The 57671-nt window shown below is 66.7% G+C and carries 49 protein-coding genes (2 of these 49 only partly in view); 39 read left to right on the plus strand and 10 right to left on the minus strand.

The window, feature by feature from the left end; translation table 11 throughout:
* On the plus strand, positions 1-691 hold the 3' portion of the coding sequence (locus tag EDF39_RS12555) for an NUDIX domain-containing protein (RefSeq protein WP_123943655.1). It extends 179 nt beyond the left edge of the window; the window shows 691 of its 870 coding nt (coding positions 180-870); its start codon lies off the left edge, out of view; its stop codon occupies positions 689-691.
* Between the two features lie 327 nt (positions 692-1018).
* Here EDF39_RS12555 and EDF39_RS12560 read toward each other — a convergent pair whose 3' ends face one another.
* Positions 1019-2716, minus strand: a complete 1698-nt coding sequence (locus EDF39_RS12560) for a S1C family serine protease (protein WP_233573119.1) — start codon at positions 2714-2716, stop codon at positions 1019-1021.
* A 185-nt stretch (positions 2717-2901) separates the two neighbouring features.
* Here EDF39_RS12560 and EDF39_RS12565 point away from each other — a divergent pair, with 185 nt between their 5' ends.
* From EDF39_RS12565 to EDF39_RS12575, 3 genes are all read left to right on the plus strand, one after another.
* Positions 2902-3378 carry an FHA domain-containing protein gene (locus EDF39_RS12565; protein WP_194606282.1) on the plus strand — a complete coding sequence of 159 codons (477 nt, stop codon included), beginning with the start codon at positions 2902-2904 and terminating at the stop codon, positions 3376-3378.
* The gene (locus EDF39_RS12570; RefSeq protein WP_123943659.1) at positions 3378-4076 is read left to right on the plus strand and encodes a MerR family transcriptional regulator; all 699 of its coding nucleotides are present in this window, start codon (positions 3378-3380) and stop codon (positions 4074-4076) included. Before EDF39_RS12565 ends, EDF39_RS12570 begins: the two co-directional genes overlap by 1 nt.
* A 243-nt stretch (positions 4077-4319) precedes the next feature.
* A complete protein-coding gene (locus tag EDF39_RS12575; RefSeq protein ID WP_123944210.1) occupies positions 4320-4802 on the plus strand; it encodes a MerR family transcriptional regulator in 483 nt (160 codons plus the stop codon).
* 73 nt (positions 4803-4875) lie between these two features.
* On the opposite strand, the gene EDF39_RS12580 is transcribed toward EDF39_RS12575, so the two are convergent.
* Positions 4876-5691 carry a ParA family protein gene (locus EDF39_RS12580; protein WP_055961752.1) on the minus strand — a complete coding sequence of 272 codons (816 nt, stop codon included), beginning with the start codon at positions 5689-5691 and terminating at the stop codon, positions 4876-4878.
* A 75-nt stretch (positions 5692-5766) separates the two neighbouring features.
* Here EDF39_RS12580 and EDF39_RS12585 point away from each other — a divergent pair, with 75 nt between their 5' ends.
* Together EDF39_RS12585 and EDF39_RS12590 are read left to right on the plus strand one after the other, a co-directional pair.
* Positions 5767-9165, plus strand: coding sequence for a pyruvate carboxylase (locus EDF39_RS12585; RefSeq protein WP_123943661.1), 3399 nt, complete (start codon positions 5767-5769; stop codon positions 9163-9165).
* A gap of 171 nt (positions 9166-9336) precedes the next feature.
* Positions 9337-9828, plus strand: a complete 492-nt coding sequence (locus EDF39_RS12590) for a peptide deformylase (RefSeq protein ID WP_055957485.1) — start codon at positions 9337-9339, stop codon at positions 9826-9828.
* Positions 9829-9994: 166 nt separating this feature from the next.
* On the opposite strand, the gene EDF39_RS12595 is transcribed toward EDF39_RS12590, so the two are convergent.
* Positions 9995-11203, minus strand: coding sequence for an AMP-binding protein (locus tag EDF39_RS12595; RefSeq protein WP_123943663.1), 1209 nt, complete (start codon positions 11201-11203; stop codon positions 9995-9997).
* A gap of 128 nt (positions 11204-11331) precedes the next feature.
* Between EDF39_RS12595 and EDF39_RS12600 the strand changes: the two genes are divergently transcribed.
* The 3 genes from EDF39_RS12600 to EDF39_RS12610 all read left to right on the plus strand — a co-directional run bounded on the left by EDF39_RS12600 (position 11332) and on the right by EDF39_RS12610 (position 14467).
* A complete protein-coding gene (locus tag EDF39_RS12600; protein WP_123943665.1) occupies positions 11332-12297 on the plus strand; it encodes an ROK family glucokinase in 966 nt (321 codons plus the stop codon).
* Positions 12298-12344: 47 nt separating this feature from the next.
* Positions 12345-13034 carry a 1-acyl-sn-glycerol-3-phosphate acyltransferase gene (locus tag EDF39_RS12605; RefSeq protein ID WP_055957495.1) on the plus strand — a complete coding sequence of 230 codons (690 nt, stop codon included), beginning with the start codon at positions 12345-12347 and terminating at the stop codon, positions 13032-13034.
* A 98-nt stretch (positions 13035-13132) separates the two neighbouring features.
* Positions 13133-14467 carry a class II 3-deoxy-7-phosphoheptulonate synthase gene (locus EDF39_RS12610; protein ID WP_055957497.1) on the plus strand — a complete coding sequence of 445 codons (1335 nt, stop codon included), beginning with the start codon at positions 13133-13135 and terminating at the stop codon, positions 14465-14467.
* Positions 14468-14635: 168 nt separating this feature from the next.
* On the opposite strand, the gene pknB is transcribed toward EDF39_RS12610, so the two are convergent.
* Positions 14636-16612: a Stk1 family PASTA domain-containing Ser/Thr kinase gene (gene pknB / locus EDF39_RS12615; RefSeq protein ID WP_123943667.1), complete on the minus strand. Its 1977-nt coding sequence runs from the start codon at positions 16610-16612 to the stop codon at positions 14636-14638.
* A 78-nt stretch (positions 16613-16690) separates the two neighbouring features.
* Complete coding sequence (locus tag EDF39_RS12620; protein WP_123943669.1) at positions 16691-18016, minus strand: LysM peptidoglycan-binding domain-containing protein; 1326 nt, start codon at positions 18014-18016, stop codon at positions 16691-16693.
* A 171-nt stretch (positions 18017-18187) separates the two neighbouring features.
* On the opposite strand from EDF39_RS12620, the gene EDF39_RS12625 reads away from it, so the two are divergent.
* A complete protein-coding gene (locus EDF39_RS12625) occupies positions 18188-18544 on the plus strand; it encodes an Rv2175c family DNA-binding protein (RefSeq protein WP_255410126.1) in 357 nt (118 codons plus the stop codon).
* Between the two features lie 104 nt (positions 18545-18648).
* Here EDF39_RS12625 and EDF39_RS12630 read toward each other — a convergent pair whose 3' ends face one another.
* Positions 18649-19770 (minus strand): polyprenyl synthetase family protein, encoded by a 1122-nt coding sequence (locus EDF39_RS12630; protein ID WP_123943671.1) that lies wholly within the window; start codon positions 19768-19770, stop codon positions 18649-18651.
* Between the two features lie 143 nt (positions 19771-19913).
* Between EDF39_RS12630 and EDF39_RS12635 the strand changes: the two genes are divergently transcribed.
* The 24 genes from EDF39_RS12635 to EDF39_RS12750 all read left to right on the plus strand — a co-directional run bounded on the left by EDF39_RS12635 (position 19914) and on the right by EDF39_RS12750 (position 47696).
* Positions 19914-20315: a DUF3040 domain-containing protein gene (locus EDF39_RS12635; RefSeq protein ID WP_055957507.1), complete on the plus strand. Its 402-nt coding sequence runs from the start codon at positions 19914-19916 to the stop codon at positions 20313-20315.
* A gap of 313 nt (positions 20316-20628) precedes the next feature.
* Positions 20629-21060 carry a division/cell wall cluster transcriptional repressor MraZ gene (mraZ, locus tag EDF39_RS12640; RefSeq protein ID WP_123943673.1) on the plus strand — a complete coding sequence of 144 codons (432 nt, stop codon included), beginning with the start codon at positions 20629-20631 and terminating at the stop codon, positions 21058-21060.
* Between the two features lie 101 nt (positions 21061-21161).
* Positions 21162-22115, plus strand: a complete 954-nt coding sequence (gene rsmH, locus EDF39_RS12645) for a 16S rRNA (cytosine(1402)-N(4))-methyltransferase RsmH (protein WP_123943675.1) — start codon at positions 21162-21164, stop codon at positions 22113-22115.
* Positions 22112-22744, plus strand: a complete 633-nt coding sequence (locus tag EDF39_RS12650; protein WP_123943676.1) for a hypothetical protein — start codon at positions 22112-22114, stop codon at positions 22742-22744. The genes rsmH and EDF39_RS12650 overlap by 4 nt, the downstream gene beginning before the upstream one ends.
* 82 nt (positions 22745-22826) lie before the next feature.
* Positions 22827-24608 (plus strand): penicillin-binding protein 2, encoded by a 1782-nt coding sequence (locus EDF39_RS12655; RefSeq protein ID WP_084815843.1) that lies wholly within the window; start codon positions 22827-22829, stop codon positions 24606-24608.
* A 66-nt stretch (positions 24609-24674) separates the two neighbouring features.
* A complete protein-coding gene (locus tag EDF39_RS12660) occupies positions 24675-26237 on the plus strand; it encodes a Mur ligase family protein (RefSeq protein ID WP_123943678.1) in 1563 nt (520 codons plus the stop codon).
* A complete protein-coding gene (gene murF / locus EDF39_RS12665) occupies positions 26234-27652 on the plus strand; it encodes a UDP-N-acetylmuramoyl-tripeptide--D-alanyl-D-alanine ligase (RefSeq protein ID WP_123943680.1) in 1419 nt (472 codons plus the stop codon). The genes EDF39_RS12660 and murF overlap by 4 nt, the downstream gene beginning before the upstream one ends.
* The gene (gene mraY / locus EDF39_RS12670; protein ID WP_123943681.1) at positions 27649-28740 is read left to right on the plus strand and encodes a phospho-N-acetylmuramoyl-pentapeptide-transferase; all 1092 of its coding nucleotides are present in this window, start codon (positions 27649-27651) and stop codon (positions 28738-28740) included. Before murF ends, mraY begins: the two co-directional genes overlap by 4 nt.
* Positions 28740-30302, plus strand: coding sequence for a UDP-N-acetylmuramoyl-L-alanine--D-glutamate ligase (gene murD, locus EDF39_RS12675; RefSeq protein WP_123943683.1), 1563 nt, complete (start codon positions 28740-28742; stop codon positions 30300-30302). Before mraY ends, murD begins: the two co-directional genes overlap by 1 nt.
* The gene (gene ftsW, locus EDF39_RS12680; protein ID WP_084815844.1) at positions 30259-31545 is read left to right on the plus strand and encodes a putative lipid II flippase FtsW; all 1287 of its coding nucleotides are present in this window, start codon (positions 30259-30261) and stop codon (positions 31543-31545) included. The genes murD and ftsW overlap by 44 nt, the downstream gene beginning before the upstream one ends.
* Positions 31542-32642 (plus strand): glycosyltransferase, encoded by a 1101-nt coding sequence (locus tag EDF39_RS12685; protein WP_123943685.1) that lies wholly within the window; start codon positions 31542-31544, stop codon positions 32640-32642. The genes ftsW and EDF39_RS12685 overlap by 4 nt, the downstream gene beginning before the upstream one ends.
* Entirely contained in the window at positions 32639-34057 is a 1419-nt protein-coding gene (gene murC, locus EDF39_RS12690) for a UDP-N-acetylmuramate--L-alanine ligase (protein WP_123943687.1), read from the plus strand. Before EDF39_RS12685 ends, murC begins: the two co-directional genes overlap by 4 nt.
* A gap of 58 nt (positions 34058-34115) precedes the next feature.
* On the plus strand, positions 34116-35144 hold the full coding sequence (locus EDF39_RS12695; protein WP_123943690.1) for an FtsQ-type POTRA domain-containing protein: 1029 nt from the start codon (positions 34116-34118) through the stop codon (positions 35142-35144).
* A 191-nt stretch (positions 35145-35335) separates the two neighbouring features.
* Complete coding sequence (ftsZ, locus tag EDF39_RS12700; protein WP_055957541.1) at positions 35336-36487, plus strand: cell division protein FtsZ; 1152 nt, start codon at positions 35336-35338, stop codon at positions 36485-36487.
* 3 nt (positions 36488-36490) lie between these two features.
* Positions 36491-37225 (plus strand): YggS family pyridoxal phosphate-dependent enzyme, encoded by a 735-nt coding sequence (locus EDF39_RS12705; RefSeq protein ID WP_123943692.1) that lies wholly within the window; start codon positions 36491-36493, stop codon positions 37223-37225.
* Positions 37226-37259: 34 nt separating this feature from the next.
* The gene (locus EDF39_RS12710) at positions 37260-37865 is read left to right on the plus strand and encodes a cell division protein SepF (protein WP_123943694.1); all 606 of its coding nucleotides are present in this window, start codon (positions 37260-37262) and stop codon (positions 37863-37865) included.
* An 87-nt stretch (positions 37866-37952) separates the two neighbouring features.
* Positions 37953-38258, plus strand: coding sequence for a YggT family protein (locus tag EDF39_RS12715; protein WP_055957546.1), 306 nt, complete (start codon positions 37953-37955; stop codon positions 38256-38258).
* Positions 38259-38457: 199 nt separating this feature from the next.
* Entirely contained in the window at positions 38458-39297 is an 840-nt protein-coding gene (locus tag EDF39_RS12720; RefSeq protein ID WP_055961764.1) for a DivIVA domain-containing protein, read from the plus strand.
* Positions 39284-39928, plus strand: coding sequence for a signal peptidase II (gene lspA, locus EDF39_RS12725; RefSeq protein ID WP_233573120.1), 645 nt, complete (start codon positions 39284-39286; stop codon positions 39926-39928). Before EDF39_RS12720 ends, lspA begins: the two co-directional genes overlap by 14 nt.
* A complete protein-coding gene (locus tag EDF39_RS12730) occupies positions 39925-40848 on the plus strand; it encodes an RluA family pseudouridine synthase (protein WP_123943696.1) in 924 nt (307 codons plus the stop codon). The genes lspA and EDF39_RS12730 overlap by 4 nt, the downstream gene beginning before the upstream one ends.
* Positions 40849-40865: 17 nt before the next feature.
* Positions 40866-44435 carry a DNA polymerase III subunit alpha gene (gene dnaE, locus EDF39_RS12735; protein WP_123943698.1) on the plus strand — a complete coding sequence of 1190 codons (3570 nt, stop codon included), beginning with the start codon at positions 40866-40868 and terminating at the stop codon, positions 44433-44435.
* Between the two features lie 232 nt (positions 44436-44667).
* Entirely contained in the window at positions 44668-45978 is a 1311-nt protein-coding gene (gene hisD / locus EDF39_RS12740; RefSeq protein ID WP_123943700.1) for a histidinol dehydrogenase, read from the plus strand.
* A gap of 177 nt (positions 45979-46155) precedes the next feature.
* Positions 46156-46632: a transcriptional regulator NrdR gene (gene nrdR / locus EDF39_RS12745; RefSeq protein WP_055957553.1), complete on the plus strand. Its 477-nt coding sequence runs from the start codon at positions 46156-46158 to the stop codon at positions 46630-46632.
* Complete coding sequence (locus tag EDF39_RS12750) at positions 46629-47696, plus strand: quinone-dependent dihydroorotate dehydrogenase (protein ID WP_123943702.1); 1068 nt, start codon at positions 46629-46631, stop codon at positions 47694-47696. The genes nrdR and EDF39_RS12750 overlap by 4 nt, the downstream gene beginning before the upstream one ends.
* Before the next feature lie 92 nt (positions 47697-47788).
* Here EDF39_RS12750 and EDF39_RS12755 read toward each other — a convergent pair whose 3' ends face one another.
* Positions 47789-48382, minus strand: a complete 594-nt coding sequence (locus EDF39_RS12755; protein WP_233573121.1) for a DUF3043 domain-containing protein — start codon at positions 48380-48382, stop codon at positions 47789-47791.
* A gap of 44 nt (positions 48383-48426) precedes the next feature.
* Between EDF39_RS12755 and EDF39_RS12760 the strand changes: the two genes are divergently transcribed.
* The 5 genes from EDF39_RS12760 to EDF39_RS12780 all read left to right on the plus strand — a co-directional run bounded on the left by EDF39_RS12760 (position 48427) and on the right by EDF39_RS12780 (position 53595).
* Entirely contained in the window at positions 48427-49848 is a 1422-nt protein-coding gene (locus tag EDF39_RS12760; RefSeq protein ID WP_055957559.1) for a dipeptidase, read from the plus strand.
* A 51-nt stretch (positions 49849-49899) separates the two neighbouring features.
* Positions 49900-50262, plus strand: a complete 363-nt coding sequence (gene erpA, locus EDF39_RS12765; protein WP_055957562.1) for an iron-sulfur cluster insertion protein ErpA — start codon at positions 49900-49902, stop codon at positions 50260-50262.
* A gap of 251 nt (positions 50263-50513) precedes the next feature.
* Positions 50514-51410: a cytochrome c oxidase subunit II gene (gene coxB / locus EDF39_RS12770; protein WP_055957565.1), complete on the plus strand. Its 897-nt coding sequence runs from the start codon at positions 50514-50516 to the stop codon at positions 51408-51410.
* A 9-nt stretch (positions 51411-51419) separates the two neighbouring features.
* Positions 51420-53165 carry a cytochrome c oxidase subunit I gene (gene ctaD, locus EDF39_RS12775; protein WP_055957568.1) on the plus strand — a complete coding sequence of 582 codons (1746 nt, stop codon included), beginning with the start codon at positions 51420-51422 and terminating at the stop codon, positions 53163-53165.
* Between the two features lie 7 nt (positions 53166-53172).
* On the plus strand, positions 53173-53595 hold the full coding sequence (locus EDF39_RS12780; RefSeq protein ID WP_055957571.1) for a cytochrome c oxidase subunit 4: 423 nt from the start codon (positions 53173-53175) through the stop codon (positions 53593-53595).
* A 1032-nt stretch (positions 53596-54627) separates the two neighbouring features.
* On the opposite strand, the gene EDF39_RS12785 is transcribed toward EDF39_RS12780, so the two are convergent.
* The 3 genes from EDF39_RS12785 to EDF39_RS12795 all read right to left on the minus strand — a co-directional run.
* A complete protein-coding gene (locus EDF39_RS12785; protein ID WP_123943704.1) occupies positions 54628-56316 on the minus strand; it encodes a ubiquinol-cytochrome c reductase cytochrome b subunit in 1689 nt (562 codons plus the stop codon).
* Positions 56313-57383 (minus strand): ubiquinol-cytochrome c reductase iron-sulfur subunit, encoded by a 1071-nt coding sequence (locus EDF39_RS12790; protein WP_123943706.1) that lies wholly within the window; start codon positions 57381-57383, stop codon positions 56313-56315. The genes EDF39_RS12785 and EDF39_RS12790 overlap by 4 nt, the downstream gene beginning before the upstream one ends.
* Before the next feature lie 74 nt (positions 57384-57457).
* A protein-coding gene (locus EDF39_RS12795) for a c-type cytochrome (RefSeq protein WP_123943708.1) crosses the window boundary here: on the minus strand, positions 57458-57671 show its 3' portion. The gene runs 641 nt beyond the window's last position; 214 of the gene's 855 nt are visible here — the last part of the coding sequence; its start codon lies beyond the right edge, outside the window; it ends in the stop codon at positions 57458-57460.

The raw sequence follows: 57671 nt of genomic DNA on the forward strand, positions 1-57671 counted from the left end.
GTTCGACGAATCCGCTGTCGACGGTGCCCTGCGCGAGAGCGCCGAGGAGGCGAGTGTTCCGGCGTCGGCGCTTCGGCTTCTGTTCACCTCCGTGGTCGATCTGGGCTTCTGGTCGTACACGACGGTCGTGGCCGAGGCCGTCGTCCCGTTCGAGCCGGTCATCGGCGATGGCGAGAGCGAGGCGCTCGAGTGGGTGCCGATCGACTCCGTCGACGCTCTGCCCCTCCACCCGGGCTTTGCGTCGTCGTGGGCTCGGCTTCGGCCCCTGCTCTCGTCGCGGCTGACGCTCGTCGTCGACGCCGCGAACGTCGTCGGATCCACCCCCGACGGCTGGTGGAAGGATCGCGCCGGGGCCACGTCTCGCCTGATCGGGCGGCTGTCCGCGCTCACGTCTGACGGACTCCCTGCGGCTTCGGTGGCCGACGACGACTCGGTCGCCGTCCGCTGGCCGTCGGTCGTCGTCGTTATCGAAGGGCAGGCGAAAGACCTCGAGGATCCGCCGGCCGACCCCGCTCTCCGCATCGTCCGGGCCGCCTCCGACGGCGATTCCGCCATCGTGGCCGAGGCCGCTCGTGCTGTCGGTTCGGCGCGCACCGTCGTCGTCACCGCCGATCGCGGTCTCGCCGCGCGTGTCGAGGCCCTCGGTGCCGTTGTTATGGGCCCTCGCGCCTTGCTAGACCTGCTGCCCTAGCTGCGCCCCTAGGCCCGTGCCCGGGCCAAAGTCGCTGACGCACCCCCGCCTGGCCAGATCGACCCCGGCATTCGGGGGTTGTCTGGCCATCCGGGGGTGCCTCACGCTCACGAGGGTGCGGGTTAGCCAGTTCGCCGCTGGTTTTGCCGCCGCTGCCTTCGAGCAACGCAGCGAGACTCCACGAATGGCCTATCGCGGCCGCACGCATGGGCACATTGGGGAGTCTCGCGGGTGCTGGCGCGAGCGGGAGCGGAGTTGCAGCATCAACCGCGCACAGCACGAGGCCGCCCTCCCGGCAGGGAGAGCGGCCTCGGAGCGACGCGGGGGTCAGGCGGCGGGGCCCTCACCGAGCGTCACGGTGACGGTCTTGCTCGCGCCGTTAGCGTCGGTGTAGGTCACCTTGACCGAGTCGCCCGGGTTGTACGACTGGATGGTCGACGTGAGCGAGTCGGCGTCGGTGACGGACTTAGAGTCGATCGCGGTGATCGTGTCTCCGGCGACGAGACCCGCCTTTGCGGCGGCGCTGCCCGAGACGGTGCCCGCGATGGTGACACCCGAGCCGGTCGTGCCGGTGCCGGTGCCGCCGTCGGTGCCGGTGCCCGTCCCCGAACCGGTACCCGTCGACGAGATCTGCGCGCCCAGGAACGCCGGGAGCCCGATCTGGATCGTGCCGGACTCGTTGCCGTCGAGGATATTGCTGGCGATCGACAGTGCGCTCGAGATCGGGATCGCGTACCCGGTCGTGTCGGAGGTGCCCGACGACGCGGCTGTGATGATGCCGATGACGTCGCCGTCGGCGTTGCGCAGCGGCCCGCCGGAGTCGCCCGAGACCACGTCGGCGCTGACCTCGATGAGGTTCTTCAGCGACTCGGTGCCGGAGCCCGATTCGCTCTGCACGGTGATCGACTGATCGGTGGCGAGCACGGTGCCCTTGGCCGTGACGAGGCTTCCTGTGCCCTCGGCGTTGCCGGTCGAGTGCACGGTGTCACCCGCGGCGACGGTGTCGTTCTCCCCGAACGAAACCGTCTGCAGCCCGCTGGCGTCTTCGAGCTTGAGCACGGCGACGTCGTTCGTGGCATCGGTGCCGACCACCTTGGCCGTGTACGTCTTGCCAGTCGAGACAACGGTCACCTGGATGCTGGTGGCACCCTGCACGACGTGGTTGTTGGTGAGGATCTCACCGTCGCTGGTCATGACCATGCCGGTGCCGGCCGACTTCGACGACTCGTTGTAGTCGAGCGTCGACACGATGGTGACGACACCCTGCTTCTCGGTCGCGGAGGCGCTGGTGGCGTCGCTCGGGGTGGTGCCGGTTCCGCTCGAACCATCGGAACCAGAGGATCCGTCGGTCCCGTTGCCCTGGCCGAAGCCGTAGGCGCCGAAACCGCCCGAGGAGTCGCTGCCGCTCGAACCGGAGCCGCTCGAACCGCCCGGCAGCTGCAGGGTCTGGCTCTGACCGGCCGCATCGGCCGCCTTCTCGCCGGTCGAGTGACCGATGGCGTAGGCGCCGCCGCCGGCGGCTCCGGCGATGATCACACCGGCCGCTGCGGCGCCGGCGATCGTCATCCAGCGCTTCGGGCGTCGCTTCGGGTTCTGGAACGCCGGGGGCACCGCTCCGGTGCCGTACGGCGACTGTGCGGCCGGGCCGTACGGGCCGGGAGCCTGCGCGTACTGGCCGGCGGGGGAGCCGCCCTGGTTCTGCGTGGCGTAACTGTCGTGGCCCATCTCGGCCCACTCGGATCCTGGTGTCGCTGACTGAATCGGGTTCGCCTCGCTGACGAAGTGAGCGGGCGTCGGTCCGGTGCGGTAGGGAAGCGTGTGCGCCTTCGGAGCCTCGACGGACGGAGCCTCGACGGACGGAGCCTCGACGGTCGGGGCGTCGTCGCCCGGCGTCGCTTCGAGGGGCTCGGTCGCCTGGTTCTGCTCGTTGGTTACGTTCTGGTCGTCGCCGGTGCCGTGGGATTCGGGGGTTCCAGGTGCACCGGGAGTGGTGTTGCCGCTGTCGTTCTTGCTGCTGTCGGTCATGATTGCCTTCCTGGGGCGGGGTGGTGACGTGCATTCATCCAATGCGCCCATGCATGGAAATCCCTATGACGACTCTGAGTGGCAGTGGTGAAGAGCGCAATAAGACCCTTGGAGGCCAACCCGTGAATTGGGTGCTGAAGGCGCGTAACGATTCCGCTACGCTTGGTGGCCACAGGAGGTCCATGATGGCAGAGTCAGCCACCCCACCGAACGACGCGCACGATCAGCGTCGAGAGGTAGACACGACCCTCAGCTTCAATGAGGAGTTCCAAGCCCAGCTCGCCGCGCTCGAAGGGGGCGTCTCATCCGACGAGCGCGAGGCGGTTTCGTCCCTCCCGTCGGGCTCAGCGCTTCTCGTGGTCCGCCGTGGGCCGAACATCGGTGCGCGGTTCCTCCTCGACGCCGACGTCACCGTCGCCGGTCGTCACCCCGATGCGGGCATCTTCCTCGACGACGTCACCGTCAGTCGCAAGCACGCCGAGTTCCATCGTCACGGCACGTCATTCAGTGTCAAAGACCTGGGTTCGCTCAACGGCACCTACTTCGACGGCGTCCGCATCGATGAGGCTCTCCTCAGCGATGGTGCCGAGGTCCAGGTCGGCAAGTTCCGCCTCACCTTCTACGCATCTCGAGTCGATCTCGCGAACCTGGCGACGAGGTAGTGCCCCGCGCACTGGCTCGGGCGGTCTCCGCTCCGGGCTCCTCCGACCTGTTGACGATCGGTCAGGTGCTGGCTCGTCTGAAGCCCGATTTTCCTGACCTGTCGAACTCCAAGCTCCGCTTTCTCGAAGAGCGCCAGCTGGTCACCCCGGTTCGCACCGAGTCCGGCTACCGCAAATTCTCGGGCGACGACGTCGAGCGGCTGCGCTTCATCCTGGGTCTGCAGCGAGACCACTACCTTCCGCTGAAGGTCATCCGTCAGCATCTCGACGATCTCGATGCCGGTCGCCCCCTGTCTCTGCCCACCGGCGCGGCACCCACGTCGATGCTGTCAGGCGGTCGCCGACTCGGCCGCGACGAGCTGATCGCCGAGTCGGGCGCCTCCGCGGCGCTCGTCGACGACGCCGTCCAGACCTCCCTTCTTCCGGCCGCCGATTACTACGGCGACGATCACGTCAAGGTCATGATCGCGCTCGTCGAACTGGCCAAAACCGGCATCGAACCGCGGCACCTCCGGCCGTTCCGAGCCGCCGCCGAGCGTGAGATGGGTCTCATCGAAAGCGCCGTCGCACCGACGGCCAGACGCCGCGATGCGGCGGGTCGCGCCCGCGTGGCCGAGATGGCCCGCGAGATCTCCGAGCAGCTCGAGATCGTCCGCACTTCGCTCATTCGCTCGGCGCTCGGCCGCCTCGACGCTTAGACTTCGTTCGGGTTCGAGCCAATCCCAAGACACGCCGTCGTGTCGGAGCGGATGTGGCCCGGTCGGGTCGGGGTTGTCGCTACGGTTGACCTCGGTACAACCATCAACCCGATGTTGAACCTTAAAGTTGGAAGGCGCTTAATGAGTGAGTCAGGTTCCCCCGAGGAGTCCCTCGGCGACGCACCGCACCAGGCATCAGCGCCCCGCTCGTCGTACGGCGAAGAGCTCCTTTTCACCGACGGCATGATCGAGCTCGAAGACGACCACGGCTACCGCGGCACCGCCGCCGCTCGCGCCGCCGGCATCAGCTACCGTCAACTCGACTACTGGGCTCGTACCGGTCTCGTCGAACCGACCGTCCGCGGAGCGGCAGGATCCGGCACGCAGCGTCTCTACGGATTCCGCGACATCCTGGTGCTGAAGCTCGTCAAGAGGCTCCTCGACACTGGCATCTCCCTGCAGCAGATCCGCACCGCGGTCAACCAGCTCCGCGAGTCGGGCGTTAATGACCTTGCACAGACCACCCTCATGAGCGATGGCGCCTCCGTGTACCTGTGCACGTCGAACGACGAGGTCATCGACCTCGTCTCGCGCGGTCAGGGCGTCTTCGGCATCGCCGTCGGCAAAGTGCTCCGCGAGGTCGAGAACAGCCTCGTCGAGCTCGACTCGACGCCGGCCGCCGACCCCGCCGACGAACTCGCAGCAAGAAGAACCCGCGCCTCCTAGCGCGAGACCTCAAAAAAGACCGCTTGGCGAGCTGCCAGGCGGTCTTTTTTGAGGTCTCGGCGCGAGCGCCGGGCTAGCGCTGAACGGCAGGCTCGGCGTAGTCGCCGATCTTCGCCGTGCGCATGATGCGCTCGAGCAGCTGGTCGAAGTTGCGCGCCATCTCTTGCGCGCTCTCGCCCGGCCACACGTGGAGCGGCTTCGCGGCTCCCTGAGCCTGCTGAAGCGAGGTGCGCTCCGGCAGCTGGGGGGAGAGCACGAGGGGCCCAAACATGTCGCGTAGCTCTTTGATGCGGAACTGGTGCTCGAGCGACTGCACGCGAGCGCGGTTCACGATGATGCCGAGGGGCTGAAGACGGGGGGAGAGGCCGCGACGGATCTCTTCGATGGCGCGGAGGGCGCGGTCAGCTGCGGCGACGGAGAAGAGGCCGGGCTCGGTGACGACGGTGACGCGGTCGGATGCGGCCCAGGCCGTCCGGGTGAGCGCGTTGAGCGAGGGAGCGCAGTCGATCAAGACGAGGTCGTAGTCGGCCTCGACGTTCGCGAGAGCCTCTTCGAGCTTCCAGATGTCGCGGATCGAGGGGTGGGGCCCATCGAAGTTGATCGCCGAGGGGCTGCCGATCATCACGTCGATCTTGCCCGTGCGGCCCTTCGTCCAGCCCGACGGAGCGATGGCCGCGCGGACCGTCTTCTCCTTCGGCGAGGCCAGGACGTCGGCCACGTTGAGGTGCCCGGCTACGTTGATGTCGAGACCCGTCGACACGTCGGACTGGGGGTCGAGATCCACCACGAGGGTCCGGAGACCCTTGGCGAAGGCAGCCGACGTGAGTCCGAGCGTCACGGTCGTCTTGCCGACGCCGCCTTTGAGAGAGCTGACGCTGAGTACATGCACGAACAAGACGATACCTTCACTACTGTTGAAGCACCTAAAAGCGGGCCGCGAGGCGCGGCGAAGAAAGGCTCCTCCTTGTTCTCCAAGATCCTTGTCGCAAACCGCGGAGAGATAGCGATCCGGGCCTTCCGAGCCGCTTTCGAGCTGGGTGCGAAAACCGTTGCTGTGTATCCCTGGGAAGACCGCAACTCCATGCATCGGCTCAAAGCCGACGAGGCCTACCAGATCGGCGAGGTCGGGCATCCGGTTCGCGCGTACCTCGACGTCACCGAGATCATCCGGGTGGCCGTCGAGTCCGGCGCCGATGCGATCTATCCCGGCTACGGCTTCCTGTCCGAGAACCCTGAGCTGGCCGAAGCCGCGACGAGGGCGGGCATCACCTTCATCGGTCCGGGCCAGCACGTGCTCGAGATGGCCGGCAACAAGGTCACCGCAAAAGAGAAGGCCATAGCGGCCGGAGTGCCGGTCTTGAAGTCGACGCCCGCGAGTCGCGACGTCGAGGCGCTGATCATCGGTGCCGACGAGATCGGCTTCCCCGTGTTCGCCAAGGCCGTCGCCGGCGGCGGCGGTCGCGGCATGCGCCGGGTCGACAAGCCGGAAGACCTCCGGTCGGCCCTCGAGGCGGCGATGCGCGAGGCCGACAGCGCCTTCGGTGACCCGACGATGTTCATCGAGCAGGCGGTCGTCCGCCCCCGTCACATCGAGGTGCAGATCCTCGCCGACGCGACGGGCGAGACGGTTCACCTGTTCGAGCGCGACTGCTCGGTGCAGCGCCGCCACCAGAAGGTCGTCGAGATCGCCCCGGCTCCGAACCTCGACGAGACCACCCGCCAGGCGATGCACCGCGATGCGATCGCCTTCGCCCGATCGATCGGCTACGTCAATGCCGGCACCGTCGAGTTTTTGCTCGACACGGCGGGGGAGCGCCGCGGCGAGCACGTCTTCATCGAGATGAATCCGCGCATCCAGGTCGAGCACACCGTCACCGAAGAGGTGACCGACGTCGACCTGGTGCTCTCGCAGATGCGCATCGCGGCAGGGGAGACCCTGCACGAGCTCGGCCTCACCCAGCCCGAGATCCACCTCCGCGGCGCCGCTCTCCAGTGCCGCATCACGACCGAAGACCCGAACGCCGGTTTCCGCCCCGACACGGGTCGCATCACGACCTACCGCTCACCGGGTGGCGCCGGCATCCGACTCGACGGCGGAACGATCAACCCGGGCACCCAGATCAGCCCGCACTTCGATTCGATGCTGGCCAAGATGACGGCCCGCGGCCGTGACTTCCCCGCCGCCGTCGTGCGAGCCAAGCGCGGTCTCGCCGAGTTCCGCATCCGCGGCGTCTCGACGAACATCCCGTTCCTCCAGGCGGTGCTCGAAGACCCGGCCTTCGCTGCGGGCGACCTCAGCACCTCCTTCATCGAGGAGCGCCCCCAGCTCTTCGAGGGCCACGTCTCGAAAGACCGCGGCACGAAGATCCTCACCTGGCTCGCCGACGTCACCGTCAACAAGCCGAACGGCCCCGGCGAGGGCGCCATCGACCCGGCTGTGAAACTCCCGTCGATCGACCTGCGGTCAGAACCGACCGAAGGATCCCGGCACCGCCTGCTGACCCTCGGCCCGGTCGGCTTCGCGTCGGCCCTCCGCGCTCAAACCGCCCTCGCGGTGACCGAGACCACGATGCGCGACGCCCACCAGTCTCTGCTCGCGACGCGTGTCCGGTCGAAAGACCTCCTCGCCGTCGCGCCCCACGTGGCACGCATGACGCCGGAGCTGTTCAGCGTGGAGGCCTGGGGTGGCGCCACCTACGACGTCGCTCTGCGGTTCCTCGGCGAAGACCCCTGGCAGCGTCTGGCGAGCCTCCGGGAGGCCCTGCCCAACATCGCCATCCAGATGCTCCTGCGCGGCCGCAACACGGTCGGCTACACGCCGTACCCGGTCGAAGTCACCGACGCCTTCGTCAAGGAGGCCGCGGCGACCGGTGTCGACATCTTCCGCATCTTCGACGCCCTCAATGACGTCTCGCAGATGCGTCCGGCCATCGATTCCGTGCTCGAGACCGGCACCACGGTCGCCGAGGTGGCACTCTGCTACACCGCCGACCTCCTCGACCCGGCGGAAGAGCTGTACACGCTCGACTACTACCTCCGGCTCGCCGAACAGATCGTCGAGGCTGGCGCGCACATCATCGCCATCAAAGACATGGCGGGCCTGCTCCGAGCCGGCGCGGCCGAGAAGCTCGTCGGCGCCCTCCGCGAGCGCTTCGATCTCCCGGTGCACGTGCACACCCACGACACCGCGGGCGGCCAGCTCGCCACCCTCCTTGCCGCGAGCCGCGCCGGGGCCGACGCCGTCGACGTCGCAAGCGCCCCGATGGCCGGTACGACGTCTCAGCCCTCGGCCTCGGCGTTGGTCGCCGCCCTCGCCCACACCGAGCGCGACACCGGCCTGTCGCTCGACGCCGTCAGCGATCTCGAGCCGTACTGGGAGGCCGTCAGGCGCGTCTACAAGCCCTTCGAGTCGGGTCTCGCGGGGCCGACCGGCCGGGTCTACAAGCACGAGATCCCCGGCGGGCAACTGTCGAACCTGCGGCAACAGGCGATTTCCCTCGGCCTGGGTGACCAATTCGAGAAGGTCGAGGACTGGTATGCCGCGGCCAATCGGATCCTCGGCCGCCCGACGAAGGTCACACCGTCGTCGAAGGTCGTCGGCGACCTCGCTCTGCAGCTCGCGGCGGCAGACGCCGATCCGGCCGAGTTCGAGCGCGATCCGGCGAAGTTCGACATCCCGGACAGCGTGATCGGGTTCATGGCCGGCGAGCTCGGCGACCTGCCGGGCGGGTGGCCCGAGCCGTTCCGGAGCAAGGTGCTGGCGGGCCGCGACGTGAAGATCGGCGTGGAGCCCGTGGATCCTTCGGATCTCGCCCTTCTCGCCGAGCCCGGTCGCACCCGCCAGGAGACGCTGAACCGTCTACTGTTCGCGGGGCCGACGAAGCAGTACCGCGAGATCGTCGACTCGTACGGAGACCTGTCGGTCGTCTCGACACCCGACTACCTGTACGGGCTCAAGCCCGGTGTCGAGCACACGGTGTCGGTCGCGAAGGGCGTCAACCTCTACATCGGGCTGGAGGCGATCGGCGAGGCCGACGACAAGGGCGTTCGTACGGTCATGACGACGCTCAACGGGCAGCTGCGGCCGGTGTTCATCCGCGACCGGTCGATCGAGGTGTCGGCCCGCGCCGCCGAGAAGGCCGATCGAACTGCCGCCGGCGAGATCGCCGCGCCGTTCTCGGGCGTCGTCACGCTCAAGGTGGCTGCCGGAGACCGCGTCGAGGCAGGCGCCCCGGTCGCTACCATCGAGGCGATGAAGATGGAGGCGGCGATCACGACACCCGTCGGCGGAATCGTGGAGCGTCTCGCGATCCCGACCACCCAGCAGGTCGACGCCGGCGATCTGCTCGTCGTCGTCAAGTAGCCCAGCCCTCGCCCGCCCGCCCGCCCCACCTGCAAATTTGAAGGAGATTCTCGACCCGGACCCCCGCCGATCGGCTTGTTTCCGTCGGCGACCGGGCGTTTTTCCTTCAAATTTGCACCGCAGCACCCGCACGACCAGCACCCGCTCGCCCAGCACCAGGAGAATTCTGCAGTGACCGACCGCCCCATCCGCCTCTTCGGCGACCCGATCCTCCGCTCGCCCTCCGACCCAGTCAAGCTCGATGACCCCGGGCTCGCCGGCCTCGTGAAAGACCTGATCGACACGGTGACCGTGCCCGGCCGCGCCGGGGTCGCCGCCTGCCAGATCGGAGTCGGACTCCGCGCCTTCAGCTACAACGTCGACGGTGAGATCGGTTACGTGCTGAACCCGGTGCTCGTCGAGGTGCGAGGCGAGGCCGATCTGGTCGACGAGGGCTGCCTCTCGGTGCCCGACTTCTACTTTCCGCGCCGTCGATACCCGTGGGCGCGAGTCGAGGGGGTCGACCTCGACGGCAACCCGGTCGTGCTCGAGGGCGAGGGGCTCATGGCTCAGGCGTTGCAGCACGAGACCGACCACCTCGACGGAAAGCTCTACGTGATGGGCCTCGACCCCGAGATCAAGCGCGATGCGATGCGTCAGATCCGCGAGTCCGACTGGTTCTGATCAGACCGATTCCAAATCGACGGGTTCTGAGCCGAACCGGCCGGAGGCACCCTTCGAAAAAGCCTGATTGACTCCAGAGTCAATTAGGAAAAAAGACGGGCACCTTCCCGGCCAGCCCACCGAATGCGGCGACGCAGCCAACCTGTGGCGGCGCGCTGCGAACGGCTCAGGCCTCGTCGGGCTCCGGAGAAGACCCGTCGTCTTCATCGGCGTCTTGCGCCTCCACGACGACGAGGCTCTCGCCCACGAGAGTCACCTCGAGCGGCACGACGTCGAGGCCCCGGATGACCCTGCGGAGCGGCTGAGGCAGCAGCGGATCACTGCCGATGGGCCCGCCGATCACGACGGCGGCACGAATGCGTCCGCCCACGGTCTTGCGGAGGCCCCGCAGCACGAGCGTGTCGGCCACGGCGTAGCGAGTCTTGAGCCCGCGTGACGCCGAGCCCTCGGCAGTGGCGTCGGCGTACTCGATCGCGACATCGAGCGCCTGCCGGAGCGCGGGGCCCCGACCGGCCTGGTCGGCGCGCTCGTAGGTCGCCGTCTCGATCTCGACGTAGGTGCCGGGGTGGGCGACGAGAAGCGTGGGGCGAAACGAGGCCAGCGAGGCGATCAGCTCGTGGCCCAGCGCGAGATGACCGAGCCGGGTAGACGTCGCAACCGCGAGAGTGGCCGTCAGACGCGCGAAGGGGTCAATCGGAGCGAGAATCTGAAGGATCCCGGAGTCGTCTGCATCAACGGCGCCGAGCCCGTCGAGGGCGACTGCGAGGTCGGCCACTCGCGTGAGGATCGTCGAGTGGCTGACGGCCACGAGTCGATCGTCGTCGCTCACGAGCGCCGCAGCGGTGTCGGGCGTGACCATCAGGATTCGCGCGTCGAGGATCTCGTCGGCGACCGTGCGACCGAGGTCGGCGAGCTTGTCGAGGTCGGCCAGGCCGACCTGCCAGACGTCGGAGACGAGCGGGAGGTCGCCCTGGATCTCGTCGACCCGGGCGAAGTCGCGCACCGACTCGACGATCACGGCTCGGGCTCGGCTGCTCTCAAGGGTGGCGACCAGTTCGGCCTGCTCGGCCTCCGGCTCGAGCGGGAGGACCGAGACGCCGATCGCTGCCGCGGCGAAGTCGATGAGGGTCGTCTCGTAGCGGTTCGAGCAGAGCACAGCGACGGTGTCGCCCACCTGGAGTTCGGCCGCCAAGAAGCCCTTCGCCAGAGCCCGCACCCGGAGCACGAACTCGGCACCGGACAGGTCGAACCAGCCGCCGAACGAATCGGGGATCGAGAAGAGCCGAGCCGAAGGATCCTGCTCGGCCGTCTCGAAGAGAAGGTGCGTCAGCGTTCCGGCGGCTGCGGTTTCGGCTGCTGTCTCGTGATGCTCCACCGGTGGCTCCTCCCGGGTCGGTGACGGGTCGACTCACTGTACCGAAGGGGGTGACCGGAACGTGTCCGGCGCAAGCCCCGCGGTCCGCGAACGGGTCGCCGTGGCGCTCGGAGGTAGAGTGTCTGCTCGTGCAGGCCATCGGAATCGACATCGGCGGAACCAAGATCGCGGGGGGCGTGGTCACCGAACTCGGTGACATCGTCGCCGAGCGGAGGGTTCCGACTCCCGCCGGAGACTCCGAGTCCATCGTCTCGGCGGTCGTGTCGATGATCCGCGAGCTGCAGGACGCCGCTCCGGCGTCGGGTGGCGAGGTCGTCGCCGCCGGGGTGGCGGCGCCCGGCTTCATCGACGCCGCTCAGTCGACCGTCTACTACACGCCGAACATCCCGTGGCGGAACGAGCCGCTTCGAGCGCGCCTTAACGACCAGCTCGACCTGCACATCACGATCGACAACGACGCCAACGCGGCCGGCTGGGCGGAGTTCCGTTTCGGCGCCGGGCGCCTCGTGAGCGACATGACCATGCTGACCATCGGCACGGGCGTCGGCGGCGCAATCGTCACCCAGGACCGCCTCCTTCGCGGAGGGTTCGGCACGGGTGGCGAGCTCGGGCACATGCGCATCGTCCCCGGGGGCATCCTGTGCGGCTGCGGTGCTCGCGGTTGCATCGAGCAGTACGGTTCGGGCCGCGCCCTGCTCCGGATGGCCGGCGAGGTCGCCGATCGCGGGGGCGCCGCAGGCAAAGCCCTCAGCGACATCCGCGCAAAGAACGGCGTGCTGACCGGGCACGACGTCGCCGGGCTGATGAGCGCCGGAGACGCGGGCGCCCTCGAGGCTCTCCGCGAGCTCGGCTCCTGGCTCGGGCAGGCGGCGGCTTCGCTGAGCGTCATCCTCGACCCCCAGCTGTTCGTCTTCGGCGGCGGCGTCGCACAATCGGGCGAGCTGTTGCTCGGCCCGATCCGAGAGGCCTACGAAGCGCACCTGCCGGCCCGGGGCTTCCATCCCGAGCCCGACTTCGTGATCGCCGAGCTCGTCAACGATGCCGGGGTGGTCGGGGCAGCCGATCTGGCCCGTCTCCACGTCGCCGCGCTCTAACCGGCGCTCCCGATAGACTTCGACCGTTCGGGCAGGAGGAGACGCCGTTGTTCTACTGGATCATGAAGACGTTCTTGTTTCGGCCCATCCTGCTTTCGGTCTTCCGGCCCTGGGTCGTCGGCAAAGAGAACGTTCCCGAGTCGGGCCCGGTGATCTTTGCGAGCAACCACCTCTCGTTCGTCGACTCGATCTTCCTGCCGCTCGTGCTCGAGCGTCGGCTCTCGTTCCTCGCGAAGAGCGACTACTTCACGGGACGCGGCATTCGGGGCATGGCCACGCGCCTCTTCTTCAACGCGACCGGCCAACTCTCGATCGACCGGTCCGGTGGCAAGGCCTCCGAGGCATCCCTGAACACCGGGCTCGCAGTGCTGGCTCGGGGCGAGCAGCTCGGCATCTATCCCGAGGGCACCAGGAGCCCCGACGGGCGGCTCTACCGGGGGCGCACGGGAGTCGCGCGCATGATCCTCGAGGGTCGGGTCCGGGTGATCCCCGTAGCGATGATCGACACTCAGAAGGTCATGATCACCGGATCCAAGCGACCGCACCTGCACCGCATCGGCGTCGTGTTCGGCGAGCCCCTCGACTTCAGCCGGTTCGAGGGTCTCGAGGGCGACCGGTTCATCCTCCGGTCGATCACCGACGAGATCATGTACGAGCTCAACGTCCTCTCTGGCCAGGAGTACGCCGACGTCTATGCCTCGTCGGTCAAAGAGAGGCGAGCCGCCCTTTCGCGATAGGCTCCCAGGGTCGCGATCGATCGATCGCCGACCTTCAGCCACGCGATGAGGACACAGTGCTCCAGACCGATTACCCAGTTATTTCTGCTGATCCCGATGTGATCGCCGGACTGGATTATTGGCGCACCCTGCCCATCAAGCAGCAGCCGGAGTGGGCCGACCCGTCCGCGGTCGAGGCGGCCTCCGCCGAGATCGCCACGTACCCCCCGCTCGTCTTTGCCGGAGAGGTCGACACTCTGCGAGATCGGCTCGCCGATGCCGCCGCCGGCCGGGCATTCCTGTTGCAGGGCGGTGACTGCGCCGAGACCTTCGCCGGCGCGACCGCCGACAACATCCGCAACCGGGTCAAGACGATCCTGCAGATGGCCGTCGTCCTGACCTACGGCGCGAGCGTGCCGGTCATCAAGATGGGCCGCATGGCCGGTCAGTTCGCCAAGCCCCGGTCGAGCAACTTCGAGACCCGCGACGGCGTGACGCTTCCGGCCTACCGGGGCGACATCATTAATGGCTACGACTTCACGCCCGAGTCGCGGCAGCCGGATCCTGCTCGCCTCGTCCGCGGCTACCACACGAGTGCCTCGACCCTGAACCTGATCCGCGCCTTCACGCAGGGCGGGTTCGCCGATCTCCGCCAGGTGCATTCCTGGAACAAGGGTTTCGCATCGAACCCGGCCAACTCGATGTACGAGCACCTCGCCCACGAGATCGACAAGGCTGTCCGGTTCATGGAGGCGGCCGGTGCCGACTTCGACGAGATGCGGCGCACCGAGTTCTACACCTGCCACGAGGCCCTCCTGATGGACTACGAGCGGCCCATGACGCGCATCGACTCGCGGACGGGCGCGCCCTACGCACTGTCGTCGCACTTCCAGTGGATCGGCGAGCGCACCCGAGACCTCGACGGCGCTCACGTCGACTTCCTGTCGCGCGTCCGCAACCCGATCGGCGTCAAGCTCGGCCCCACCACGACGCCCGACGACATGCTGCGTCTGATCGACAAGCTCGACCCCGAGCGCGAGCCGGGTCGTCTCACCTTCATCACGCGGATGGGCGCCGGAAAGATTCGCGAGTCGCTGCCGCCGCTCCTCGAGGCAATCAAGGCGGCCGACGCCACGCCGCTCTGGGTCTCCGACCCGATGCACGGCAATGGAATGACGACTCCGTCGGGCTACAAGACGCGTCGGTTCGAAGAGATCGTCGACGAGGTCAAGGGATTCTTCGAGGCGCACCGTGCGGCCGGCACCCACCCGGGCGGCATCCACATCGAGCTCACGGGCGACGACGTCACCGAGTGCCTGGGCGGGTCGGAGCACATCGACGAGGCCACCCTCGCAACGCGCTACGAGAGCCTGTGTGATCCGCGTCTCAACCACATGCAGTCGCTCGAGCTCGCGTTCCTGGTCGCCGAAGAATTGTCGGCCGCGGCCGAATAGTCCTAGTCGGCACTACCGAAAGTGCTCAGGTGGTGACTGTCCCTGCGGGTCAGCGACTACCTGGGCACTTTCGGCGCATCCGGCGTGTCAGCCCCATGCGCTACGGCGACTGACCGGCGGCGCGACGGCGACTGACCGGCGGCGCTAAGCCCACCGGTGTCGCTACGCCTACTGGTTGTAGCTGAGCTTGACGGTGTCGCCCTTGAACGCTGTGGTGCCGGCACCCGGCTCCATCGACGACACTTTCAGCGTCGACTTCCAGTCGATCACGGCGCAGAGGATGTTGGTGCAGGTCGGGTACGACGCAATCAGGCCGAGCCCTTCGAGTTCGGTCTGGGCGCTTCGCAGGGTCTTGCCCGAGACGTTCGGCACCTCGATCGGCATCGGCCCCTTCGAGACCACCAGGTTGACGGTCGCCCCCTCGACGACCGGGCCGTCGCCGGCCATACCCTGCCGGATCACGAGGCCCTGCGAGACGCTGTCGCTGTATTCGCTCGACGTCTCGACACCTTTCAGGCCGACTTCGCTGAGGGTCGCTATGGCGTCCGAGAAGGCCTTGCCGCTCACGTCGGGCACGGGTCCGAGAGACACCGTGAGCGTGATCGGTCGTTTCTCTCGATACGTGGACGCGGATCCCAGATCCACCGTCGCTCCCGCCGAATTCTTTCCCGAGATGGCCAGGACGGTGCCCTTTGCGGCCGTATCGAATCGATGGTTCGACTGCTGAAGGGTGAACGACGAGGAGAGCTTCGACTTCGCTGCGCTCTCGGACGAGCCGACGACGTCGGGAAGCGGAAGCGAGCGTGGCCCCTGCGAGACGATGAGAGTCACCGTCGAGCCCTTGCCGACGACCGCCCCACCGCGCGGCTTCGTGCCGGTGACTTTGCCCGAGGGGATGACAGCGTCGTAGATTTTGGCGCGCGTCTTCGCGACGGTGAATCCGCGACTCTCGAGCACAGACGTGGCACTTGCGACGCTTGCATCCGAGATCGAGGGCACCGAGGCATGAGCGCCCGGGCCCGTGCTGAACCACCACGCCGTTCCCCCCGCGCCGAGGGCGAGCACGAGCAGGATGACGAGCCACACCACGCCGCGCTTGCGGCGGGCAGTGGCCTTCCGCGACAGCGCGTCGGCGTTCGACGAACCCGCCGGGAGAACCGACCCGGTGCGGTGACGTGCCCCCGAGAGGATCTGCGTGTCGCCGGTCGGCCCCTGGCCCCCCGTATCGCGCCCTGAAGGGCCCACAGGAGCCATGGCCGGCGGCAGCACCATCGTGCGGTTGATCGCGGTGGCACCGGGCTCGACCCCGCCGCGCTGCAGCTCGAACAGGTGGTCGAGCATGGCGCGGGCGTCGCGCGGTCGTTGATCAGGGTCGCGGGCCGTCGCCCAAAGGACGAGCTCGTCGAGCTCGGCGGGAACGCGGGGGTTGACTGCACTCGGCATCGGTACGGTGTCGTTCGCGTGCTGATAGGCGATCTGCATGGGCTGGTCGCCCTTGTACGGCTGCTCGCCGGTGAGCATCTCGTAGAGCATGATGCCGAGAGCGTAGATGTCGCTGCGAGTGTCGGCGATGCCGCGGGTGACGAGCTCGGGGGAGAGGTAGGCGATCGTGCCGAGCAGGGCCGCACCGGTGGCGGTGTTGGCCGAGGCGGCCCGAGCCAGACCGAAGTCGCCGATCTTGATGCGGCCGTCGTCGGCGAGGAGCACGTTCTCGGGCTTGAGGTCGCGGTGGACGATACCGGAGCGGTGGGCGGCAGCCAGACCGGCGAGGACGGCCTCGAGGATGTCGGTGGCCTGCTCGGGCGTGAGGACTTTGTGGTCGTGGAGGAGCTCACGGAGGGTGATGCCCGGCAGGTACTCCATCACGATGTAGGCGGACTCGTCGTCTTGCCCCTGGTCATAGACGTTCACGACGTTGGGGTGCGCCAGACGCGCGGCGGAGCGTGCCTCCTGGATGAACCGTTCTTTGAAGTTCTCGTCGTCGGCGAGGTGGCCGTGCATGATCTTGACGGCGACGGGTCGTTCGAGTCGCAGGTCGGAGGCGAGATAGACCGTCGCCATCCCGCCGCGGGCGATGCGTGAGCGGACCTGGTATCGACCGTCGATAAGACGTCCGATCATCGGGTCGGTTTGATTGGCACTCACCCGAGGAATGTTACGGACGCCACGCCGGGAGAGAGCAGAGGCTCACCGGATCGGCGCAAACCGTTATCGACCTGTCGACTAGAGAGTGGCGAGCCACAGGCGCGCAGAGCGCTCCCACTTGGCGTACGCGGTGGGGTAGGCCGAGATCTGGACGGCCTGGGCGGCCTGCGTGACGGTCATGCGCGACCAGCCGCTCACGTCGAGGAGGCCGGAGGTCTTGCCCGCGTTGGGGTTGTGAGCTCCGCCGAAGAAGAGTCGCGTCGCGTGGGCCGTGTCGAGCAGCTTGGCGCGCGAACCCCACCCCATGCTCGGGCGCTGCTGGAACAGCCCGACGGAGTCGCGGTCTCCGCGATTCAGGTTGTACAGGCTCGACTCCTGCGCGGCGGCCGAGAGAGCGATGACGATGCCATAGTCGCTCACTCCGAGGGAGCGACCGACCGAGATGATCGTGCGGGCGTTTCCGCGCTGTTCGGCGTCGAGCGCGGAGGCCGAGACCGAGCCACTCGAGGCGATGGGCTTGGCGGGCGAGCTCGAAGCCGGGGCGACGCTGCCTCCGCGCCCGGGGATGGTGAGCTTCTTTCCCGCGTAGATCGTGCTGGTCCAGCTCAGACCGTTCGCCTTCAGCAGCTTCTCGACCGTGGTGGAGTGCTTCTTCGCGATCGACGAGAGGGTGTCGCCCGACTTGATCACGTAGGAGGACGCACTCGACGACGACGATGCCGAGCCGCCGGATGCCGACGACCCGGAGCTCGCCACGGGCGAGGCGGTACCCGAGGATCCGGGGATCCTGATCTTCTGACCGGGGTAGATGATGCTCGTCAGCCCGAGGCCGTTGGCCTTCAGGAGCGCCTGCGTCGAGACCCCGTGGCGGCTCGCGATGGCCGACAGGGTGTCACCGCGCACGACGGTGTGGGTCGACGCCGTTCCGGTCGAGGAGGCGGGCTTGGCGGTCGACTTGGCGGGCGCCTTCGCCGGCGCCTTCGACGAGAGGTGGAGGGTCTGGCCGGGGAAGATCGTCGACTTCCAGCTGAGGCCGTTGCGAGCCAGAACCGAGGCGGTCGACAGGCCGTAGCGGCCGGCGATGGCCGAGACGGTGTCGCCGGTCTTCACCCGGTAGGTCGTCGGAGCCGAGGCGGTCTCGATGGTGGCGTCGTTCGTGACGGCGGTCAACTCGATCGCGGCTCGCTCGTGCTCGACGGTGCTGAGGTCGATCGTGGTCTTGGGCGCCGGGCTGATGCCGGGCTTCTTGGGCTGCGGCTGAGCCTGGTCGTGCAGAAAGAGGGGACCGGTCAGATTCGCGCTGATCACCATCGACGAGGCGATCACGATCGGAACCGTGCCCAGCATGCCGCGACCGATGCGGTAGGCGGCGCTGCGGTTGACGGGAAGGTCGTGCTCGGTCATGTGATCCCCTGATCGTGGCGGTGCCGGTCGGCCGGGTCGGCGTGTCGTCGAAGGTCAACGCTGGCACACATGTATAGGCAAGTCAATTAACGAGGCTGGTGTGACTGGAGTGATCGAGGCCCCAAACCGGGGGAGTACAACGCGCGACGCAGTCCGTGGCACAGTTATCGAGTGACAGACATCTCGACGCGCCCCTGGTTCTCCGACATCACCTGGTTGACCCTGCCCGACGCCGCAGACCGACTCGGCACGACCGCGAGCCGCGTGCGACGCATGCTCGACGAGCGGGTGCTCGTAGCCGCCTACGTCGACGGAGTCCGCAAGATCCCTGCGCTGTTCATCGTCGACGGCGAACCGATGCACGAACTGCGCGGCACCCTGACCGTGCTCCACGACAACCACTTCAGCGACGACGAATCGCTCGACTGGATGCTCTCCGACGAAGAATCGCTCGGCACGTCGCCCGTCGCCGCGCTGCAGGCGGGGCGCAAGGCCGAGGTGCGGCGCGTCGCGCAATCCCTGCTGTAAAGGCGTAGGTCAGCGACGCTGAGAAGGAGTGGCAGCCGGGCTTCGCCCGATGCAGAGCCCATCCCGTGGTCGTGCTGAAGAAACGACAGCTCAGGATCCGGGCGCTACGCCGTACGAGCCGTCACCGTCTCGGCCAGCTGCGACAGCTGGGCCCGGGCGCTCGGAGCGAGCGGAGCAGCGTCGATTGCCTGTCGCGCCTTCGACACCTGATCGGCGATCGACTCCTCGATCGCGTCGACAGCACCCGACTCGCGGATCGTCGCCTGGAGCATCGCGATCTGGTCATCGTCGAGGTCGGCGTCGCCCAGGAGCTCGTCGAGAAGCCGGACGGCGCTCGGCGGCAGGTTCTCGCGAGCGGTCGCTATCAGCACCGTGCGCTTTCCTTCACGCAGATCGTCGCCCGCGGGTTTTCCGGTGACGGACGGGTCGCCGAAGACGCCGAGGAGATCATCGCGGAGCTGGTAGGCGATGCCGAGGGGGAGCCCGAAGCGGCGGAGGGCCTCGAGCTGGTCGGGTGTTCCGCCCGCCATGGCCGCGCCGATGGTGAGGGGCGCCTCGATCGAGTACTTGGCCGACTTGTAGACGATGACCCGCTGCGCGCGGCCCAGGAGCATCTCGTCGTCGACGCTTCGCCACGCGCTCTCTTCGAGGATGTCGAGGTACTGGCCCGCAGTGACCTCGGTGCGCATGCGGTTGAACTCGCGCCGCGCGGCCTTCGCGGCGCCGCGGGAGGGAAGCGAGTCAAATGCGTCGGAGACGAGCTCGTCGCTCCAGGAGAGGAGCAGATCGCCGAAGAGGAGTGCCGAGTTGGTTCCGAAGGAGGCGGCGTCGCCAAGCCAGGATTCGTCGCGGTGCAGTGATTCGAAACGTCGATGCGCGGCGGGACGACCGCGACGGGTATCGGAGTTGTCCATGATGTCGTCGTGAACCAGGGCGGCAGCGTGGAAGAACTCCAAGCCGGCCGACGCGGTGATGACTGTCGCCAGGCGGTCTGCGCCGGGGGCGGGGGCGAGGGGATCGTCTGCAGTGTCAAGACCCGCGACGGACTGCCAGCCCCAGTAACAGAAGAGGGCCCGGAAGCGCTTACCGCCGTGGAGGAGGTCAGCCGAGAATCGGGCAAGCGGGTCGAGGTCGGATCCGATGGCGGCGAGATGCGGTCGCTGCCCCTCGAGGAAGGTGTCGATCCGCTCTTGAACGACGTCTACTAACCGCGTACTCTCAGCCACGCGCCTAGCCTAACCACAGGGGGCGGTCGTAAGATTCGTAGTTAGTCGGTACGCGTGAATCTCAGGCGTAGCCGGCCACCGCAGAAGGCGGAATCCGTTCCCTCCCTTCTAGTGAGTGGGCACAGCTTTTGAAGGGAACCAAGATGCCTCTTTCCGAACAGGAGCAGCGGCTGCTCGAAGAGATGGAGCGAAGCCTCTATAACAACGACTCCGATTTCGTCACCACCATGAACTCGCGGCGAGGGCGCCCGAGTTACACGCTGGTCGTTGTCGGAATCCTGGGGGCTCTCGCGGGTATCGCCGTCATCGTCGCCGGTGTCGCCTTCCGCCAGCCTCTCATCGGCGTCGCCGGTTTCGTTCTCCTCCTCGCGGGGGCACTTTTCGCAATAGCCCCGCCGCGTCGCCGCGGAAACCTCGGCCCCGCCCCGGTCCCTCCCTCGTCCTCCACCGGTGGATCCGGTCGTGCCAAAGGGTCCTCGGGCGGAAGCATGATGGACCGCCTCAACCAGCGGTGGGAGCGCCGCCAGAACCCCGACGAGCGCTGAACGCGTCCGCGTAACACCAGTTCGATAAAGAGAGCCGACCTTCGGGTCGGCTCTTTTTTGTGCCCTCGGGCGTTCGATCACTTGCGGCGAAACGGCCGTATGTGCCGAGAATGCGGCGAAACGACGTCGAACGCGCCATCTCGCGCGGCGAAACCTCCCATTTGAGCCAAAAACGCTCCCTTTTCCTCCACCCCGCGGATCCTTGTGTTCGTGGGCTTTTTTATTCCCAGAAACCCCCTCTTTGGGGCAAACACTCGAATTGGTGGGGGATCGTGGAGTAAAGTGGAGGAAACGGCGGGCGAGTGGGGGTGGCATGTTTCTCGGCACCTATGCGCCCCGTCTCGACGAGAAAGGCCGCATCATCCTTCCTGCCAAGTACCGCGACGAGCTGGCTTCAGGCCTGGTCATGACGCGTGGGCAGGAGCGCTGCGTCTACGTGTTCAGCCAGCGCGAGTTCGAAGACGTTCACACGCAGATCCGCAAAGCGCCGATCACGAGCAAGCAGGCGCGCGACTACCTGCGGCTGTTCCTGTCGGGTGCCTCCGACGAGATCCCCGATAAGCAGCACCGCGTGACGATCCCGGCGAACCTCCGCGAGTACGCCGGCCTCGGCCGCGACCTCACGGTGATCGGCGCGGGCAATCGGGCTGAGATCTGGGCCACCGAGGCCTGGAACGCCTACTACACCGAGCAAGAAGCGCACTTCTCCGACACCACGGAGGAGGTGATCCCCGGCGTCTTCTGACCCTTCGGCCCTGACTCCCAGCCGTCCACCCCTGGCACACCTTCCCCGGTGCCAGGTGGGATGGATGGGGATCAGGGCCTAAGGATCCAGAGCCGGTCACCATGGCAGATGAACAAATCCACACCCCCGTGCTTCTCGAGCGATCGCTCGACCTGCTCGCCCCGGCCCTCGAAAAGCCCGGTGCCGTTGTCGTCGACACGACGCTCGGAATGGGCGGCCACTCACACGCAATGCTCACGCGCTTTCCGGGCCTCACGCTTGTCGGGCTCGATCGTGACACCGAGGCCCTGGCGTTGGCGGGGGAGCGACTTGCCGCGTTCGGCGAGCGGGCGAAGCTCGTTCACACCGAATACGACGGCATCGGCCGTGCTCTCGACGACCTCGGCATCGACGAGGTGGAGGGCGTCCTGTTCGACCTCGGCGTCTCGTCGCTCCAACTCGACCGCGTAGACCGCGGGTTCTCGTATTCGAAAGACGCCCCCCTCGACATGCGGATGGATCCCACTCAGGGCGTCACCGCCGAGACTGTTCTCGCGACCTACTCCGAGGCGGAGCTACGGCGCATCTTCTATCAGTACGGCGAGGAGAAGCTCGCCCCGCGGTACGCGCGCTTCATCGTCGAGCGCCGTGAGCAAAAGCCTCTCGTGCGCAGCGGCGAACTCGTCGACCTGCTTCAAGAGGCCACTCCCGCTGCCCTCAGCCGAGCCGGCCACCCCGCCAAGAGGGTGTTCCAGGCCCTTAGGGTGGAGGTCAACGCCGAGCTGGCGTCCCTCGAGTCGGCGCTTCCGACCGCGCTCGAGCGCATCCGTGTGGGCGGTCGCATCGTCGTGCTGTCGTACCAGTCGCTCGAAGACCGCCTGGTCAAGCGCGAGCTGGCGGCGCGATCGAAATCGACGGCACCGGCCGGTCTGCCCGTCGAACTTCCCGAGCACCGGCCCGAGTTCTCTCTGCTCGTCCGCGGGGCCGAACTGGCGTCCGATGAGGAGAAAGACCTCAACCCCCGAGCGACCCCCGTCCGCCTCCGCGCGGCCGAGCGAATCCGGAGACACGCATGAGCACGAACCTCGCCCTCGCGCACCTCGACGACGAACGCGACGAGCACGACGTCCTCTCCGATCTCGGGCCGCGGCGCCGGCTCATCGAGATCGTCACGTCGAGGTCGCAGCGTCAGTCGCGCCCGCGCCTCGTCTACGCGCTGATCGCGACTGCAGCGCTCTTCGTGCTGTTGCTCACCCAGCTCGGGCTGAGCATCGCGCTGAGTCGCGGTGCCTACCAGATCTCGTCGCTGCAGGCCGAGCAGACGTCTCTGGCCCGCACCCAGCAGAAGTACTCCGAGAAGCTCGGCGTGCTGTCGTCGCCCCAGAACATCGCTAATAACGCCACGGCGCTCGGAATGGTGCGCAACCAGAACCCGGTGTACCTCGACCTCTCGAACGACCACGTCTACGGAACGCCGACTCCGGCCGCGAGCGACAAGGCGACCTCCGACAACCTGATCACGAACAGCCTGCTCGACGGCGTACCGGTCGTCACGAAGAAGGCCACCGACAAGACCTCTTCGAAGAAGGAGTCGGGCACATCCACAGCTTCTACTTCGGCGACTTCGGGCGCGGCAGCCTCGAAGTCGACCGGCGACTCGGTAGCGTCGCCCACGAATCAGCTCGCGGCTCCCGAGACCCGCTAGCGACACGCGGCCTGAAGCACCGGCTCGCATGTGACCCAGATGTGCGGCTCCGCCAGTCGGCGGCCGCGGTGAGGAACCTCTCGTGAGATCAGCCAGGCCAACACCCGCTACACGGCATCGTCGACACCGGACGACCATCGCTGCGATCGTCATCTTCGCCCTCGTGGCGGTGTTCGTGGTGCGACTCGTCGACATCCAGGTCGTGCAGGCATCGACGCTCAACAAGCAGAGTCTCGGCAAACGCTCGGTGCCGACGATCCTCTACGGCGATCGCGGGTCGATCGTCGACACGAACGGCAAGGTGCTGGCCAAGACCGTCGTGCGCTACGACATCACGGCTGTTCCGGCCTATGCCCAGAAGGGCTACAAGACCACGGTCGGCGGCAAGTCGGTCACATACACGCTCTCGCAGACCGCCGATCAGATCGCGGCTGCCACGGGTGCCAAGGCCTCTGACATCGTGAAGGCGCTGACCGCCGACAAAAAGAGCGTCTACGCGAAACTCGTCGGGAGCGTCGACGTCGATGCCTACGAGAAGATCCAGAAGCTCGGCATCTCCTGGATCTACCCGAAGCGGACGACGGCTCGCACCTATCCGAATGGGGCCGTCGCCGGCAACCTGACAGGTTTCATGGGCACCGACGGTGCTCAGGCCGGGCTCGAGCTCGAGTACAACAAGTGCCTCGCCGGGACGAACGGCTCCGAGACCTACGAGCGGGGTCTCGACAACGTCAAGCTGCCCGGCAGCACGGTGACGACGAAGAAGGCGGTCGACGGGGGCGTGCTCGAGACCACCATCGACGAGTACCTGCAGTACCAGGTGCAGCAGGATCTCGCAGAGCAGGTCAAGGCAATCGGTGCCACATCGGGCACGGCGATCGTGATGAAGGTGTCTGACGGATCCCTTCTGGCCGTGGCCGACTCCGACAGCGTCGACCCCAACAACGTCGACGGGTCGTCGACGTCGAACCTCGGATCGAAGGCGTTCACCGACTCGTATGAGCCCGGCTCGACCGTCAAGTCGCTGATCGCGGCCGCCGCTATCGACCAGGGCGTCGCGACTCCGGCCACGCAGGAGACGGTGCCGTACAGCCGCACCTTCCCGTGGGGCGGCCGCATCGCCGACGCCGAGTTCCACGACACCGAGCAGTTGACTCTCGCCGGAATTCTGGCGAACTCGTCGAACGTGGGCATCACCCAGGTCGGCGAAAGACTCTCCAAGCAGACCCGCTACGACTATCTAAAGAAGTTCGGCTTCGGCTCGAAGAGCGAGGTCAAGTTCAACGGCGAGTCGGTCGGGCAGCTCGGAACGCCGAGCAGCTGGGACAGCCAGACGAACATCAACTCGATGTTCGGTCAGGGAATCGGCACGAGCGCCATCCAGATCGCCAGTGCCTATCAGACCCTGGCGAACGGCGGCGTGCGCATGCCGGTCACCCTGGTCAAGGGATGCAAGCAGAGCGACGGCACGGTCACCGACACGCCGAGCGCCAAGGGCACCCGCGTCGTCTCGGAGAAGGCGGCGAACGACGTGGTCGACATGCTCGAAAACACCATTCCCGAAGGAACCCTCGCGGGGATGACACCGATCTCGGGCTACAACGTCGCCGCCAAGACGGGAACGGCTCAAATCGCCGACGCACCCGGTGGTGGCTACGGAAGCGACTACATCATCTCCGTCGCGGGTATCGCACCCGCCGAGAACCCGCAGTACGTCGTGCTCGTCACCTTCACGAAGCCGACTACGCTGAAGACTTCGTTCGCGGCGGCACCCGCCTTCCGCGAGATAATGTCCCAGGTCCTCGAGAACTATCGGGTCAAGCCGTCGACCACCCCGGCGACGAACCTTCCCGATACGTGGTGAGAAGCGACCCGACCCGTTGCCCTTCCACCCGTTCCGACATATGACCAGGCAAGAAATGAGGATTCTTTGAGTGCCCGGATCCCCCCGGTTCTTCGACCGGAACATCCCTCGGCGAGGTCGCTCGGCCAGCTGGCCAGCGAATTCGGACTCGAGCACATCGGCTCGCTCGACGGCATCGAGATCACCGGCGTCACACTGTCGACCGGCGATCTCCACCCCGGCGACCTCTACGTCGGAGTGCCCGGCGCTCACCGCCACGGCGCCGAGTTCGCCGAGAAGGCCCGCGAGGGCGGAGCCGTCGCCCTGATGACCGACGCCCGCGGAGCCGAGCTCGCCAGCGGGTCCGGCCTGCCTGTCGTGCTCGTCGACTCGCCTCGTGCAGCCCTCGGCGACGTGTCGGCCTGGGTCTATCGCACAGCTGAGCAGACGCCGCTCCTCTTCGCCGTCACCGGCACCAACGGCAAGACCTCGACGTCGTACCTGCTCGAGGGCATCCTCAAGCAGATGGGCCTCGTCACCGGACTCTCGTCGACCGCCGAACGCCACATCGGAGACCTCACTGTCGTCTCCCGTCTCACGACCCCCGAGGCGAGCGAGATGCATGCGCTCCTCGCCCGGATGCGGGAGAGCGAGGTGCGAGCCGTCGCCATCGAGGTGAGTGCCCAGGCCCTCAGCCGACACCGCGTCGACGGCCTCGTCTTCGACGTCGCCGGCTTCACCAATCTCAGCCACGATCACCTCGACGACTACGCCGACATGGAGGAGTACTTCCAGGCGAAGCTGCCCCTCTTCCAGCCGGATCGCGCCAAGCGCGCCGTCGTCTCGTTGGACTCGCCCTACGGGCAGCGCGTGGTCGAGGCGTGCCGCATCCCGGTCACCACGATCACCATCAAGCCCGCGGGCACCGATGAGCACCGCGACGCCGACTGGACCATCGAACTGCTCGATGAGCAGGCGGCCTACACGGAGTTCCGTCTGAGCGGGCCCGAGGGCCGCTCGCTCGTTACCCGGGTGCCCATGATCGGCTGGCACATGGCGGCCGACGCCGCCCTCGCCATCGTCATGATGGTCGAAGCGGGCTTCGAGCTCGAGGCCATCGGCCAGTCGCTCGACGAAGACGGCGGCATCGTCGCGTACCTTCCGGGTCGCACCGAGCGAGTCTCCGGCGACCGCGGCCCGAGCGTCTTCGTCGACTTCGGTCACAGCCCCGACGCGTTCCTTAACACCCTCGCCGCCGTCCGCCGGTTCACCCCCGGCAAAGTCATCATGCTGTTCGGCGCCGACGGCGACCGCGACACTACGAAGCGGCCCGAGATGGCTCGGGTCGCGGCAGAAGGATCCGACATCCTGGTCGTCACCGATCACCACCCCCGTTTCGAAGACGCGGCGTCGATCCGCACCACGCTGGTCAACGCGGCTCGCGAGGCGTACCCCGATCACGAGATCCACGAGGTGAGCCCGCCGGAGGCGGCCATCCGCCGGGCCGTTGCGATGGCGGGGGAGGGCGACTCGATTCTCTGGGCTGGCCCCGGCCACCAGGATTACCGCGACATCCAGGGCGTGCGCACGCCCTACTCGGCTCGCGACGAGGCGCGCGACGCCCTCCGCGAAGCGGGGTGGGCCGAGTGATCGCTCTGACTCTCGCCGAGATCCACGCGATCGTCGGTGGCACCCTGGCTCTCACGCCCGAGACGACCGATCAGCTCGTCGTCGACGGCTCGGTCGAGACCGACTCGCGCCTCGCCACTCCGGGGTCGATCTTCTTCGCGCTGCCCGGCGAGACCACCGACGGCCGCCTCTTCGTGCCGCAGGCGGTCGAGAACGGCGCAGCCCTCGTGATCTCGGAGGGCGAGGTCGAGGCGCTGGTGCCTCGGATCCTCGTCGACGACGGAGTGGCCGCGCTGTCGGCCCTCGCCACCGCGGTCGTGCAGAGGGTGCGCGACGCCAAGACCCCGACCGAGCCCCTTCGCGTGGTCGGAGTGACCGGATCGAACGGCAAGACGTCGACCAAGAACATGCTGCGGGCCATCCTGTCCGACCTCGGCCCCACTGTGGCGCCCGAAGGGTCGTTCAACAACCACGTCGGCGCACCGATCTCCATGCTGCGCGTCGACTACGACACACGCTTCCTCGTGGTCGAGATGGGTGCCTCCGGCGCGGGCGAGATCGCTCGCCTCGTCGCGATCGCCCGCCCCGACACGGGCGTCGTCTTGAAGGTGGGCCTCGCTCACGCCGGTGAGTTCGGCGGAATCGAGGCGACGCAGAAGGCGAAGTCCGAGATGGTCACCGACCTGCCGGGCACCGCGACCGCGATCCTCAACACTGATGACTTCCGGGTCGCGGCCATGGCCGACCTCACCCGGGCCCGCGTCGTCTCGTTCGGATTCGGCGACTCCGCCGAGTACCGCGCCTCCGACATCGCCGTCACCGCCGAGGGCACGGCTTTCACCCTGAACGCCCCCGGTCTGACGAAGAACGTGACCCTCAGAATTCTGGGCGAGCACCACGTCATGAACGCCCTGGCCGCCCTCGCCGTCACCGGCGAATGGGGTCTCGACGTCGACCGGGCCGCCTCCGTGCTCGAGGGCGTCACCCGCGCGGAGCGCTGGCGCATGGAGGTCCTCGACGGGGGCCCCGGCATCACCGTGATCAACGACGCGTACAACGCCAGCCCCGACTCCGTCGCGGCGGCGCTCAAGACGCTGGCGCAGATCGTCGGCCCCGACCAGCGGTCGGTCGCCGTCATCGGCGAGATGGCCGAACTCGGCGAGTACGCGCAAGAGGAGCACGACCGGATCGGCCGACTCATCGTGCGCCTCAACATCCACAAGCTCGTCGTCGTCGGCGACGCGGCGCGGCACGTTCACATGGCCGCGGGTCTCGAAGGCTCATGGAGCGGCGAATCGACCCTCGTGCCCGACATCGACGCCGCCTACGAGGCTCTTCGCGCCGACCAGCGCGAAGGCGACGTCGTGCTCGTCAAGTCGTCGAAGTCGGCCGGTCTCCGGTTCCTCGGCGACCGCCTCGCGGGGGTGACGGCATGATCGCTCTTCTCGTCGGCGGCTCGGTGTCGCTGATCTTCACCCTGCTGCTCACGCCGCTCTTCATCCGGCTGTTCCACCACCTGGGGTGGGGCCAGTTCATTCGCAGCGACGGCCCGCAGTCGCACCACACGAAGCGGGGCACCGCCACGATGGGCGGCATCGTCCTGATCCTCGGCACGGTGCTCGGCTACTTCGTCGGGCACCTCGTCGGCGGAGACCGCCTCACCTCGAGCGGGCTCCTCGTGCTGCTGATGATGGTCGGTCTCGGTTTCGTCGGGTTCCTCGACGACTTCACCAAGGTGCGCAACCAGCGCAGTCTCGGGCTGACCGGCTGGGCGAAGATCCTCGGTCAGGTCGTCGTGGCGGTCATCTTCGCCGTGCTCGCGCTGATGATCAAGGGGCGCAACGGCCAGACGCCCGCATCGACCTTCATCTCGGGTGTCCGCGACATTCCCTGGCTCGACCTGGCGTTCGCCGGGTCGCTGATCGGGGCGATCCTCTTCTGCATCTGGGTCGTCATGATCACGGCGTCGGCCTCGAACGGCGTGAACGTGGCCGACGGGCTCGACGGTCTCGCGACGGGCGCCTCGATCCTCGCGATCGGCTCGTACATCTTCATCGGCTTCTGGCAGAACAACCAGCTCTGCACGAGTGCTCAGGCGGTGCAGAACGCCTGCTACACCACGACGAATCCCCTCGATCTCGCCGTGGTCGCCGCCTGCATCTCGGGAGGCCTCATCGGCTTCCTCTGGTGGAACACCTCGCCCGCGCAGATCTTCCTGGGCGACACCGGCTCGCTCGGTCTCGGCGGGGCACTCGCTGCTCTTGCCATCCTCAGCCGCACCGAGCTCCTCCTCGTGCTCATCGGCGGCCTGTTCCTCGTGGTGACCGGCTCGGTGATCCTCCAGCGGATCTACTTCAAGCTGACCCACGGCAAACGCATCTTCCTGATGAGCCCGCTGCACCATCACTTCGAGCTCAAAGGGTGGGCCGAGGTGACAGTGGTGGTCCGCTTCTGGATCATCGGCGGTCTCTTCGTCGCAGCCGGCGTCGGCACCTTCTACCTCGAATGGATCAGCAGGGTCTGATGCCCGATACGACACCCCTGGCCGACCGCCTCGCCGCTCTCACGAGCTGGCACGCCGACTGGAAGGGCCTCCGCGTCGCGGTGCTCGGCCTCGGGGTCTCCGGCTTCTCGTCCGCCGACACGCTGGCCGAGCTCGGAGCCGAGGTGCTGGTCGTCGCGCCCGACGACTCGTCCGATCAAGCGCAGCTGCTGCCCGTGATCGGCGTGCGGTTGGTGACGCAGAAAGACCTGTCGGATCCTCCGCACGAGCTCATCGAGTTCGACGCCGACGTGGTCGTCGTCAGCCCCGGCTTCGCGCCGCATCACCCGCTGGTCGTCTGGGCCCTGTCGAGCCGAGCGGCAGTCTGGGGCGACGTCGAGTTGGCGTGGCGCGTGCGCGACAAGGTGCTGGGGGCGAAGACCGGTCGGCCCGCCGACTGGGTGCTGATCACCGGCACCAACGGCAAGACCACGACGACCCAGCTCACGGCCGCCATGATCGCCGCCGACGGCCGAAGCGTCGCCGCCTGCGGCAACATCGGGCTGCCGGTGCTCGACGCCGTCCGTGAGCCCGAGGGGTTCGACGTCTTCGCGGTCGAGCTCTCGAGCCATCAGCTGCACTACCTGCCGATCGAGGGGCCGGGTGCCCTGCACCCCATCGCGAGTGTCTGCCTCAACATCGAAGACGACCACCTCGAGTGGCACGGCGGAGCAGACGCGTATCGCCGAGCGAAGGGCCGGGTCTACGCGAACACGGTCGTCGCCTGCGTCTACAACCGGGCCGACGTCGCGACTCGACTCCTGGTGCAAGAAGCCGACGTCGAAGACGGGTGCCGCGCCATCGGCTTCGGCCTGTCGACCCCGCCCGTCGGCGACTTCGGCGTCGTCGAAGACCTTCTCGTCGACCGTGCGTTCTTGGACGACCGAGCCCACCGGGCGCTCGAGTTGACCACGCTCGACACGCTTGCGTCGTCGGGCCTCGGCGCCGACCACCTCGTCGAAGACGTCTTGGCCGCGGCCGCGCTCGCTCGCGCCCTGGGGGTCGCCCCCGACGCCATCCATCTCGCCGCCGCCGCGTTCCGAGCCGACCACCACCGCTCCGAGGTCGTCGCGTCCCGCTCCGGCATCACCTGGATCGATGACTCCAAGGCGACCAACCCGCACGCGGCCAAAGCATCGCTGTCGGCCGCGGGCAGCGTCGTCTGGATCGTCGGCGGCCTCTTCAAGGGCGTCGATGTCGCCCCGCTCGTCGACAAGGTGTCCCGCGCCGTGAAGGCTGCCGTGCTGATCGGAGCCGACCGGCAAATCCTCAGGGAGGCCTTCGCGCGACACGCGCCCGGCATACCCGTCTTCGAGGTCGACGAGCCCGACACTGAACGAGTGATGCCTCGTGCCGTGACCTTTGCGGCTTCGGTGGCCGAGTCAGGAGACACCGTCCTGCTCGCCCCGGCTGCGGCATCGTTCGACCAATTCGCCGACTACGGCGCCCGCGGTGAGGCATTCGCACGGGCCGTCCACGACCACCTGGCAGGAGACACCGATGGTGACCACCCCATCCAGCCTCCCGCGCCGACTGCGGGCTGAGCGCGCGGCCCGAAAAGCAGCAGGCGAAGGATCCCGCACGGCCGAACCCGACCAGACGCCCGGGGCGGCTCTCGTCGCCGTCCGGCGCCTCTTCGCCGCCGAGTCGACCGCGTTCTTCGTGATCCTCGGCACGGCCCTCTTCCTCGCCATCTTCGGCCTCGTGATGGTGCTGTCGTCGTCGAGCGTCGAGCAGTACGTCGAGACGCACGACTTCTTCGGCGCCTTCCTCCGCCAGGGCATCTTCGCCGCGATTGGCATCCCGCTGATGCTCGTGGTGTCGCGGGTGCCCGTTTGGGCCTGGCAGCGCTATGCCTGGCACCTGCTCGTCGCGTCGATGTTCCTGCAGCTGCTGGTGTTCACCCCTCTCGGCGTCGAGGTGGGCGGAAACCGCAACTGGATTCGACTCGGTTCGTTCAGCGCCCAGCCGTCGGAGTTCCTCAAGCTCGCCCTCACCATCTGGATCGGGATGATCCTGGTGAAGAAAGAGCGCAAGCTCGGCGAGTGGAAAGAGCTGCTCGTGCCGCTGGTCCCGGTCGTCGGGATCGCTCTGGCCCTCGTGCTCAAGGGCGGCGACCTCGGCACCACCCTGATCCTGCTCATGCTGGTGGCGGTTGCCGTCTTCATCGCCGGAGTCAAGCTCCGATTCTTCCTCGTACCGCTCGCACTCCTCGCCGTCGCCATCCCGGTGATCACGGCCACAGCGAGTTCCCGTACCGATCGCATCGCCGCGTGGCTCTCCGGCTGCAGCTCAGAAGAGGCGTACCAGTCGACCTGCTGGCAGACGACTCACGGCCTCTGGGCGCTGGCATCGGGCGGTGTCTTCGGGGTCGGTCTCGGCAACTCGAAGGCGAAGTGGTCGTGGCTGCCCGAGGCAGATAACGACTTCATCTTCGCGATCGTCGGCGAAGAGCTCGGCCTCATCGGCGCGTGCGTCGTACTCGGCCTCTTCATCGTTCTCGCCGTCTCGTTCATCAAGGTGCTGCGCCGCTCCGACGACGCCTTCGTCCGTATCGTCACCGGCGGCATCATGACCTGGATCATCGGTCAGGCCCTCGTCAACATCGCGGTCGTGCTGGGCCTTCTCCCGGTGCTCGGGGTGCCTCTCCCACTCATCAGCGCAGGTGGTTCGTCGCTCATCTTCGTGTTGGTCGCGATCGGTGTGATCCTGTCGTTCCTCCACCGTCGACCGGGTGACGAGACGCCAGTTCGCGTCTCCGCCGAGACGGTAGGGTCTCTCCGGTGACGACGTACCTCCTCGCCGGCGGCGGCACCGCCGGGCATGTGAACCCCCTTCTCGCAACGGCCGACCGGCTTCGCCAGCGTGACCCCGGCGCGAGCATCCTCGTGCTCGGCACTGCGGAGGGTCTCGAAGCCCGCCTCGTGCCGGCTCGGGGCTACGAATTGCTCACGGTTCCGCGTCTGCCCTTTCCCCGGCGGCTGAACGCTGCGGCGCTGCGTTTTCCCGCCAAGATCCTCGGCTCGATCGGCGGGGTGCGGCGGATTCTCAAGGAGCACTCGGTCGACGTGGTCGTCGGATTCGGTGGCTACGCGGCCGCTCCCGCCTATCTCGCCGCGAGGCGTAACGGCGTGCCGATCGTCGTCCACGAGGCGAACGCCAAACCCGGCATCGCGAACGTTCTCGGTGCGTTCTTCACGAAGTACGTCGGCGTCGTCTTCGCATCGACCAAGCTGCGGCACTCCCGCCAGGTCGGCATGCCCCTCCGCGATGAGATCGAGAATCTCGACCGGGGTGCGGTGAAGAACGAGGCTCTGCAGTTCTTCGGCCTCGACCCACACCTGCCGACGCTGCTCGTGACCGGTGGCTCGACCGGAGCGCGCAAGCTCAACGAGACTCTCTCGCGATCGGCCGAGGTCGTCATCGGGTCGGGCTGGCAAATCTTGCACATCACGGGGGAGAAGTCCGAGCTGACGTCGACATCGCTCAGCAACTACCACCTGCTCAAGTACTGCGACCGCATGGATCTCGCCCTCGCCGCGGCCGACTTCGTCGTGTCACGGTCAGGATCCGCCACCGTCTCCGAGCTCACCGCTCTCGGCCTTCCCGCCGTGCTGATTCCCTATCCGGTCGGCAACGGCGAGCAGCGCTTCAACGCCACCGACGTCGTCGAGGCCGGCGGTGCCCTTCTCGTCCGCGACGCCGACTTCACGCCTACCTGGGTGCGACGCGATCTCGTCCCGCTCCTTCTCGACCGGTCGCGTATCGCCGACATGGCAGCCCGAGCTGCATCGGTCGGAGTCCGCGACGGAGCCGACCGCACCGTCGATCTCGTCCTCGAGGCGACACCGGCATCCACTTCCTCACGAATCGCAGGCGCATGATCAAGCCCGACCTCACCCAGCCTCTTCCCGAGACCATCGGCCGAGCGCACTTCGTCGGCATCGGCGGCTCGGGAATGAGCGGGATCGCCCGCGTCTTCCTCGCGGCCGGGATCCCCGTCTCGGGCTCCGATTCGCGCGAGAGCGCCAACGTCGAGGCCCTCCGCGCGCTCGGGGCTCGAATCGCCATCGGCCACGCTGCGGAGAACGTCGGAGACGCCGACACCCTCGTCGTCACGGGTGCCCTGTGGCAAGACAACCCCGAATACCAGCTCGCTCTGGCCAGAGGGCTCCCCGTTCTGCACCGCTCGCAGGCCCTCGCCTGGCTGATCTCGGGGCAGCGGCTCGTCTCGGTTGCCGGTGCCCACGGCAAGACGACCTCCACCGGCATGATCATCACGGCGCTGCTCGAGGCAGGTCGCGACCCGAGCTTCGTCAACGGCGGTGTCATCCAGTCGCTCGGCGTGAGCGCGAAGGGCGGCTCCGACGACCTCTTCGTGATCGAGGCCGACGAATCCGACGGGTCGTTCCTTCTCTACGACACGTCCATCGCCCTCATCACGAACGTCGACGCCGACCACCTCGACCACTACGGCTCGCGGGAGGCATTCGACGAGGCCTTCGTGACGTTCGCCGCGGCGGCGAGTGAATCCGTCGTCATCTCCAGCGACGACGCCGGAGCTGTCGCGGTCACTGCGAAGCTCGACCACGCCCACGTAGTCACGTTCGGGCGCGCCGAGGGGTCTGACGTGCGTGTGACCGACGTCACCTCCTTCGGCCCGGTCGCCTTCACGCTCGGGCACGACGGCGTCGACCGACGCGTTCAGCTCAGTGTGCCGGGTCATCACAACGCGTTGAACGCCGCTGGCGCCTACGCCGTGCTCGTGGGTCTCGGACTCACGCCCGAAGAAGCCATCTCGGGGCTCGAGATCTTCGGCGGCACCCAGCGCCGCTTCGAGCTTCACGGCACCGTCCGCGGTGTCAGCGTCTACGACGACTACGCCCACCACCCCACCGAGGTCGCGGCTGCGCTCCAGGCCGCCCGCAGCGTTGTCGGCGACGGCCGTCTCATCGCCGTCCACCAGCCGCACCTCTACAGCCGCACCCGCATGATGGCCGGCGAGTTCGCCGAGGCGTACGAGACCCTCGCCGACCACACCGTCGTGCTCGACGTGTACGGTGCCCGCGAAGACCCCGAGCCGGGTGTGACCGGTGCTCTCGTGACCGAACGCTTCCAGGATCCCGCACACGCCGACTTCGTCCCCGACTGGCAGAGCGCGGCCGACCGTGTCGCCGCGATCACCCGCGACGGCGACTTCGTCATCACGCTGGGGTGCGGCGACGTGTACCGAATCGTGCCGCAGCTCCTCGCGAGCCTGGAGGCGATCACTCCCGCGTCCACGGAAGCCCGTTCGTGACGCTGGCATCCTCGCCGGTGCTGCGGTGAAGCGTCCCGAGGGGTTCGACCGGGCCCCGATGGCCAGGGCGAAGGCAACGCCCGAGCCGGAGCTCGATGCTGCGTCGGCTGAGGCGTCCGCGACGGCACCCGGTGACGAGGCGATGCCATCCGCCGAGAAGTCGACGCGCACCCTGCCGAAGCTTCCGTCGCTTCCGTCTCTGCCCGCGCGTCCCCCGCGGCCGACGCGGGAGTCGGGTGCCGAGCCGTCGGATCCTGCGGTCATCACACCGGCGTCGACCGGCGCCCGTGACGCTCGTGATCGAGCCCGCGACGCCCGGCGACTCGCTCGTCGAGCCGCTGCCGCTCGCCGTGCCGTCGAACGCGTCGAGGTGCGTCGGTTCACCCGTCGCAGTCGGCATCGTCGTGCCGCCCTCATCACGGCGGCGGCGGTGGTGGTCGCCCTCGTCGGGTCGGTGGCCATCGCCGTCTTCTCGCCGCTGCTCTCGCTTCAGACCATCACCATCGAGGGCACGTCGCGGGTCGACGAGAAGGTGGTCTTGAAGTCGCTCGACTCGCAGATCGGCAAGCCGCTGGCGCTCATCGACTTCGCGGCGGTGAAGAGCGACCTGTCGGAATTCCCGCTGATCGAGTCGTACGTGACCGAGACGATGCCGCCGCACACGCTGGTTATCCGGATCACCGAGAGGTCGCCGATCGCCAGCGTCAAGATCGGCAAGACCTTCGAGCTCGTCGATCCGGCCGGCGTCGTCATCTCGTCGGCGACGAAGCGCCCCGCGGGCGTTCCCGTCGTCAAGGTCACGGGCGACGCGCTCGATGGCAAGGTGTACCGCTCGACGGCCGAGGTGCTGCTCGCGCTCCCGTCGCAACTGCTCAAGCGAGTCAACTCAGTGTCAGCTTCGACGGCCGACGACGTCACGCTGAAACTCACGACCGGTGAGACGGTTGTCTGGGGGAGTGCCGACCAGTCGACGAAGAAGGCGCTGCTTCTGACGGGGCTCATCAAAGACCACACGGCGAGAGACCCCGATCAGGCCGTCGAATACGACGTGTCTGCACCCGATAACGGCATCATCCGCACGAAGTAGCGGTCAGAAAACCGCGACACGCGGCACACATCTGAGCGGCCCCTAGCCGGGGCACCTACCTTGGCACTGCGAGATATGCATACTGAGCATAACATTAACCCTCGAGTAAAGCTTGAAGGTTTATGGCCTCAGAACCATACAGACCGCAACAACCAGACAGCACCACCCAGTTCCTGCAGGCGGAGGCCGACGTGACAACGAACCATAACTACCTAGCCGTGATCAAGGTCGTCGGTGTCGGCGGCGGTGGCGTCAACGCCGTCAACCGCATGATCGAGCTCGGGCTCCGCGGAGTCGAGTTCATCGCGATCAACACCGACGCCCAGGCGCTGCTTCTCAGCGATGCCGACGTGAAGCTCGACGTCGGTCGCGAGCTGACTCGCGGTCTCGGTGCCGGCGCCGACCCCGAGGTGGGTCGCCGCGCCGCCGAAGACCACGCCGAAGAGATCGAAGAGGCCCTGGCCGGGGCCGACATGGTCTTCGTCACCGCGGGCGAGGGCGGCGGCACCGGCACCGGTGGTGCTCCCGTCGTGGCCCGCATCGCGAAGTCCATCGGCGCTCTCACCATCGGTGTCGTCACCAAGCCCTTCGGCTTCGAGGGTCGACGCCGTCAGGCTCAGGCCGAAGCGGGAGTCGCCCAGCTCAAAGAAGAGGTCGACACCCTCATCGTGGTGCCGAACGATCGTCTGCTCGAGATCTCCGAGCGCGGCATCTCGATGGTCGAAGCCTTCGGCACGGCCGACCAGGTGCTCCTCGCGGGTGTCCAGGGCATCACCGACCTCATCACCACGCCGGGTCTCATCAACCTCGACTTCGCCGACGTCAAGAGCGTCATGCAGGGCGCAGGATCCGCCCTCATGGGTATCGGCTCCTCGCGCGGCGCCGATCGCGCCATCAAGGCCGCTGAGCTCGCAGTGGCGTCGCCTCTGCTCGAAGCGTCCATCGATGGTGCGCACGGCGTCCTCCTCTCGATCCAGGGTGGGTCGAATCTCGGCATCTTCGAGATCAACGACGCCGCGCGTCTCGTGCAAGAAGCAGTGCACCCCGAGGCCAACATCATCTTCGGTGCCGTCATCGACGACACCCTGGGTGACGAGGTGCGGGTCACCGTGATCGCGGCCGGCTTCGACGGTGGCGAGCCCACCACCAAGTCGGCCGAGCGCCGGTCGAGCTTCGTCGAGACCGACGCCCCCGCGACGACGACGGTCGCGGGCGTCAGCGCGATCGCCGACAGTGGCACCGTGCCGAGCTACCAGCGCCCCGCGGAGCCCGTCAAGCAGGCGTCCGACCCCGTCTTCGACGACGGCGATGACGACCTCGACGTACCGGACTTCCTGAAGTAGAGCGTGACCGACGACTCTGTGTCTCCGGGGGAGGCGGCAGCCGACGAGGCCGCCGGGGCCTCCCTCGAGCTCTCGGGCCGCGTCGACGACGTCTTCGGACGCATCTCCGACGCGGCCCGTTCGGCGTCTCGCGACCCCGGCGAATTGACGACGATCGTCGTCACGAAGTTCCACCCGGTGTCGCTCGTGCGCGAACTGCACGCGCTGGGTGTTCGGGATGTCGGCGAGAACCGGCACCAGGAGGCGCAGGGGAAAGCCGCCGAGACGTCCGACCTCGACGGCCTCCGGTGGCATTTCGTCGGCCAGCTGCAGTCGAAGAAGGCTCGCCAGGCGCGAGCGTATGCGCACGCCGTGCACTCGCTCGACCGCGACTCGGTGATCGACGCCCTGGCGTCCGACGACGGTCTCGTCATCGACGGGTTCGTGCAGGTCAACCTGACCGACGACGAGGGTCGGGGCGGAGTGGCGGAGGCCGACCTCGAACGCGCGGTGACTCGGATCCTCGGCTCGCCCGGCATCCGACTCCGGGGCGTGATGGCTGTCGCGCCCCTCGACGAGGAGCCCGGCCGGGCCTTCGCCCACCTTCGCGAACTCTCGGAGCGGCTGCGGGTCATCGCCCCCGAAGCGGACCAGATCTCGGCCGGCATGTCGAACGACTTCGCCGACGCCATCGCCGAGGGTGCGACACACCTACGAATAGGCACGGCAATCACGGGAAACCGGCCGGTGGCTGGTTAATGTCGAGTCAGACGATCCGCGACCGGAGGACACCATGGCGAACCCGCTGAAGAAGAGCCTGATCTACCTAGGCCTGGCCGACGAAGAACTCGAATACGACGACCAGTCGCGTACCGAGACGCCTGCCCGAGCCGCGCAGGCCGAGCCCTCCTCTCGCCAACAGACCGCGCCGTCCCCGGCCGCGGCACCAGCCCAGGCTGCCCCCGCGCAGGCCGCGCCGGTCCACAAGCGCGACGCGACGTCGCCGGTTCAGCCGGTGTCGACTCCCACGGCGAATCGCGCTCCCGTGACGCCCCTGCGTCGCACCACGTCGACCAAGAATGTGGTCCCCACCGAAATGGCAGCGTCCTCCGAAATGAACGAAATCCTCACTGTTCACCCCCGCGAATACAAAGACGCGCAGTCGATCGCGGCGAGCTTCCGCGACGGCATCCCCGTGATCATCAACCTGTCGCAGATGACCGAGAGCGACGCCCGTCGTCTCGTCGACTTCGCCAGCGGACTCTCGCAGGGTCTCTACGGCAAGATCGAGCGCGTGACCAACAAGGTGTTCCTGTTGTCGCCCGCGCACATCGCAGTGAGCGGAGATCCGGCTGAGGTAGAGTCCGACATCGAGGCGTCTTTCTTCGCCCAGTCCTGAGGGCTTCTGCCCCCGAGATTCTTCCTCCGCGGGCCGCGCCCGCGCCTGAACCGTGCGAGTTGAACGCCCCGTGTGCTTGGTAGTTTCGTGATCGTCAACCTGATAGCGACCATCGCCTATGTCGCGCTCCTCATCTTCTTCCTCCTGATGTGGGGGCGCTTCATCTTCGATCTGACCCAGTCGGTCAGTCGCTCGTACCGCCCGAAAGGGCCCCTGCTGGTGCTGGCCGAGGTGACGTACACCGTCACCGATCCACCCATCCGGGCCATCCGACGGGTCTTGCCTCCAATTCGACTCGGAGCCGTCGCGCTCGACTTCGGCTGGAGCATCGTGATGCTCGCCGTCGTGATCCTGATGAGTGTCGCGTCCGGCCTGAGCCGCGCAGCGCTGTAATCCGTCCTCTCCTCGGCCCAGCACGACAGCGCGACACGGCGTGACCCTCACCCTGCAGGTCAACCACACGGTTGACGTTGTAGGCTTTTGGCGCACGGTGTCTTCACGGCGCGCGTCGTTGTCTGTTAGGCAACACGCGCAGAATCGGGGGAGGGCATCATCCCAGACCATGTTCCAGAAGATTCACGAGGTGACGGCAATGGCTTTGACGCCTGAAGACGTAGTCAACAAGCGGTTCCAGCCGACGAAGTTCCGTGAGGGCTACGACCAAGACGAGGTAGACGACTTCCTCGACGAGGTCGTCGTCGAACTCCGCCGACTCGGCCAGGAGAACGACGAGCTCCGCCAGCGCCTCGCCTCGAGCGACTCGCAGGTCGAAGAGCTTCAGTCGAAGTCCGCCGCGGCCCCCGTCGCAGCGGCGCCGGCAGAGCCCGCTCCCGAGCCGGAGCCGGAGCCCACCCCCGAGCCGGTCGCCGCCGCTCCCGAGCCCGAGCCGGCCCCCGCGCCCGCCGCGGTGTCGGCAGCGCCCGCCTACGCGGCGCCGACCGACGACGAGACCACGAGCACCAACAACCTCCTCCAGCTCGCTCGTCGTCTGCACGAAGAGCACGTCCGTGAGGGCATCGAGAAGCGCGACTCTCTCATCGCCGAGGGCCACGCAACGGCCGCGCGCATCGTTTCCGAGGCAGAGGCCGCACAGAAGGCCCAGGTCGAGCAGTTCGAGAACGAGCACCGCGCCCGCGTCGCTCAGCTCGACAACGAGCAGAAGGCCAAGGCCGATCAGTTCGACGTCGAGTTCCGTGCCCGCCAGGAGAAAATCGAAAACGAGCAGCGCGCCCAGGTCGAGCGTCTCGACAACGAGCGCATCGGCCTCGAGCACCGCATCGACGAACTCCGCAACTTCGAGCGCGACTACCGCCAGAAGCTGAAGAGCTACATCGAGGGTCAGCTCCGCGAGCTCGACGGCGACAACAACCCCGAGCCCGTCGCGGCGCAGTCGTCTGCACCCGCCAGCTTCCAGGGTTTTGGCTCCAACTAACACGACAGCCACGAAGGCCAGTGCCCGCATCTTGCTGGCACTGGCCTTTGTCGCTGTCATCGTCTACGTGCTCGACCAGGGCACCAAGTTCCTCGTCGTGTCGAACCTGACGCTCGGCCAAGACGTCGACGTTCTGGGTCCGGTCCTCCGCTTCCACTTCGTCAAGAACCCCGGCGCAGCTTTCTCCTTGGCCACCGGCTCCACCTGGATCTTCTCGATCGCCGCGGCCGCCGTCGTGGTCGCGATCGTGGTCTTCTCGCACCGCATCCGCTCGTTGCGCTGGGCACTGATGCTCGGCATGCTTCTCGGCGGAACTCTCGGCAACCTCACCGACCGCCTGTTCCGCGAGCCGGGCTTCGGAGTCGGCCACGTCGTCGACTTCATCTACCTCCCGTGGATCCTGCCCGCCATCTTCAACATCGCCGACACGTTCATCGTGACGAGCATGGGGCTCCTGATTCTCCTGACGCTTTTGGGTGTCGGGCTCGACGGAACGCGGGCGCCCCGCAAGGGCGAAGAGCCGAACACCATCGAGAACGACGGCAGTGACGCCAAGGATCCAGCGGCCGTCTCCTCGACCACCGACCCGTCGGCCACCCAGTCAGCTGCCACCGGACGGGATGCCTCGTGAGTGAAACCCGTTCGCTGTCCGTGCCCGACGGCCTCGCCGGCGAGCGCGTCGATGCGGCCCTCGCGAAGCTGCTCGGCTTCAGCCGCACGTTCGCGGCCGAAGTCGCGTCGTCCGGGGGAGTCACGGTCGATCAGCGCGAGGTCGGCAAGTCCGATCGGCTGGAGGCCGGATCCTGGTTGGAAGTGACCTGGACTCCCAAGGAGGGCCCGACGGTTCAGGCCGTCGAGGTGCCCGGTATGGGCATCGTCTACGACGACGACGATTTCGTCGTCGTCGACAAGCCGGTCGGTGTCGCCGCCCACCCTGCCATGGGCTGGACCGGCCCGACGGTGCTCGGCGGGCTTGCCGCGGCAGGTTTCCGGATCTCGACGAGCGGTGCTGCGGAGCGCGCGGGCATCGTGCACCGGCTCGACGTCGGTACCTCCGGGCTCATGGTCGTCGCCAAGTCGGAGCACGCCTACACCGTTCTCAAACAGGCGTTCCGCGAGCGCACCGTCGAGAAGATCTACAACGCGGTCGTCCAGGGTCACCCCGACCCGCTGAAGGGCACGATCGACGCACCTCTCGGCCGGCACCCCTCATCGTCGTGGAAGTTCGCGGTCGTCGTCGACGGTAAGCCGTCGGTGACGCACTACGAGACCGTCGAGGCGTTCCCGGCCGCGTCGCTTCTCGAGGTCCACCTCGAGACGGGCCGAACCCACCAGATCCGCGTGCACATGGCGGCTCAGCGGCACCCCTGCGTCGGCGACGCGCTGTACGGCGCCGATCCGACCCTGTCGACCAAGCTCGGCCTCACCCGGCAGTGGTTGCATGCGGTCCAGCTCGGCTTCGCCCATCCGGCGACGGGCGAGTGGGTGTCGTTCACCTCGGAATATCCGGCCGACCTTCAACGTGCACTTGAGGTGCTTCGCAACGCCTGACGCCGACACGCCGATCGATGTCGGCGGCCGCGGTTAGGCTTGTTCAACCGCAGCAACCATCAGGAGAAGACTTGCCGTCGAGCGCCGATTCCTTCGTGCATCTGCACGTCCACAGCGAATACTCCATGCTCGACGGCGCAGCTCGTGTCGGGCCCCTGATCGAAGCGGCCGTCAAGCAGGGCATGCCTGCGGTGGCCGTCACCGACCACGGCAACATGTTCGGCGCATTCGACTTCTACAAGACCGCCACCGCGGCCGGCATCAAGCCGATCATCGGCACCGAGGCCTACATCACGCCGGGCACGGCGCGCGGCGACAAGACGCGCGTCAAGTGGGGCGACGGCGGGCGAGACGACGTCTCGGGCGCCGGGTCGTACACCCACATGACGCTGCTCTCCGAGTCGACCGAGGGCATGCACAACCTCTTTCGCCTGTCGTCGAGGGCGTCTCTCGAGGGTTACTACTTCAAGCCCCGTATGGATCGCGAGATTCTGTCCGAGCACGCGAAGGGCCTCATCGCGACGACCGGCTGCCCGAGCGGCGAGGTGCAGACTCGCCTTCGCCTCGGTCAGTACGACGAGGCGATCAAGGCGGCCGCTGATTTCCGCGACATCTTCGGCAAAGAGAACTACTTCGCCGAGATCATGGATCACGGTCTGGGCATCGAGCGTCGCATCATGGACGACCTCCTCAAGCTCGCCAAGCAGCTCGACATCCCCCTGGTGGCGACGAACGACCTCCACTACACGCACGCCCACGACTCCACGAGCCACGCGGCCCTGCTCTGCGTGCAGTCCGGCTCGACGCTGACCGACCCGAACCGGTTCAAGTTCGACGCCGACGAGTTCTACCTCAAGACGGCGGCCCAGATGCGGCACCTGTTCCGCGACCACCCCGAGGCCTGCGACAACACGCTGCTCATTGCCGAGCGCTGCGAGGTCAAGTTCGACACCGAGGCGAACTACATGCCGCGGTTCCCGGTGCCCGAGGGCGAGACCGAAGAGACCTGGTTCAAGAAAGAGGTCGAGAAGGGCCTCGAATACCGGTACCCCGACGGCATCTCGCAGGCGGTGCGGGAGCGCGCCGACTACGAGGTCGGCGTCATCGCCCAGATGGGCTTCCCCGGGTACTTCCTCGTCGTCGCCGACTTCATCAACTGGTCGAAAGACAACGGCATCCGAGTCGGGCCGGGCCGCGGCTCGGGGGCCGGTTCGATGGCCGCCTACGCCATGCGCATCACCGACCTCGACCCGATCCGCCACGGCCTCATCTTCGAGCGGTTCCTCAACCCCGACCGCGTCTCGATGCCCGACTTCGACGTCGACTTCGACGACCGCCGGCGCACCGAGGTCATCAACTACGTCACCGACAAGTACGGTTCCGAGCGGGTCGCTCAGATTGTGACCTATGGCACGATCAAGGCGAAGCAGGCGCTGAAAGACTCGTCTCGAGTGCTGGGCTTTCCGTTCGGCATGGGCGAGAAGCTCACCAAGGCGATGCCGCCCGCGATCATGGGCAAAGACATCCCGCTCACCGGCATCTTCGACCGCGACCACGGTCGTTACAAAGAGGCGGGCGATATCCGAGCGGTCGTCGAGGGCGACCCGGAGGCCAAGACGGTCTTCGACACCGCCCTCGGCCTCGAGGGCCTGAAGCGCCAGTGGGGTGTGCACGCCGCCGGCGTGATCATGTCGAGCGACCCGCTCATCGACATCATCCCGATCATGAAGCGCGAGCAAGACGGCCAGATCGTCACGCAGTTCGACTACCCGGCGGCCGAATCACTCGGTCTGATCAAGATGGACTTCCTGGGGCTCCGCAACCTCACGATCATCAACGACGCCCTCGACAACATCAAGTCGAACCGCGACATCGACCTCGTGCTCGAAGACCTCGAACTCGACGACCAGGGCGCCTACGAGCTGCTCTCCTCCGGCGACACGCTCGGCGTCTTCCAGCTCGACGGCGGCCCCATGCGGGGTCTTCTGCGGCTGATGAAGCCCGACAACTTCGAAGACATCTCGGCGGTCATCGCCCTGTACCGGCCGGGCCCCATGGGCGCCAACTCGCACACCAACTACGCGCTCCGCAAGAACGGCCTGCAAGAGATCACGGCCATCCATCCCGAGCTCGAGGAGCCCCTGCGCGAGGTGCTCGGCGGCACCTACGGCCTGATCATCTATCAGGAGCAGGTCATGAGCGTGGCCCAGAAGCTCGCCGGCTTCTCGCTCGGTCAGGCCGACATTCTCCGTCGCGCGATGGGCAAGAAGAAGAAGTCCGAGCTCGACAAGCAGTTCGCCGGCTTCCAGCAGGGCATGATCGACAACGGCTACTCGGCCGATGCCGTCCAGAAGATCTGGGACATCCTGCTCCCGTTCTCCGACTACGCCTTCAACAAGGCGCACTCGGCGGCCTACGGTGTCGTCTCGTACTGGACCGCCTATTTGAAGGCGCACTATCCGGCCGAGTACATGGCGGCGCTGCTCACGAGCGTCGGCGACTCGCGCGACAAACTCGGTCTCTATCTCAACGAGTGCCGTCGCATGGGCATCAAGGTGCTCCCGCCCGACGTCAACGAGTCGATCGGCTTCTTCGCCGCTGTCGGCGAAGACATCCGGTTCGGCATGGGCGCGATCCGCAACGTCGGCTTCAACGTCGTCGACCACATCATCGCTGCCCGCGAGAGCAAAGAGCCGTTCACCTCCTTCCATGACTTCCTGCGCAAGGTGCCGATCCCGGTGGCCAACAAGCGCACGGTCGAGTCGCTGGTCAAGGCCGGGGCATTCGACACGATGGGAGATACCCGCCGGGCTTTGGTCGAGATCCACGAGGGTGCCGTCGAGGCGGCGGTCAGCGAGAAGCGGGCCGAGGCCAATGGCCAGGTCGGTTTCGACTTCGACTCCCTGTGGGACGAACCCGCTCAGATGCAGCAGGTGCCGCCCCGCCCCGAGTGGCCGAAGCGTGACAAGCTCGCCTTCGAGCGCGACATGCTCGGTCTCTACGTCTCCGACCATCCTCTGGCCGGTCTCGAACTCCAGTTGGCCAAGCACGCGTCCACGACGATCACGACCATCTCGGCCGCCGACGACTCCATCGACGGCGAACAGGTCACCGTCGCCGGTCTCGTCACGAGCGTCCAGCACCGGGTCGCCCGCAACTCCGGCAACCCCTACGGAATCATCACCATCGAAGACTTCGGCGGTGAGATCAGCGTTATGTTTCTGGGCAAGACCTACCAGGAGTTCGGCCCGACTCTCGTCGGCGACTCCGTCATCGTGCTCAAGGGCCGGGTCAGCGTCCGCGACGACGGCAAGAACCTCCACGCCGTCAGCATGTTCCTGCCCGATCTCGGCGTCGCGGCCAGCAATGGGCCGCTCGTGCTGAGCATGCCTGAGTTCCGTGCCACGACCGACGTCGTCACCGAGCTGGGCGCCGTTCTCGGTCGTCACTCGGGTGCCACCGAAGTGCGACTGCGCCTCCTCAAGGGCGACAACGCCCGCACATTCGAGATCCCGCTGCCGGTCGACATCACGGCCGACCTCTACGGCGAGCTCAAGAGCCTGCTCGGGCCGAGCTGCCTGCTCTGACCTGCCGGCTCGGGGCCCATCGCGGCGTCGAGATCGCAGTCGTGGTCGGGTGACCCCGACCAGGAATGCGATCTCGGCGTCGGTCCGAGCGACGAGCCGCAGGATCCTTCGGGTCGTGAGCTTGTCGAATCGTTCCGCGAGATGGCCTCATCGCCGGGCATCCTGGCCCGATTGCGGATATCAAGCCACCTCGCGGGCCTCTCCCGGCCCGCGCCGATAGGCTTGACCGGCCATGATGACGACCACCGACCTCCGCGGTCAGACCCTCAGCCCGAGCCAGTTACTGGCCCTCGTCCCGCGTGCGGTTGGCGACGTGAACGACGCGACCGAGGCCGCTGCAGCCCTCATTGCCGACGTCCGTCAGCACGGCGTCTCAGCCCTGCTCGACCAGGCCGAGCGATTCGATCGGGTTCGGCCGCCTGCGCTCCGCGTTCGCCAGGCCGACATCGACAAGGCTGTCGCCTCGCTTGATCCCCTCGTACGCGAAGCTCTGGTCGAGTCGATCGCTCGGGTGACGGCGTCCAGCGCGGCACAGGTGCCGGCCGAGCAGACGACGCACCCCGCTCCGGGTGCCACGATCGTGCAGCGCTGGCAGCCGATGGCCCGGGCGGGCGTGTACGTGCCGGGCGGCAAGGCCGTGTATCCGTCGAGCGTCATCATGAATGTCGTTCCCGCCCAGGTGGCGGGCGTTCGCTCCATTGCGCTCGCTTCCCCGCCGCAGGCCGAATTCGAAGGATCCGTGCACCCCACGATCCTCGGAGCCGCAGGGCTGCTCGGCATCACCGAGGTCTACGCCATGGGCGGTGCCGGTGCGATCGGCGCTTTGGCGTACGGGGTCGACGACGTAGATCTGCTTCCGGTGCAGGTCATCACCGGGCCCGGCAACAACTTCGTCGCGGCGGCCAAGCGCCTCGTGCGAGGAGTCGTCGGGATCGACTCGGAGGCAGGAGCCACCGAGATCCTCGTCATCGCCGACGCCTCCGCCGACGCGACCCTCGTGGCCGTCGACCTCATCAGCCAGGCCGAGCACGACGAACAGGCATCCGCCGTGCTCGTCACCGACTCGGCCGACCTCGGAGAGCGCGTCGTGGCCGAGGTCGCGCGTCTGGCGCCGCTCACCGCGAGTGCCGAGAGAGTCCGTACCGCGTTGACGGGCCCGCAGTCGGCGGTCGTCGTGGTCGACGATCTCACCGTCGCGGCGGCGTTCAGCAACGCCTACGGCCCCGAACACCTCGAGATCCAGACCGCCGACGACGATGCGGTGCTGGCGCTGATCGATGACGCCGGGGCGATCTTCGTCGGCTCGCAGACCCCGGTCAGCCTCGGCGACTATCTCGCCGGGTCGAACCACGTGCTTCCGACCGGCGGGCAGGCGCGCTTCTCGTCCGGGCTCGGGGCATACACGTTCCTCCGGCCGCAGCAGATCGTGCGCTACGAGGCGGAGCCCCTCGCTGCCGTGGCCGAGCGTCTGGTGGCACTGTCGAGGGCAGAGCGGCTGCCGGCGCACGGCGAGGCCGTGTCGGCTCGGCTGAAGCGGCCCTAGAGTCGGGCAGGCGTACCGTCGCACGACATTTTCGGTCGTTCTCGGCCCGTTTCGGCCCTGCTGGCCCGATTCGGTAGGCGGAGGGTCCGGCTCCGCGGCGCGCGTCGCAGTGCCGGGTGGCCGAGCTTGTCGAGGTCCGGCTCCGCGACACGCGTCGCACCCATAAGCTTGAGCATCATGTTCTGCCCCTTCTGCCGTCACCCCGATTCCCGAGTCGTCGACTCCCGCACGAGCGACGACGGCACGTCGATCCGCCGTCGGAGGCAGTGCCCGAACTGCGGTCGTCGCTTCACCACGACCGAGACCGCGAGCCTCTCCGTGATCAAGCGCAACGGGGTGCTCGAGCCGTTCAGCCGCGAGAAGATCATCTCGGGTGTGCGCAAGGCGTGCCAGGGGCGACCCGTGACAGACGGCGACCTCGCTCAGCTGGCTCAGAAGGTCGAAGAGGCGGTCCGAGCGAGTGGTGCCTCGCAGATCGACGCGAACGAGGTCGGCCTCGCCATTCTTCCGCCGTTGCGAGAACTCGACGAGGTCGCGTACCTGCGTTTCGCCAGCGTGTATCAGGCCTTCGATTCGCTCGACGACTTCGAGGCGTCCATCCGCACCCTTCGCGAAGATCACGCCACCGCGACCACGGCATCGGGCGACGAATGAGCGAGCACGACCTCAAGGGCCTCTACGACCTGATCTTCCGTACGGTCTTTGTGCGAATGGATCCTGAGAACGCCCACCACTTCGCATTCCGCTTCATCAAGCTCCTTCCCGTGAGCCCCGTTGTGGCGTCTCTCGTGCGGCGTTCGACCGGGCCCCACCGGTCACTGCGCGTCGAGACGCTTGGGCTCACCTTCTCCTCGCCGTTCGGCGTCGCTGCCGGTTTCGACAAAGACGCCAAGGGCATCGCCGGTCTCGGAGTCCTGGGGTTCGGTCACGTCGAGGTCGGCACCATCACGGCCAAGCCGCAGCCGGGCAACGACCGTCCGCGCCTGTTCCGGCTCGTCGACGACCGGGCGGTCATCAACCGCATGGGCTTTAACAACGGCGGCGCCGTCAAGGCCGCCGGCGAGGTCGGTCGCGCCCGACACCTGCGCAATCGCCCGGTGATCGGTGTCAACATCGGCAAGAGCCGCGTGGTCGAGGTCGGTGACGCCGTCGACGACTATCTCGTATCGACGCGCCTCCTCGCACCCCTGGCCGACTACCTGGCCGTCAACGTGTCGTCGCCCAACACCCCCGGGCTCCGCGGCCTGCAAGAGCTCGACAAGCTGTCGCCCCTCCTCACCGCGGTCCGCGATGCGGCGGGCACCACGCCCGTGCTGGTCAAGATCGCTCCCGATCTCGAAGACGATGCCGTGCGCCGCGTCTCCGAGTTGGTCGTCGAACTGGGCCTGGCCGGAATCATCGCCACGAACACGACGCTGTCCCGCGAGGGGCTGTCGAGCGACCCCTCGGTGATCGCGAAGGCGGGGGCCGGCGGCCTGTCGGGAGCACCGCTCGCGGCCCGCTCCCTCGCCGTGCTGCGAGTTATTCGCGCCAGCGTGCCGAGCGACCTCTGCGTGATCAGCGTCGGAGGGGTCGAGACGGCCGCCGATGTCCAAGAGCGAATCGACGCCGGAGCGACCCTGGTGCAGGGCTACACGGCATTCCTCTATCGCGGGCCGCTCTGGGCGAGGCAGATCAACCGCGGGCTGCGCGAACTGAGGCGGAACCGCAGCAAGTAGGGCGCGTCGCGCTTATAGGGCCAAAGACGAAGGATCCGGGGGCACGTGCCCCCGGATCCTTCTTTTATGGCCCTGTGAAAGCCCGCGCGGCCCTACGCCGTCGGGAACTCGCCCCGCTTGACCTGCGGCTTCGGCAAGCGCATCGGCTTCATCTGCAGCGCGCGCATCGCGGCATACCAGCGGAGGCCGGTCTCGACCTTGTCGGCACCGCCGTGAGCGGCAGCCAGCTTGGAGCGGATGCGCTGGCCGACGAGGAGGCAGTCGATGATCGCGAAGACGAAGAAACCCCAGAGGGCGATGAGCGTGAACGCCGATGCGGCGGGGATCAGGCTGAGGAGGATCACGATCACCATGATCGGGATCATGGCCTCGCCGACGCTCCAGCGAGCGTCGATGTAGTCGCGGACGTACTTGCGCTGTTCGCCCTTGTCGCGGGCGGGGAGGAACTTCTCTTCGCCGTTCGCGAGCCCGATGCGAGCCCGGTTGCGCTGTTCGGCGACGCGTCCGCGCTGCTCTTTGCGGGCCTCTTTGCCCACGGGGACGAGAGGTCGACGGTTGGCGGCCTCGCGCTCTTTGCGGCTGGGAGTCGGCCGACCCTTGCCGACCGGAGAGTCGACCGCGGTGGTGAACTCGGACGTCGTCTTCGACGCCGAGTTGTCGGGGGAGATGATGGGTGCCTTGGCCACGAGTGATCCTTGCAAGTTCGTCGGAGTACCTAAGATTACCTGTCATGACCGAGACCTCCTACCCCATCGAGCCGACCGACGCCGAACTCGCAGGGAAGCTGCGAGAGAGCGTCCACGCGGCTCTTCCGTCTTCCATCGCCGATCTGTCGTCGCTCGTGAAAATCCCGAGCGTCTCGTGGGACAGCTTCGATCCCGAGAACGTCGTGGCGAGCTCGCAGGCCGTCGCCGCGCTCGTCGAGTCGACAGGACTGTTCGACAGCGTGAAGACGAGCCGTGCGCCGATCGAGGGCGACGTGCTCGGTCACCCCGCGGTCCTCGCGACGCGAGCCGCCCGCAACGGCCGGCCCACCGTGCTCCTGTATGCCCACCACGATGTCCAGCCCGAAGGGCGGGCTGAGCTGTGGGAGACCCCGCCGTTCGAACCCACGGTCCGCGGGGATCGGCTGTACGGGCGCGGTGCCTCCGACGACAAGGCGGGCGTCATGACGCACGTGGCGGCCCTCCGAGCCGTCCACGAGGTACTCGGTGACGACCTCAACGTCGGCGTCGTCGTCTTTATCGAGGGCGAAGAGGAGTTCGGCTCCCGCTCGTTCACGAACTTCCTCGCGCAGCACCGCGACGAACTCGCGGCCGACCTGATCATCGTCGCCGACGCCGACAACCCCTCGACGACCGTCCCCGGGCTCACCGTCGGGCTCCGCGGCAACGTCACCTTCAAGCTGACCGTCTCGACGCTGTCGCACGCTTCGCACTCTGGCATGAACGGGGGAGCGGTTCCTGACGGCATGCTCGCCATGATCAAGCTCCTGGCCACCCTGCACGACGACGAAGGATCCGTCGCAGTCGCCGGTCTTACCTCTCGTGAGGGCGACTACCCCGACTATCCCGAATCCCAGCTCCGCGAAGAGACCGGCCTTCTCGAGGGCGTCTCGCCGATCGGCACCGGCCACATCCTCAGCCGTCTCTGGTCGAAGCCCTCGATCACGGTCACCGGCATCGATGCGCCCAGCGTGCTCAACGCCTCCAACACCCTCAGCCCCGAGGTGTCGGTCAAGATCAGCGCCCGGGTCGCCCCCGGGCAGACGGCGGCTGCGGCGTTCGACGCTCTCGAAGCGCACCTGCGCGCGCACGCTCCCTTCGGTGCGCACGTCGAGATCGACGACGTCGACCGCGGCAACGCGTTCCTCGTCGACACGTCCGGCTGGGGAGTGGCCGAGGGCCTGCAGGCTCTCGAGGAGGGCTGGGGTGCGGCACCGCTCCAGGTCGGAGCCGGCGGATCGATTCCGTTCATCGCCGATCTCGCCGAGGTGTTCCCCGAAGCGCAGATCCTGGTCACCGGTGTGGAAGATCCCGACACCCGCGCTCACAGCCCGAACGAATCTCAGCACCTGGGCGTGTTCCACAGGTCGATTCTCAGCGAGGCTCTCCTGCTCGCGAGGCTCGACGGCCGAACCATCGAGGATTAGAATCAACTCAGTCGTGCACTCGTGCACATTCCGCTCTCGAAGGAGGCACTCATGACCGACACACTCACCACTTCCGTCGACACCAAGGCCCACGGCATCGGCCTCACCGATGCCGCCGCGACCAAGGTCAAGAACCTCCTCACGCAAGAGGGTCGCGACGATCTTCGTCTGCGCGTCGCCGTCCAGCCCGGTGGTTGCTCGGGGCTCATCTACCAGCTCTACTTCGATGAGCGTCTGCTCGAAAACGACGCCACGGTCGACTTCGAGGGTGTTGAGGTCGTCGTCGACAAGATGAGCGTCCCCTACCTCGATGGCGCTTCCATCGACTTCGAAGACACCATCGAGAAGCAGGGCTTCACGATCGACAACCCCAACGCGCAGGGTTCCTGCGCGTGTGGCGACTCCTTCCACTAGGGGTCACCGGGTGGCCAAACCGCCCGCGTGAAGGCTTCGTGCACTTCGCTCACAGTGAACGAAAGGGAACCATTCAGAAGAATGGTTCCCTTTCGTTTTTTCGTCTCCACATCGAGCGAACCGCGGGGGCGAGCGGCGGAAGCACCTCCAGCCTGCGAGTAGGCTAAGCATGTTCCGTTTCTTACTGTGAGCCCTCGGGCCCGGTGACGAAATGGGGCGCGCCCCACAGTTGAGTCATCCGAGAGGTAACAGTGCGCTCAAAACGTCGTCTCCGACTCGCAGCCATTCCCGTGGCTGCAGTCTCGATCCTTGCCCTGTCGGGCTGCACCGAGCAGCAGATGATGGGATGGCTCCCGACGGAGCGCGGCACGACTAACCACGTCAACGCCACCATCGGTCTCTGGGTCACCTCCTGGATCGTCCTCCTCGGAGTGGGTCTCATCACCTGGGCGCTGATCATCTGGGCAGTCGTCGTGTACCGCCGCCGCAAGGCCGACACGGGCCTGCCCGTCCAGCTCCGCTACAACATGCCGATCGAGATCTTCTACACGATCGTGCCGCTGTTCCTCGTGCTCGGCTTCTTCTTCTTTACGGCCCGTGACCAGGCCGACATCGAGAAGCCGACCGCCAACCCCGATCAGACCATCACGGTCTACGGCAAGCGTTGGGCATGGGACTTCAACTACATGGACACCGCCAACAAGGCGAACAGTGTCTACTACCAGGGCATCCAGGCGCAGGAGCTCGGCGACGGCAACGTCGACGAGTCCAAGCTGCCGACACTGCACCTCCCCGTCGGCGAGACGATCAAGATCGAACTCAAGTCTCGCGACGTCATCCACTCCTTCTGGGTCGTCGACTTTCTCTACAAGAAAGACATGATCCCTGGCAAGACGAACTACGAGTACTTCACCCCTCTCAAAGAGGGCACCTTCACGGGTAAGTGCGCGGAGCTGTGCGGCGAGTACCACTCGCTCATGCTCTTCAACGTGAAGGTCGAGTCGAAAGCCGACTACCAGGCTTATCTCGACACGCTCCGTACCGAGGGCAACGTGGGTGACCTGGGCGACCAGTACAACACCAACACCAACGAACCTGACAACAAGGCCCCGGTCGCCGCAGGCACCGACAGCACCTCGAGCAAGTAAGGCCATTCGATGAGCTCAGCCACTGCAACCCGTCCTGCGACCGGCGGTCAATCGTCACAGCAGAACTTCAACACGACGCGCGTCGGCCGTAAGGGCAACGTCGTCGTCCGGTGGATCACCTCCACCGACCACAAGGTCCTCGGGTACATGTACCTGATCACCTCGTTCGTCTACTTCCTCATCGGGGGAGTGATGGCGCTTGTCATTCGAGCGCAGCTCTTCGCGCCCGGTGTTGACATCCTGCAGACCAAAGAGCAGTACAACCAGCTCTTCACCATGCACGGCACGATCATGCTGCTGCTGTTCGCCACTCCGCTCTTCTCCGGCTTCGCGAACGCAATCATGCCGCTGCAGATCGGTGCACCCGACGTTGCGTTCCCGCGTCTGAACGGCTTCGCGTTCTGGCTGTACTTCTTCGGTGCCATCGTGGTCATCGCCGGGTTCCTCACCCCGGCGGGTGCGGCGTCCTTCGGCTGGTTCGCCTATGCGCCGCTGTCCGACACGACCTTCACTCCCGGGCTCGGCGGAAACCTCTGGGTCTTCGGCCTCGCCCTGACCGGGTTCTCGACGATCCTCGGTGGCGTTAACTTCATCACGACGATCATCACCATGCGCGCCCCGGGCATGACGATGTTCCGCATGCCCATCTTCGTGTGGAACACCCTCGTCACGTCGATCCTCGTGATCATGGCCTTCCCGGTTCTCGCAGCGGCCCTCTTCGGACTCGGTTTCGACCGAGTCTTCGATGCCAACGTCTTCAACCCCGCCAACGGCGGTGCCATCCTCTGGCAGCACCTCTTCTGGTTCTTCGGCCACCCCGAGGTCTACATCATCGCGCTGCCGTTCTTCGGCATCGTCTCCGAGATCTTCCCCGTCTTCAGCCGCAAGCCGATCTTCGGGTACAAGACCCTCATCTACGCCACCATCGCGATCGCTGCTCTGTCGGTGACCGTGTGGGCGCACCACATGTACGTCACGGGTTCCGTGCTCCTGCCGTTCTTCTCGCTGATGACAATGCTCATCGCGGTACCGACCGGCGTGAAGATCTTCAACTGGGTCGGAACCATGTGGCGCGGCTCGATCACGTTCGAGACCCCCATGCTCTGGGCGATCGGGTTCCTGATCACCTTCACGTTCGGTGGTCTGACCGGTGTGATCTTGGCATCGCCTCCTCTCGACTTCCACGTGTCCGACTCCTACTTCGTGGTGGCGCATTTCCACTACGTGGTGTTCGGTACGGTCGTCTTCGCCATGTTCGCCGGCTTCTACTTCTGGTGGCCGAAGTGGACGGGCAAGATGCTCAACGAGCGTCTCGGCAAGATCCACTTCTGGCTCCTGTTCGTCGGGTTCCACACCACGTTCCTGATCCAGCACTGGCTTGGCGTGATGGGTATGCCGCGTCGGTACGCGACCTATCAGCCCGAAGACGGCTTCGAGTGGATGAACCAGCTCTCGACGGTGGGTGCCATGCTCCTCGGCGTCTCGATGCTGCCCTTCATCTACAACGTCTACATCACCGCTCGGGTTGCTCCGAAGGTGGCCGTGAACGACCCCTGGGGTTACTCGCGTTCGCTCGAGTGGGCCACGTCGTGCCCGCCGCCGCGTCACAACTTCACGTCGATCCCGCGCATCCGTTCGGAGTCTCCGGCATTCGATCTGAACCACCCCGAGGCGGGTCTCCCCGTCGGTGTGGGTCCGTTGAAAGACGCCCCTGACGCCCCCACGTACGACGCTTCCGACGAGAAAGTAAAGTAGTCCGGCAATGAGAGCCCAATCGAACATCTTCTGGATCCTCGCGGTCTTCTTCTTCGTGGCCGACGCGGGCTACACCGTCTGGAGTCTCCTGTCGACTGAGTTCCAGAAAGTGGAGTGGACGGGAACGCTCGGTATCGGCCTGGCCGGCATCATGTCGGTGTTCCTCGGCTACTACATGAACCGGTCGCACTTCGCCCAGTCGGGTGAACTGCCCGAAGACCGCCTCGACGCGAACATCGACGACGGCGACCCCGAGATCGGGTTCTTCAACCCGTTCAGCTGGTGGCCCATCTTCCTGGCCGCCGGTTGCACGATCGTCTTCCTGTCGCTCGCCGTCGGAATCTGGTTGATCTTCTTCGGTGTCGCCCTCACGGCGATTGCTCTCGTCGGGTGGGTCTACGAGAACTACCGCGGCGTCTACAAGCACTAAGCACCACTGACGCATCTCATGCTGAGCGGGGCACCACCTTCGGGTGGTGCCCCGCTTTCGTGTACGCCCGGATAGCTGGGCGCCTCAGAGCCGCACCTAACCGGCCGAGCCGCCCAGAGGACGTGGATGGCGGTAGAGGGTGGCTGCGACGGCCGTGGAGGCTCCTGCGCCACGGCTGCCGAACCTCCGCGCCGGTGGGTGCCCGCGAGGCGATTAGCCGACGTGGGCCCGTCCGAACGGATGGTGAGCCGGGCTGCGAACACGGAGTGAGCTAGAGGCGGCGTGTGAGCACGAAAGACCGCAGGATCCGGCAGACGTACTGGGGCCAGCTGCGACGGGCCTGGCGGCGTCTGCCGGATCCTGCGGTCCCCTGGGGCCGTCCTGCGCTGGCGGGCTAGCGCCGAGCATCTCGCCCGCGCCCGCGCCCGCCGCGTCTCCGTTGACGAGGTGATCGCTGCAGTGGCCTACGGGGCTCAAGTTCGGGTGCGCTTGCGTGATCGTGTAGGGCTCGCGGTTGCCGACCTCGATGGGACCCATGGGGCTCGCGGTATGTCACGAACCGTTTCACGCACGACTGACTGTTTTTGCGGTTAGCCATGCGTGATTCGGTTAGCCAAGGCTCGATTGATCCGGGCCGCTGCTAGACAACGGGATGTTTTGTGGGTGCAATCTGTCCGCCGGCGGCGCCCGCCGCATTCGACGGCCCTCCAGGGCACGCAATGCGGGTCGCCCCGGGCTTGTGGCCTCAGCAGGACCTCATGTTGGACCTCCTGAAACCGACGATGGCGTCGCACGTCATTCGCCGCGGGTTGGCGGTGTCGCTCATAGTCCCGTTTCGCGCGTTTAGTCGCGAAAGGGCACGACTAGACCCCCGAAACGCGACTACGAGTGCGACCGCCCACGGGCCCTGGATGAGGAGCAGCGCGTCCTGCGCCCGAAACGGGCCTGCCCGAACCATCGACCATCACCCCACAACACGACGAAACCCGCCCGCACCGGAGGGTGCGAGCGGGTTTCGGGGGAGCGGAGCTGCTAGTGCTTGCCGCCGGGGCCGCCATCGATCTCGGCGTGCGAGTCGTGGTGTGCGGCCTCGATCTCAGCCTTGGTAACGGGCGAGATGCGATCTTCGAAGAAGAAGCCCGACACCGATGCACGGATGCGCTCGACAGGAGTCACGACACCACGCGCATTCGGTCGAACCATGAGCGGCTCGTACTCGTTGTAGCTGACGAGGTTCCAGCGCTCGTAGTCGGTCAGCGGCTCGTGGACCTCGATGTACTCGCCGCCGGGGAGGCGGACGATGCGACCAGACTCGTGACCGTGAAGAACGATCTCGCGATCCTTCTTCTGCAGCGCGAGGCAGACCCGCTTCGTGATCCAGAAGGCGATGAACGGACCGATCACCGTCAAGAACTGCATGACGTGGATGACCTGGTTCAGCGACAGCTTGAAGTGAGTCGCCATGAGGTCAGACGAAGCTGCAGCCCAGAGCGCTGCGTACAGCGTCATGAGAGCGGCACCGATAGCCGTGCGGGTCGGGGCGTTACGCGGGCGGTCGAGGATGTGGTGCTCACGCTTGTCGCCGGTGACCCAACCCTCGATGAAGGGATAGAAGGCAACGGTAGCGAGCAGACCCATCAGCACGACGATCGGCACGAGGATGTTGAACGAGACGGTGTATCCGCCCCAGACGACTTCCCAGTGCGGCGGGGCGAGACGCAGAGCACCGTCGGCGAACCCGATGTACCAGTCAGGCTGGGTACCGGCGGAGACGGGCGAGGGGTCGTACGGGCCGTAGTTCCAGATCGGGTTGATCGTGAACAGCGAGGCGATCAGCACGATCACGCCGAAGACGATGAAGAAGAACCCACCGGCCTTCGCAGCGAAGACGGGCATCACCGGAACACCGACGACGTTGTTGTTCGTCTTGCCGGGGCCAGCGAACTGCGTGTGCTTGTTGATGATGAGCAGGAGCAGGTGAGCGCCGAGCATGGCGATCAGAAGAGCCGGCAGCAACATGATGTGCAATGAGTAGAGGCGGCTGACGACCGCGGTGCCGGGGAACTCTCCGCCGAAGAGGAGGTAGCTGATCCAGACGCCGATGACGGGGATGCCCTTGACCATTCCGTCGATGATCCGCAGACCGTTACCGGACAGCAGGTCGTCGGGGAGCGAGTAGCCGGTGAAGCCCTCAGCGAGAGCCAGGATGAACAGGACGAAGCCGATGAACCAGTTGATCTCGCGGGGCTTGCGGAACGCACCGGTGAAGTAGATGCGCAGCATGTGCAGGCCGATGGCCGCGATGAAGAGCAAGGCCGCCCAGTGGTGGATCTGACGGAACAGGAGACCACCGCGGATGTCGAACGAGATGTTCAGCGCCGACTGCATCGCGGCCGACATGTCAATTCCCTTGAGCGGCACATACGAGCCGTTGTAGGTGACCTCGGCCATGGATGGCTGGAAGAAGAAGGTCAGGAACGTACCCGACAGCAGGATGACGACAAAGCTGTAGAGTGCGACCTCGCCGAGCATGAACGACCAGTGGTCGGGGAAGATCTTGCGACCGACCTCTTTGACGAGTCCGGAGATGCTGGTGCGCTCGTCGACATAGTTGGCGGCGGCACCCATGAACTTCATGCCCTTGGCCGGTCGAGCCGGGGCGTTGCCCTGTTCGGCGTAGCTGGTGGGCTGGGATTCGGTGGTTGTGGTGGTGGTGATCATGCGCGGTCACGCTCCCAGAAACTCGGGCCTACGGGCTCGTGGAAATCGCTCTGAGCCACGAGGTAGCCTTCGGCGTCGACCGTGATGGGCAGCTGGGGGAGCGGCCGAGAGGCCGGGCCGAAGATGACCTTGCAGTTGTCGGTGACGTCGAACGTCGACTGGTGGCAGGGGCAGAGCAGGTGGTGGGTCTGCTGTTCGTACAGCGCGACCGGGCATCCGACGTGAGTGCAGATCTTGGAGTAGGCAACGATTCCGTTGTACTGCCAGTTTTCACGGCCCTCGGGCTCATTGAGGTCGTCGGGGTTGAGCCGCATGACGAGGACGGCGGCTTTGGCTTTCTCTTCGAGCAGATCTTCGGATTCGAGCAGGCTTTCCGGGATCACGTGGAAGGCCGAACCGAGGGTCACATCGGCAGCCTTAATGCGCGTGCCGGAAGGGTCAAGGGTGAGGTGCATGCCCTTTTTCCAGAGTGTATGCCGCAGCACGACATTGGGGTCGACCTTCGGGCCGAGGTCGCGGAAAATGACCACGCCGGGAAGGATGAAGGCGAAGAGCGCACCAAAGAGGCTGTTGCGGATCAGGCTGCGTCGGCCGAAACCGGACTCTTTGTTGCCGAGTTCGAACACTTCGGCGGCTTTGGCGCGAGTTGCGTCGGAGCCACGGGTGTCGTGGCGCATCTCGGTGATTTCGCGCGCCGGCATGATGGTTTTCGACCAGTGCACGGCACCGATGCCGATGGCCAGGAGGCCGAGTGCGATACCGAGACCGAGGAAGAGGTTGTTCAGCCGGATCGAGCCGGTGTCGCCCGGGGTGATCGGGAACGCGATGTAGGCGGCTACCGCGAGGCAGCTGAACACGATCGAGGCGAAGAACAGAGTGGAGACCTGGCGGGCCGCCTTCTTTTCTTCGACCGGGTCGATGTCGGTGACGCGGAGATGGTGCGCGGGCTCACCCGGGTTCTCGAAGGGATCCGTCGGGATGACCGCCGTGCCGGCGGAAACCTTCAGCGGCTCGCTCTTCTCGACAGCCGAGCCCGCCTGGGGGGTCTCGTCGTCGTGATCTGCCATGGTGCTGCCTTTCGGTGAGCTCTTCACTCTATAAATCGTTGACTCTGGGCCTAGGGAGCCCGGGGATGATGCTGCTAGTTCGAGCGGGCCGTCAGCCACACGGTGATCGCCACGATGGCGCCGAGACCGAAGATCCAGATGAACAGACCCTCAGAGACCGGACCGAGGTTGCCCAACTCGAAGCCACCGGGAGAAGGGTTCTTCTCGAGGTACTTCAGGTAGGTGATGATGTCGGCCTTCTCCTGAGGAGTGATGTTCAGGTCGTTGAACACCGGCATGTTCTGCGGG

Source organism: Frondihabitans sp. PhB161 (genome assembly GCF_003814635.1).
Classification (GTDB): Bacteria; Actinomycetota; Actinomycetes; order Actinomycetales; family Microbacteriaceae; genus Frondihabitans.

What these genes read in the sequence shown, in the direction of transcription:
- EDF39_RS12620 (WP_123943669.1), bottom strand. Translation starts at nt 18,016, where the DNA reads ATGACCGAGCACGACCTTCCCGTCAACCGCAGCGCCGCCTACCGCATC.
- EDF39_RS12790 (WP_123943706.1), bottom strand. Translation starts at nt 57,383, where the DNA reads ATGGCAGATCACGACGACGAGACCCCCCAGGCGGGCTCGGCTGTCGAG.
- EDF39_RS12565 (WP_194606282.1), top strand. Translation starts at nt 2,902, where the DNA reads ATGGCAGAGTCAGCCACCCCACCGAACGACGCGCACGATCAGCGTCGA.
- murD (WP_123943683.1), top strand. Translation starts at nt 28,740, where the DNA reads ATGCCCGATACGACACCCCTGGCCGACCGCCTCGCCGCTCTCACGAGC.
- EDF39_RS12760 (WP_055957559.1), top strand. Translation starts at nt 48,427, where the DNA reads ATGACCGAGACCTCCTACCCCATCGAGCCGACCGACGCCGAACTCGCA.
- EDF39_RS12560 (WP_233573119.1), bottom strand. Translation starts at nt 2,716, where the DNA reads ATGACCGACAGCAGCAAGAACGACAGCGGCAACACCACTCCCGGTGCA.
- EDF39_RS12650 (WP_123943676.1), top strand. Translation starts at nt 22,112, where the DNA reads ATGAGCACGAACCTCGCCCTCGCGCACCTCGACGACGAACGCGACGAG.
- EDF39_RS12720 (WP_055961764.1), top strand. Translation starts at nt 38,458, where the DNA reads ATGGCTTTGACGCCTGAAGACGTAGTCAACAAGCGGTTCCAGCCGACG.
- EDF39_RS12780 (WP_055957571.1), top strand. Translation starts at nt 53,173, where the DNA reads ATGAGAGCCCAATCGAACATCTTCTGGATCCTCGCGGTCTTCTTCTTC.
- nrdR (WP_055957553.1), top strand. Translation starts at nt 46,156, where the DNA reads ATGTTCTGCCCCTTCTGCCGTCACCCCGATTCCCGAGTCGTCGACTCC.
- erpA (WP_055957562.1), top strand. Translation starts at nt 49,900, where the DNA reads ATGACCGACACACTCACCACTTCCGTCGACACCAAGGCCCACGGCATC.
- mraZ (WP_123943673.1), top strand. Translation starts at nt 20,629, where the DNA reads ATGTTTCTCGGCACCTATGCGCCCCGTCTCGACGAGAAAGGCCGCATC.
- EDF39_RS12695 (WP_123943690.1), top strand. Translation starts at nt 34,116, where the DNA reads ATGGCCAGGGCGAAGGCAACGCCCGAGCCGGAGCTCGATGCTGCGTCG.
- ctaD (WP_055957568.1), top strand. Translation starts at nt 51,420, where the DNA reads ATGAGCTCAGCCACTGCAACCCGTCCTGCGACCGGCGGTCAATCGTCA.
- dnaE (WP_123943698.1), top strand. Translation starts at nt 40,866, where the DNA reads ATGTCGGCGGCCGCGGTTAGGCTTGTTCAACCGCAGCAACCATCAGGA.
- EDF39_RS12750 (WP_123943702.1), top strand. Translation starts at nt 46,629, where the DNA reads ATGAGCGAGCACGACCTCAAGGGCCTCTACGACCTGATCTTCCGTACG.
- EDF39_RS12710 (WP_123943694.1), top strand. Translation starts at nt 37,260, where the DNA reads ATGGCGAACCCGCTGAAGAAGAGCCTGATCTACCTAGGCCTGGCCGAC.
- EDF39_RS12785 (WP_123943704.1), bottom strand. Translation starts at nt 56,316, where the DNA reads ATGATCACCACCACCACAACCACCGAATCCCAGCCCACCAGCTACGCC.
- ftsW (WP_084815844.1), top strand. Translation starts at nt 30,259, where the DNA reads ATGGTGACCACCCCATCCAGCCTCCCGCGCCGACTGCGGGCTGAGCGC.
- rsmH (WP_123943675.1), top strand. Translation starts at nt 21,162, where the DNA reads ATGGCAGATGAACAAATCCACACCCCCGTGCTTCTCGAGCGATCGCTC.
- mraY (WP_123943681.1), top strand. Translation starts at nt 27,649, where the DNA reads ATGATCGCTCTTCTCGTCGGCGGCTCGGTGTCGCTGATCTTCACCCTG.
- EDF39_RS12635 (WP_055957507.1), top strand. Translation starts at nt 19,914, where the DNA reads ATGCCTCTTTCCGAACAGGAGCAGCGGCTGCTCGAAGAGATGGAGCGA.
- EDF39_RS12575 (WP_123944210.1), top strand. Translation starts at nt 4,320, where the DNA reads ATGATCGAGCTCGAAGACGACCACGGCTACCGCGGCACCGCCGCCGCT.
- murC (WP_123943687.1), top strand. Translation starts at nt 32,639, where the DNA reads ATGATCAAGCCCGACCTCACCCAGCCTCTTCCCGAGACCATCGGCCGA.
- hisD (WP_123943700.1), top strand. Translation starts at nt 44,668, where the DNA reads ATGATGACGACCACCGACCTCCGCGGTCAGACCCTCAGCCCGAGCCAG.